This is a genomic window from Mucilaginibacter litoreus, from assembly GCF_042676805.1.
Lineage (GTDB): Bacteria > Bacteroidota > Bacteroidia > Sphingobacteriales > Sphingobacteriaceae > Mucilaginibacter > Mucilaginibacter litoreus.
Map to the genome: position 1 here is coordinate 1 of NZ_JBHTHZ010000011.1, position 57,114 is coordinate 57,114.

Annotated in this window: 57 protein-coding genes, 1 tRNA gene and 1 pseudogene (1 of these 59 only partly in view); 25 read left to right on the top strand and 34 right to left on the bottom strand. The window is 41.7% G+C overall.

The genetic code is table 11. The features are described from left to right. Positions 1 to 129: 129 nt before the first annotated feature. Positions 130 to 1,689 (bottom strand): L,D-transpeptidase family protein, encoded by a 1,560-nt coding sequence (locus ACFQZX_RS12115; RefSeq protein WP_377115605.1) that lies wholly within the window; start codon positions 1,687 to 1,689, stop codon positions 130 to 132. 109 nt (positions 1,690 to 1,798) lie between these two features. Between ACFQZX_RS12115 and ACFQZX_RS12120 the strand changes: the two genes are divergently transcribed. Further along, entirely contained in the window at positions 1,799 to 2,314 is a 516-nt protein-coding gene (locus tag ACFQZX_RS12120; protein ID WP_377115608.1) for a DinB family protein, read from the top strand. 9 nt (positions 2,315 to 2,323) lie between these two features. Here ACFQZX_RS12120 and ACFQZX_RS12125 read toward each other — a convergent pair whose 3' ends face one another. The 9 genes from ACFQZX_RS12125 to ACFQZX_RS12165 all read right to left on the bottom strand — a co-directional run bounded on the left by ACFQZX_RS12125 (position 2,324) and on the right by ACFQZX_RS12165 (position 11,633). Next, a complete protein-coding gene (locus ACFQZX_RS12125) occupies positions 2,324 to 2,944 on the bottom strand; it encodes an HAD family hydrolase (protein ID WP_377115610.1) in 621 nt (206 codons plus the stop codon). 18 nt (positions 2,945 to 2,962) lie between these two features. After that, positions 2,963 to 4,192, bottom strand: coding sequence for an MFS transporter (locus tag ACFQZX_RS12130; protein ID WP_377115613.1), 1,230 nt, complete (start codon positions 4,190 to 4,192; stop codon positions 2,963 to 2,965). A 155-nt stretch (positions 4,193 to 4,347) separates the two neighbouring features. Further along, complete coding sequence (aroC, locus tag ACFQZX_RS12135; protein ID WP_377115615.1) at positions 4,348 to 5,439, bottom strand: chorismate synthase; 1,092 nt, start codon at positions 5,437 to 5,439, stop codon at positions 4,348 to 4,350. A 153-nt stretch (positions 5,440 to 5,592) separates the two neighbouring features. Continuing rightward, positions 5,593 to 6,897 (bottom strand): 3-phosphoshikimate 1-carboxyvinyltransferase, encoded by a 1,305-nt coding sequence (aroA, locus tag ACFQZX_RS12140; protein WP_377115618.1) that lies wholly within the window; start codon positions 6,895 to 6,897, stop codon positions 5,593 to 5,595. A gap of 97 nt (positions 6,898 to 6,994) precedes the next feature. Beyond that, positions 6,995 to 8,122 carry a chorismate mutase gene (locus ACFQZX_RS12145; protein ID WP_377115620.1) on the bottom strand — a complete coding sequence of 376 codons (1,128 nt, stop codon included), beginning with the start codon at positions 8,120 to 8,122 and terminating at the stop codon, positions 6,995 to 6,997. 124 nt (positions 8,123 to 8,246) lie between these two features. Beyond that, entirely contained in the window at positions 8,247 to 9,152 is a 906-nt protein-coding gene (locus ACFQZX_RS12150; RefSeq protein ID WP_377115891.1) for a prephenate dehydratase, read from the bottom strand. Between the two features lie 322 nt (positions 9,153 to 9,474). Further along, positions 9,475 to 10,365, bottom strand: a complete 891-nt coding sequence (locus ACFQZX_RS12155) for a sterol desaturase family protein (RefSeq protein ID WP_377115622.1) — start codon at positions 10,363 to 10,365, stop codon at positions 9,475 to 9,477. A gap of 1 nt (position 10,366) precedes the next feature. Next, complete coding sequence (aroB, locus tag ACFQZX_RS12160; protein ID WP_377115625.1) at positions 10,367 to 11,425, bottom strand: 3-dehydroquinate synthase; 1,059 nt, start codon at positions 11,423 to 11,425, stop codon at positions 10,367 to 10,369. A 1-nt stretch (position 11,426) separates the two neighbouring features. Then, positions 11,427 to 11,633, bottom strand: coding sequence for an RNA-binding S4 domain-containing protein (locus tag ACFQZX_RS12165; RefSeq protein WP_377115893.1), 207 nt, complete (start codon positions 11,631 to 11,633; stop codon positions 11,427 to 11,429). A 139-nt stretch (positions 11,634 to 11,772) separates the two neighbouring features. Here ACFQZX_RS12165 and ACFQZX_RS12170 point away from each other — a divergent pair, with 139 nt between their 5' ends. After that, positions 11,773 to 12,951: a proline dehydrogenase family protein gene (locus ACFQZX_RS12170; protein ID WP_377115628.1), complete on the top strand. Its 1,179-nt coding sequence runs from the start codon at positions 11,773 to 11,775 to the stop codon at positions 12,949 to 12,951. Between the two features lie 3 nt (positions 12,952 to 12,954). On the opposite strand, the gene ACFQZX_RS12175 is transcribed toward ACFQZX_RS12170, so the two are convergent. Both ACFQZX_RS12175 and ACFQZX_RS12180 read right to left on the bottom strand, forming a co-directional pair. Then, positions 12,955 to 13,431 (bottom strand): DinB family protein, encoded by a 477-nt coding sequence (locus ACFQZX_RS12175; protein ID WP_377115630.1) that lies wholly within the window; start codon positions 13,429 to 13,431, stop codon positions 12,955 to 12,957. Between the two features lie 60 nt (positions 13,432 to 13,491). Further along, positions 13,492 to 14,124 carry an HAD family hydrolase gene (locus ACFQZX_RS12180; protein WP_377115633.1) on the bottom strand — a complete coding sequence of 211 codons (633 nt, stop codon included), beginning with the start codon at positions 14,122 to 14,124 and terminating at the stop codon, positions 13,492 to 13,494. Positions 14,125 to 14,331: 207 nt separating this feature from the next. On the opposite strand from ACFQZX_RS12180, the gene ACFQZX_RS12185 reads away from it, so the two are divergent. The 6 genes from ACFQZX_RS12185 to ACFQZX_RS12210 all read left to right on the top strand — a co-directional run bounded on the left by ACFQZX_RS12185 (position 14,332) and on the right by ACFQZX_RS12210 (position 20,784). Further along, positions 14,332 to 15,558, top strand: coding sequence for a BamA/TamA family outer membrane protein (locus ACFQZX_RS12185; protein WP_377115636.1), 1,227 nt, complete (start codon positions 14,332 to 14,334; stop codon positions 15,556 to 15,558). A gap of 166 nt (positions 15,559 to 15,724) precedes the next feature. Then, positions 15,725 to 15,798: transfer RNA gene (locus ACFQZX_RS12190), tRNA-Ile, on the top strand. A gap of 276 nt (positions 15,799 to 16,074) precedes the next feature. After that, positions 16,075 to 17,367 (top strand): hypothetical protein, encoded by a 1,293-nt coding sequence (locus tag ACFQZX_RS12195; protein WP_377115639.1) that lies wholly within the window; start codon positions 16,075 to 16,077, stop codon positions 17,365 to 17,367. Between the two features lie 185 nt (positions 17,368 to 17,552). Then, entirely contained in the window at positions 17,553 to 18,371 is an 819-nt protein-coding gene (locus ACFQZX_RS12200; protein ID WP_377115642.1) for an SDR family oxidoreductase, read from the top strand. An 88-nt stretch (positions 18,372 to 18,459) separates the two neighbouring features. Further along, positions 18,460 to 19,371: a helix-turn-helix domain-containing protein gene (locus tag ACFQZX_RS12205; protein WP_377115644.1), complete on the top strand. Its 912-nt coding sequence runs from the start codon at positions 18,460 to 18,462 to the stop codon at positions 19,369 to 19,371. 39 nt (positions 19,372 to 19,410) lie between these two features. Beyond that, entirely contained in the window at positions 19,411 to 20,784 is a 1,374-nt protein-coding gene (locus ACFQZX_RS12210) for a WD40 repeat domain-containing protein (RefSeq protein ID WP_377115647.1), read from the top strand. A gap of 279 nt (positions 20,785 to 21,063) precedes the next feature. On the opposite strand, the gene ACFQZX_RS12215 is transcribed toward ACFQZX_RS12210, so the two are convergent. Next, positions 21,064 to 22,062: a helix-turn-helix transcriptional regulator gene (locus tag ACFQZX_RS12215; protein WP_377115649.1), complete on the bottom strand. Its 999-nt coding sequence runs from the start codon at positions 22,060 to 22,062 to the stop codon at positions 21,064 to 21,066. A gap of 42 nt (positions 22,063 to 22,104) precedes the next feature. Between ACFQZX_RS12215 and ACFQZX_RS12220 the strand changes: the two genes are divergently transcribed. Beyond that, entirely contained in the window at positions 22,105 to 23,235 is a 1,131-nt protein-coding gene (locus ACFQZX_RS12220; protein WP_377115652.1) for an FAD-dependent oxidoreductase, read from the top strand. A 139-nt stretch (positions 23,236 to 23,374) separates the two neighbouring features. After that, a complete protein-coding gene (locus tag ACFQZX_RS12225; RefSeq protein ID WP_377115655.1) occupies positions 23,375 to 23,938 on the top strand; it encodes a DUF4256 domain-containing protein in 564 nt (187 codons plus the stop codon). Between the two features lie 59 nt (positions 23,939 to 23,997). Here ACFQZX_RS12225 and ACFQZX_RS12230 read toward each other — a convergent pair whose 3' ends face one another. Both ACFQZX_RS12230 and ACFQZX_RS12235 read right to left on the bottom strand, forming a co-directional pair. Further along, the gene (locus ACFQZX_RS12230) at positions 23,998 to 25,488 is read right to left on the bottom strand and encodes a RagB/SusD family nutrient uptake outer membrane protein (protein WP_377115657.1); all 1,491 of its coding nucleotides are present in this window, start codon (positions 25,486 to 25,488) and stop codon (positions 23,998 to 24,000) included. 11 nt (positions 25,489 to 25,499) lie between these two features. Then, entirely contained in the window at positions 25,500 to 28,631 is a 3,132-nt protein-coding gene (locus tag ACFQZX_RS12235) for a SusC/RagA family TonB-linked outer membrane protein (protein ID WP_377115659.1), read from the bottom strand. 333 nt (positions 28,632 to 28,964) lie between these two features. On the opposite strand from ACFQZX_RS12235, the gene ACFQZX_RS12240 reads away from it, so the two are divergent. From ACFQZX_RS12240 to prmA, 4 genes are all read left to right on the top strand, one after another. Then, positions 28,965 to 29,213 (top strand): type B 50S ribosomal protein L31, encoded by a 249-nt coding sequence (locus ACFQZX_RS12240; protein ID WP_095704483.1) that lies wholly within the window; start codon positions 28,965 to 28,967, stop codon positions 29,211 to 29,213. A 65-nt stretch (positions 29,214 to 29,278) separates the two neighbouring features. Then, the gene (locus ACFQZX_RS12245; RefSeq protein WP_377115661.1) at positions 29,279 to 30,472 is read left to right on the top strand and encodes a putative sugar nucleotidyl transferase; all 1,194 of its coding nucleotides are present in this window, start codon (positions 29,279 to 29,281) and stop codon (positions 30,470 to 30,472) included. A gap of 41 nt (positions 30,473 to 30,513) precedes the next feature. Beyond that, positions 30,514 to 31,278, top strand: coding sequence for a triose-phosphate isomerase (tpiA, locus tag ACFQZX_RS12250; RefSeq protein ID WP_377115664.1), 765 nt, complete (start codon positions 30,514 to 30,516; stop codon positions 31,276 to 31,278). A gap of 91 nt (positions 31,279 to 31,369) precedes the next feature. Next, a complete protein-coding gene (gene prmA / locus ACFQZX_RS12255; RefSeq protein ID WP_377115667.1) occupies positions 31,370 to 32,206 on the top strand; it encodes a 50S ribosomal protein L11 methyltransferase in 837 nt (278 codons plus the stop codon). Positions 32,207 to 32,301: 95 nt separating this feature from the next. Here prmA and ACFQZX_RS12260 read toward each other — a convergent pair whose 3' ends face one another. Then, positions 32,302 to 32,940, bottom strand: coding sequence for an NAD(P)-dependent oxidoreductase (locus ACFQZX_RS12260; protein WP_377115670.1), 639 nt, complete (start codon positions 32,938 to 32,940; stop codon positions 32,302 to 32,304). A 51-nt stretch (positions 32,941 to 32,991) separates the two neighbouring features. Then, positions 32,992 to 33,396 (bottom strand): Rrf2 family transcriptional regulator, encoded by a 405-nt coding sequence (locus ACFQZX_RS12265; protein WP_377115673.1) that lies wholly within the window; start codon positions 33,394 to 33,396, stop codon positions 32,992 to 32,994. Positions 33,397 to 33,573: 177 nt separating this feature from the next. Here ACFQZX_RS12265 and ACFQZX_RS12270 point away from each other — a divergent pair, with 177 nt between their 5' ends. The 3 genes from ACFQZX_RS12270 to ACFQZX_RS12280 all read left to right on the top strand — a co-directional run bounded on the left by ACFQZX_RS12270 (position 33,574) and on the right by ACFQZX_RS12280 (position 36,270). Next, positions 33,574 to 34,422, top strand: a complete 849-nt coding sequence (locus tag ACFQZX_RS12270) for a universal stress protein (RefSeq protein ID WP_377115676.1) — start codon at positions 33,574 to 33,576, stop codon at positions 34,420 to 34,422. A 69-nt stretch (positions 34,423 to 34,491) separates the two neighbouring features. Next, a complete protein-coding gene (locus ACFQZX_RS12275; RefSeq protein WP_377115679.1) occupies positions 34,492 to 35,847 on the top strand; it encodes a UDP-N-acetylmuramate--L-alanine ligase in 1,356 nt (451 codons plus the stop codon). An 81-nt stretch (positions 35,848 to 35,928) separates the two neighbouring features. Further along, a complete protein-coding gene (locus tag ACFQZX_RS12280) occupies positions 35,929 to 36,270 on the top strand; it encodes a helix-turn-helix domain-containing protein (RefSeq protein WP_377115681.1) in 342 nt (113 codons plus the stop codon). 80 nt (positions 36,271 to 36,350) lie between these two features. On the opposite strand, the gene ACFQZX_RS12285 is transcribed toward ACFQZX_RS12280, so the two are convergent. The 5 genes from ACFQZX_RS12285 to ACFQZX_RS12305 form a co-directional block, all read right to left on the bottom strand. Beyond that, a complete protein-coding gene (locus ACFQZX_RS12285) occupies positions 36,351 to 37,469 on the bottom strand; it encodes a GNAT family N-acetyltransferase (protein ID WP_377115684.1) in 1,119 nt (372 codons plus the stop codon). An 85-nt stretch (positions 37,470 to 37,554) separates the two neighbouring features. After that, positions 37,555 to 37,740 carry a hypothetical protein gene (locus ACFQZX_RS12290; protein WP_377115687.1) on the bottom strand — a complete coding sequence of 62 codons (186 nt, stop codon included), beginning with the start codon at positions 37,738 to 37,740 and terminating at the stop codon, positions 37,555 to 37,557. A 122-nt stretch (positions 37,741 to 37,862) separates the two neighbouring features. Continuing rightward, positions 37,863 to 38,423, bottom strand: coding sequence for an SMC-Scp complex subunit ScpB (scpB, locus tag ACFQZX_RS12295; RefSeq protein ID WP_377115690.1), 561 nt, complete (start codon positions 38,421 to 38,423; stop codon positions 37,863 to 37,865). A 142-nt stretch (positions 38,424 to 38,565) separates the two neighbouring features. After that, positions 38,566 to 39,690, bottom strand: a complete 1,125-nt coding sequence (gene mqnC, locus ACFQZX_RS12300; RefSeq protein WP_377115692.1) for a cyclic dehypoxanthinyl futalosine synthase — start codon at positions 39,688 to 39,690, stop codon at positions 38,566 to 38,568. 191 nt (positions 39,691 to 39,881) lie between these two features. Then, positions 39,882 to 41,396: an ATP-binding cassette domain-containing protein gene (locus tag ACFQZX_RS12305; RefSeq protein WP_377115695.1), complete on the bottom strand. Its 1,515-nt coding sequence runs from the start codon at positions 41,394 to 41,396 to the stop codon at positions 39,882 to 39,884. A gap of 153 nt (positions 41,397 to 41,549) precedes the next feature. Here ACFQZX_RS12305 and ACFQZX_RS12310 point away from each other — a divergent pair, with 153 nt between their 5' ends. Together ACFQZX_RS12310 and ACFQZX_RS12315 are read left to right on the top strand one after the other, a co-directional pair. After that, positions 41,550 to 41,717 carry a hypothetical protein gene (locus tag ACFQZX_RS12310; protein WP_377115698.1) on the top strand — a complete coding sequence of 56 codons (168 nt, stop codon included), beginning with the start codon at positions 41,550 to 41,552 and terminating at the stop codon, positions 41,715 to 41,717. Positions 41,718 to 41,743: 26 nt separating this feature from the next. Next, positions 41,744 to 42,196, top strand: coding sequence for a PA2169 family four-helix-bundle protein (locus tag ACFQZX_RS12315; protein WP_377115700.1), 453 nt, complete (start codon positions 41,744 to 41,746; stop codon positions 42,194 to 42,196). A gap of 72 nt (positions 42,197 to 42,268) precedes the next feature. Here ACFQZX_RS12315 and ACFQZX_RS12320 read toward each other — a convergent pair whose 3' ends face one another. The 3 genes from ACFQZX_RS12320 to ACFQZX_RS12330 form a co-directional block, all read right to left on the bottom strand. After that, on the bottom strand, positions 42,269 to 42,472 hold the full coding sequence (locus ACFQZX_RS12320) for a hypothetical protein (RefSeq protein WP_377115703.1): 204 nt from the start codon (positions 42,470 to 42,472) through the stop codon (positions 42,269 to 42,271). A 163-nt stretch (positions 42,473 to 42,635) separates the two neighbouring features. Beyond that, positions 42,636 to 42,842, bottom strand: a complete 207-nt coding sequence (locus ACFQZX_RS12325; protein WP_377115706.1) for a hypothetical protein — start codon at positions 42,840 to 42,842, stop codon at positions 42,636 to 42,638. 233 nt (positions 42,843 to 43,075) lie between these two features. Next, positions 43,076 to 43,309: a hypothetical protein gene (locus ACFQZX_RS12330; RefSeq protein ID WP_377115708.1), complete on the bottom strand. Its 234-nt coding sequence runs from the start codon at positions 43,307 to 43,309 to the stop codon at positions 43,076 to 43,078. Between the two features lie 147 nt (positions 43,310 to 43,456). On the opposite strand from ACFQZX_RS12330, the gene ACFQZX_RS12335 reads away from it, so the two are divergent. Further along, a complete protein-coding gene (locus ACFQZX_RS12335; RefSeq protein ID WP_377115711.1) occupies positions 43,457 to 44,023 on the top strand; it encodes an RNA polymerase sigma factor in 567 nt (188 codons plus the stop codon). Between the two features lie 13 nt (positions 44,024 to 44,036). Beyond that, positions 44,037 to 45,137: a S1C family serine protease gene (locus ACFQZX_RS12340; protein WP_377115714.1), complete on the top strand. Its 1,101-nt coding sequence runs from the start codon at positions 44,037 to 44,039 to the stop codon at positions 45,135 to 45,137. A gap of 362 nt (positions 45,138 to 45,499) precedes the next feature. Here ACFQZX_RS12340 and ACFQZX_RS12345 read toward each other — a convergent pair whose 3' ends face one another. The 3 genes and pseudogenes from ACFQZX_RS12345 to pdxH all read right to left on the bottom strand — a co-directional run bounded on the left by ACFQZX_RS12345 (position 45,500) and on the right by pdxH (position 47,892). Then, positions 45,500 to 46,627, bottom strand: a complete 1,128-nt coding sequence (locus tag ACFQZX_RS12345) for an NADH-quinone oxidoreductase subunit D (protein WP_377115895.1) — start codon at positions 46,625 to 46,627, stop codon at positions 45,500 to 45,502. A gap of 159 nt (positions 46,628 to 46,786) precedes the next feature. After that, a pseudogene (locus ACFQZX_RS12350) lies at positions 46,787 to 47,248 on the bottom strand (NADH-quinone oxidoreductase subunit C); the annotation flags it as partial. Beyond that, positions 47,245 to 47,892 (bottom strand): pyridoxamine 5'-phosphate oxidase, encoded by a 648-nt coding sequence (gene pdxH, locus ACFQZX_RS12355; RefSeq protein ID WP_377115717.1) that lies wholly within the window; start codon positions 47,890 to 47,892, stop codon positions 47,245 to 47,247. The gene pdxH and the pseudogene ACFQZX_RS12350, both read right to left, overlap by 4 nt. 162 nt (positions 47,893 to 48,054) lie before the next feature. On the opposite strand from pdxH, the gene ACFQZX_RS12360 reads away from it, so the two are divergent. Beyond that, entirely contained in the window at positions 48,055 to 48,564 is a 510-nt protein-coding gene (locus ACFQZX_RS12360) for a YqgE/AlgH family protein (RefSeq protein WP_377115720.1), read from the top strand. A 71-nt stretch (positions 48,565 to 48,635) separates the two neighbouring features. Here ACFQZX_RS12360 and ACFQZX_RS12365 read toward each other — a convergent pair whose 3' ends face one another. From ACFQZX_RS12365 to ACFQZX_RS12375, 3 genes are all read right to left on the bottom strand, one after another. Next, complete coding sequence (locus ACFQZX_RS12365; RefSeq protein WP_377115723.1) at positions 48,636 to 48,791, bottom strand: Sec-independent protein translocase subunit TatA/TatB; 156 nt, start codon at positions 48,789 to 48,791, stop codon at positions 48,636 to 48,638. Positions 48,792 to 48,924: 133 nt separating this feature from the next. After that, the gene (gene purE / locus ACFQZX_RS12370; RefSeq protein WP_377115726.1) at positions 48,925 to 49,419 is read right to left on the bottom strand and encodes a 5-(carboxyamino)imidazole ribonucleotide mutase; all 495 of its coding nucleotides are present in this window, start codon (positions 49,417 to 49,419) and stop codon (positions 48,925 to 48,927) included. Positions 49,420 to 49,526: 107 nt separating this feature from the next. Then, entirely contained in the window at positions 49,527 to 50,666 is a 1,140-nt protein-coding gene (locus tag ACFQZX_RS12375) for a 5-(carboxyamino)imidazole ribonucleotide synthase (RefSeq protein WP_377115728.1), read from the bottom strand. Positions 50,667 to 50,784: 118 nt separating this feature from the next. Here ACFQZX_RS12375 and ACFQZX_RS12380 point away from each other — a divergent pair, with 118 nt between their 5' ends. Further along, entirely contained in the window at positions 50,785 to 52,242 is a 1,458-nt protein-coding gene (locus tag ACFQZX_RS12380; RefSeq protein ID WP_377115730.1) for an NADP-dependent isocitrate dehydrogenase, read from the top strand. Between the two features lie 126 nt (positions 52,243 to 52,368). Here the strand turns inward: ACFQZX_RS12380 and ACFQZX_RS12385 are convergent, their stop codons facing one another. From ACFQZX_RS12385 to ACFQZX_RS12395, 3 genes are all read right to left on the bottom strand, one after another. After that, a complete protein-coding gene (locus ACFQZX_RS12385; protein ID WP_377115733.1) occupies positions 52,369 to 53,451 on the bottom strand; it encodes an AI-2E family transporter in 1,083 nt (360 codons plus the stop codon). Positions 53,452 to 53,526: 75 nt separating this feature from the next. Then, positions 53,527 to 54,189 (bottom strand): hypothetical protein, encoded by a 663-nt coding sequence (locus ACFQZX_RS12390; RefSeq protein WP_377115736.1) that lies wholly within the window; start codon positions 54,187 to 54,189, stop codon positions 53,527 to 53,529. Positions 54,190 to 54,223: 34 nt separating this feature from the next. Further along, a complete protein-coding gene (locus ACFQZX_RS12395) occupies positions 54,224 to 54,871 on the bottom strand; it encodes a hypothetical protein (protein WP_377115739.1) in 648 nt (215 codons plus the stop codon). A gap of 196 nt (positions 54,872 to 55,067) precedes the next feature. On the opposite strand from ACFQZX_RS12395, the gene ACFQZX_RS12400 reads away from it, so the two are divergent. Both ACFQZX_RS12400 and ACFQZX_RS12405 read left to right on the top strand, forming a co-directional pair. Beyond that, positions 55,068 to 56,084 (top strand): threonine aldolase family protein, encoded by a 1,017-nt coding sequence (locus tag ACFQZX_RS12400; protein ID WP_377115741.1) that lies wholly within the window; start codon positions 55,068 to 55,070, stop codon positions 56,082 to 56,084. Between the two features lie 108 nt (positions 56,085 to 56,192). After that, a protein-coding gene (locus ACFQZX_RS12405; RefSeq protein ID WP_377115744.1) for a DNA topoisomerase IB crosses the window boundary here: on the top strand, positions 56,193 to 57,114 show its 5' portion. The gene runs 164 nt beyond the window's last position; the window shows 922 of its 1,086 coding nt (coding positions 1-922); the start codon lies at positions 56,193 to 56,195; the stop codon falls past the right edge of the window.

Here is a 57,114-nt window from a genome sequence, read left to right on the forward strand (position 1 = left end):
AACTGGTCAGGATCATATTCCTTAAAGACTACCTTGCCTCCCATGCCTTTAAGTTGCAAAAAATACACCTGAAACTAAAAGAAGCTGCCCTTTTGAGACAGCTTCGTTTTTTTTATAATATGTTGTCTTTTAAAGAGCTGCTAACTGTGAGCTGTTTGGCAAGAACTTTTTAAGATGTCCGTATAATACCACATCTAAACCATACACGTCGGGGCGGTATTGTAGGGTGCCGTTTTCATCGGCCCAACAGGTAACGTAGGTAATATATACAGGTACTTTTTTGGGTAGGGATAGGGTAGTTGGCGATGGTTTTGGGTCAGCCATATTCTTTTCGATGGTTTGATAAGCATTGCTTTCGCCGAATAAACTATGCGCCAGTGCCAGCGGGTCGCCTACACGTACACAGCCATGACTAAGCGCACGCATATTTTGATTAAAGGCGTTTTTAGCTGGTGTATCATGCAGGTAAACGCTGCTGTTATTTTTAAATAAAAATTTAATATTACCTAATGAGTTATCCTCACTCGGGCGTTGTTTAAACTCGTATTCACCTTTTTGCGCCCCTGACCAGTCTATTGTTTCAGGGTCTTCTACCTTTTTACCGTTTTTGTATACGTCGATACCTTTGTTTGATAAATAATACGGGTCCTGCGCGGCTTCAACCATAATTTCTTTAGTAGCAATGCTTTGGGGAATATTCCATACAGGGTTTACCTGGGCTGCATAGATCATGCTGTTAAGCTGCGGTGTTTCGCGGCTGAAAGGACGGTCTATCTTATCACTTTCATCATATTCAACCAGTGATATCTGATTGTCAGTGTTTCTGCCTTCACCAACTATAACCTTCATATTCAGTGCGGATTTTCCGTTTTCCATCACATCCAGGCGATAATCAGGGATATTAACAATTACATATTTGTTTTCCTTTGGCTTGTTTTTCCAGCGTAAACGCTCCAGGTTCACTACAAGGTAACGCAGGGTTTCTTCCTTGGTCATGCCTTGTGCCGTACCGCCGGCTATTAAAGCCTTCTGCAACATTTTATATTGTGGATCTTTAGGTTGTATACTATCTAAAAAAGATTTAAGGTTAGTTGCCCTTAAAGCGTTTAACATAGCAATGCTATCAGGCCTTATGGTTTGTGTAAAGTAACGGGCATAAATCTTTCTGGGGCTGATCATGCCGTACTGTAACGCATTTGAGTAATTGATAAGCGAGTTAGCGGTAAGCAGTTCCAGCTTAGCAATATCATGGTATGCTTCATCTAAGCTTTTTATTGCTTTTTTGTCTTTAAACTTAGCAACAAGTTGTTTTATTTCACCGGCCTTGAACATGCTTGGGTCTAAACCATGTTCGCTTGCCTTTGCAAAATAGTTGGCCGTCAGGTCGACATCGCCGTTAAACGTATGATCGGCCACGAAAACGGGGTCGTAACCGTTTTGCTCATAGAATGAAGCAATAGTTTTTGGATTAGTTAAATTGCCTTTCTCCTCTGCCAGTACCTGTTTAAAAACTTCGGCGAGGCCTTCAGGGGTGGCATCCTTGAAAATTTTATTACCTGTTTTTTTATAAAGCTCGGCCCCAAGGTCAGAGCGGCTTTTTTTACAGCTTTGTGTTACCAGCGCAACTATGGTAAGTACGCTTGCGAATAAAATAAATGCAGATCTTCGGAATGTATGTGGTTGTATCATAATTTTTATAGTAGATGTGAACCCTTATACAATAGCTGTACCACAACTATGATTTGCTTTAATTACAAAGGTATTACAGCCTGTAAGGAGGCAGCGTTTATATTTGAGGATGGGAAACATTAATCAGCCCGAGGTTTGGCTAAGAGGGCCTTTAATCAACATGCCGCCGCTGTTGCAGCCAGTAGCACATGCCTTACTGCAAGCGCGTGAAGAGCTTAACGCGCTGATGGAAAGCTTTGATGAAGGATATTTATGGCAGCCCGTGGCTGGTATGGCGTCTGCGGGTTTTCACTTACAGCATTTAACAGGTGTGCTTAACCGCTTATTTACTTATGCGCGTAACGAAGGTTTAACTGAAGAACAGCTCGATTATCTTAAAGAGGAAGGAAAACCGACTACTAAAGTGTACACATCTGCACAATTAGTTAAAAATTTTAATCAAGAGGTTGAGGCTGCTTTAAGGCAGCTAAGCCAGGAAGTTGAAGATCGGTTGACTGATTTCAGGGGGGTGGGGAGGCAACAATTGCCATCAACGCTGATAGGGCTTTACACGCATGCTGCTGAACATACCATGCGCCATTTAGGGCAGCTGATTGTGACAGTGAATGTATTGAAACATTCGTAATCAGTTATATTAATTCACAATTCCGGCTACATCCCGATAGTCGGCAGCGCGGTAAGTTACATCAGCGCCGGAATGTTTGTTAGCCGGATCGAACAAAAAAGTGTCGATACCTAATTCGTTGGCAAATTTTATTTCAGATTGCGGGTCATCACCTATCACTAATAAATCTTCTACAATATAACCATTATCAATCATGATCTGCTGGAATACGTCGCCTTTGTTCTTTGATGAAAGTTCGGGATCTACCACGTAGATGTTCTTGAAATCATCGGCAATACCCAGCATCTTAACCTTACTATATTGCAATTTGGTGAAGCCTGTGGTTACAAGATATTTATCGGCCTTTACTTTACGCAATACATTATATTCTTTAAAGGGTTGCATTGGCTCATTAAAGGTCAGATTTTTCAATAATTCAATTCCTTTGCCTCTTAAATCGTCACTAAAACCATACTCATCGGCCACATGCTGGTATGGTCGCCTGGTGAGTTCATGTTTAGCCTTAGCTGCTGCCTGTTTATCGGCCAGTTTTTCGTCTATCAGCTCAAATAATTCAAGAAACAGTTTATCAGCGATTGAGCTTACAGGATAAATCGTATTATCCAGATCAAGTATAAGAGCACGTTTCATAAGCGTAATATTACGTGTTTATATATTTATAAGCTTGGTTTTTTGTGATTTATTATGGTAATTGAATTTATACACTAACCAAAGGCTTAAAGCTACAGCAAGGCAGATAACTCCTAATAGATACCAAAGTACAGTAAAACCGCCCAATACAATAACCTGACCGCCAAGTGCAGGGGCGATAACCTGCGCTCCCGACCATGACATGGTGTATAAAGCCGCGTACTGCCCGCGGTTACGTTCGCCCGAGCGTGATATCCAGAACGAGTTCATGAACGGCATGCTCATCATTTCGCCCAGTGTTACAATGAGTACTATTATAATACCCGATATTGGATGTGGTGCCAATACATTTAGCAGCACAAATGCTGTCCCGGTAATTAATATGCCATATATAATGTATACGAGCGCATGCCTGCGCCCCTCAAGCATGTTTACCATCACTAATTCTACCAACGCGATAATAATACCGTTTAAAGCCAATAAAACACCTATGAGCCTTACGCCAAAATGCCAGTGCAGTTTAAAATATACCGGCTCCATCACAAAAAACTGAAAGAAACATACATTGAAGAATGTTACCAGTATAATAAAAGTAAGGTAAATTTTATCCTTATAAGCAGATTTTGGCTTTTCTTCATGCGGATGTGGTTTTTCGGGCCTCGTGTAACCGGACCGTGGCATCAGTTTCATAAGCACTAACGCCGCCACTATATTAGTACACCCATCTACCCAGAATAAAAGCTTAAAATTTATTGAAGCCAGTAAACCACCCAGCGCAGCGCCTACAGCCCAGCCCAGGTTGGTTGCCAAACGATGCAGCGAGTAAGACCGTGTTTTATTTTCCGGTTTGCTGTAGTAAGCTATAGCCATTGAATTGGCCGGCCGGAATGCTTCGTTACATAAGCTCAGGATAAAGGTACCTATACCAAGTGTTATGAAAGTGTGCTGATATGCCAGTGAAATAAATAACAGGCCGCCGCTTAGCAGCGCGCCTAATTGTATATCGTAAAAGCCAATACGATCGCTCAGCCATCCGCCCAGGTAGGCGCCTATGATGGAACCTGCACCAAATAATGCCATTATATAACCCGCCTGCGCAACCGAAAAGTGAAGCTGGTTAATGCAGTAAATAGTCATGAAAGGTACAACCATAGTGCCTGCACGATTTACGAGCATCACTATGCTCAAATACCAGTTATTACGTGCAAGGCCGCTGTAAGCGTTTTTGTATAATTGAAACAGTGACATTGGTTAGATGTGCAGATTTTAAATGTGCAAATTTCAGTTATGCAGATTTTAAATATGTAAGTTAATTAAAACATCTTTTTTTGAAGGTGAGTTGTCACATCTGCACATCTGCACATCTGCACATCTGCACATCTGCACATCTGCACATCTGTACATTAAAGCTTAGCGTTTTTATTGCGCAGCCAGTGGTCGGCTATAACAAGGGAGGCCATGGCTTCAACAATGGGTACGGCGCGTGGAACTACACATGGGTCATGACGGCCTTTGCCAGATATCTCTGCCGCGTTTCCTTCACCATCTATTGTTTGCTGGTTATGCATAATAGTAGCTACGGGTTTAAAAGCTACTTTAAACTCTATAGGCATACCATTACTTATACCGCCCTGTATACCGCCAGAAAAGTTGGTACGCGTACCAATATTTCCTGATGCATCTTTAATAAAAATATCGTTATGTTCAGATCCGCGCATTTCACTGCCGCTGAAACCCGAGCCAAATTCAAAACCATGTACGGCATTGATGCTGAGCATCGCCTTGCCTAAATCTGCATGTAGTTTATCAAACACAGGTTCGCCCAAGCCAACCGGACAATTCTTGATGTAACAGCTTACCTTTCCGCCGACGGTGTCGCCATCTTTACGCACACTATCAATAAAGGCTATCATTTCTTCGGCGGTGGCAGGGTCGGCACAGCGCACAATATTTTGCTCGCGCTGAGCGATAAATTCATCCGCATCTTCAATAAAAACATTGGGGGCATCAATCCTGCCAACGCTGCTTACATGGGCTACAACATCTATCCCTTGGGTTTTTAAAAGCAGTTTGGCCAAAGCGCCTGCCGCTACACGGGCAGCGGTTTCGCGGGCGGACGAGCGGCCACCGCCACGATGGTCGCGAATGCCGTATTTGGTAGCGTAAGTGTAATCAGCATGAGAGGGGCGAAATACATCTACATTATGGCTGTAATCTTTAGACCGCTGATCTTCATTCGGAATAAGCATAGCGATGGGCGTACCCGTAGTTTTACCTTCAAAAGTGCCTGAAAGGATCTTAACGGTATCGCTTTCCTTACGCTGAGTAGTTATCTTGGACTGACCAGGCTTGCGCTTATCCAGCTCGGCCTGAATATAATTTAAATCCACTGTTAAACCTGCGGGGCAGCCATCGATAATTACGCCGATCGCTTCGCCGTGTGATTCGCCAAATGTTGTAATTCTTAATAATTGCCCAAATGAGTTGCCTGCCATCGGATTTTAGATTTGTGAATTTAGATTTTGGATTTTTTTTTCCACGTCATTGCGAGGTACGAAGCAATCTCCAGATAGGACAATCTGCTCTGTATAGTTCGAAGATTGCTTCGTGCCTTGCAATGACGCGATATTTTAATTTGCTTTATACTTTTAGCTTTCAGCTTTTTCCTGTACCGTAAACCCCACTTTTTGCAAATCAGTCCAGAATGCCGGGTAGGATTTTTCAACTACATCGGCGTCTTCTATTTCCAGCCCGGGAATCACTATGGCCAGTGGTGCAAATGCCATCGCCATACGGTGATCATCATAAGTGCTTACAAACATACGCTGCGGAATTTGCTTTTCGCTGCAATCGAGCTTATAAACCTGGCCTTTCTCTATCAGCTTAACGCCGATCTTTGCCAATTCGGTCTGCAAAGCCAGCACACGGTCGGTTTCTTTTATTTTTAAAGTTTCCAATCCGGTAAAAGTAGCGTTATGGCCTAACGCCGCGCAAACAACAATTACGGTTTGCGCCAGGTCCGGGCATTCCTTCATATCAAAGATCTTGCGTGCTAAAGGCTTGGGTTCTTTAGTAAGATAAACACCGCCATCTTTAAAAACAGAAGTGATGCCAAAATTGGCCATAATCTCGGTGATCACACTATCACCCTGCAAACTATAGGAAGTGAGGCCGGGCAAAAACAATTCGGCTTCGTCGCTTAAAGCTGCAATGGCGTACCAGTATGATGCCGCGCTCCAGTCAGGTTCAACGTGTAAAGACGTTTCTGCAAAATTTTGATGCTCAATAGAAATAACGTTCTCCGTCCATGTATGGCCTATACCCGCCTGGTTAAGCATAGCCAGGGTCATCTCCACATAAGGGCGGGACGTAAGCTCGCCTTCGATATGCAGCTCTAAGCCTAAGGGTAGTTTCGCAGCTATAAGTAATAAAGCGGTAATGTACTGGCTGCTGATATTACCCTTGATAGTAATATTACGGGTTTGTTGCTGGAAATTACCTTTAAGTATGATAGGAGGGTATCCTTCATTTTCCTCATATTCTATAAAGGCACCTAAACTGCGCAGCGCATCAACCAATACACCTATTGGCCTTTGCTTCATCCTTTCGCTGCCTGTTAATACAACTTCCTCGTTGCCGATGGCGTAATATGCCGTTAAAAAGCGCATGGCAGTACCTGCAGGGCCAATGTTGATCAGGTGCGGGGTGCGGGTGTCGCGTTGCGTGTTTTGGAACTCGCCAATCACGCTCTCCGCTCCAATTTCTTCGTTTCCTCTTAAAATTCCAGCTAACGTTACAGTGTCTGCTGCGTCAGATATATTTTCAACTTTAACCTTACCAGTACTAAGCGCCTCGATAACAAGGGCGCGGTTACACTCACTTTTTGAACCAGTAAGTTGTATGGTGCCCCTGGCCGATTGGCCTTGTTTGGTAAGTATTATGTTATGTTTCATAATTTGATGTTTAGCCTCTCCTGAATCCTCTCAAAGGAGAGGACTTTATATCATTTATAATACCCTTCTCCTTTTGGAGAAGGGCTGGGATGAGGCCTTAAGCGTGTGTAAGTTTCTCGGTAACCTGGCCGGCTTCAACGTTCATGATCTCGGTTTGTTTACGTATTGACTCGTTATGCATCAGCTCTAAAAACTTCTCGGTGAATTCGCCGCTTAACTTTAATGCTTTAGCGTAACCTATGCGTTTTTGCAATATCTCGTCCCAACGGTTAACCTGAAGGATGGTGATGTTGTTGTCTTTTTTGTAGTTGCCGATCTTCTCAACAATCTGCATGCGCTCGGCCAGTTTCTGGATCAACAGGTCGTCAATTTTGTCTATCTGGTTACGCAATTCGGTTAGTTTATCGTTAACCTCGGTGTTGCGTGTTTCAGGCTTACGCAATGCCAGATGATCAATAATTTCTGACAATGCAGCCGGAGTAACCTGTTGTTTGGCATCTGTCCAGGCTACGGTAGGGTCGATGTGTGATTCGATCATTAATCCCTGCATATCCAGGTCAAGCGCTTTCTGAGAGATGTAACCAATCAAGTCACGGTTGCCGGTAATGTGGCTTGGATCGTTAATTATAGGCAACTCAGGCGCTAAAGTTTTAAGGCTGATGGCAACATCCCACATCGGCTCGTTACGGAATGCTGATTTTTCGTAAGATGAGAAACCACGGTGTATAGCAGCCAGCTTGGTTATACCGGCGTTATTGATACGCTCTAATGCGCCCACCCATAAAGAAAGGTCCGGGTTAACGGGGTTTTTTACCATTACCGGCACATCAACGCCTTTAAGCGCGTCAGCAATTTCTTGTACGGTAAAAGGGTTTGCGGTTGAACGTGCTCCAACCCACAGGATATCTACACCCGCAGCCAAAGCCTCTTCAACGTGTTTTGCAGTAGCAACCTCAACAGCGGTTGGCAGGCCGGTTTCTTCTTTGGCGCGTTTTAGCCACTCCAGGCCAATGCTGCCAATGCCTTCAAACTCGCCGGGGCGTGTACGTGGTTTCCAGATACCTGCACGCAACGCGGTTACTTTTCCTGTTTTTGCTAATAAGTGTGCGGTTGCCACCAACTGGTCTTCAGTTTCGGCGCTGCATGGGCCGGCTATCAAAAGAGGTTCTTTACCTGCTTTATTTATCCAGGTATTTAAAGGCTGTATGTTTAAGTTAAGTTTCATATCTTTTTGTTTTAAGCCCGGAAGACGGAAAGACCGCGAGTCCGGAAGATGGTTAATTGTTCTTTTGTTAGTGATACGTTTTGTTTTCTTTCGGACTTTCCCGACTTCGGACTTCCGACTAATTTTATTCTATTCTTTTTACTGTTATATATCGTTTCTTACTTTCAGGGTTCTCCTTCACTTTCGGCGTAGAATCTTCTTCATACTTCTGATATTCTCCCAAAATGTTAAAGTTGTGTGTGTATTTTAATATCTGGCGGATAGCGTTATCATACTGTTTGGCTTCTTCCCACTCAATATCTACGTAAAAATTATACTCATTGCGCCTGCCCAATACCGGCATGCTTTGTATTTTGCTCATGTTAACATTTTCATGCGCAAAAATATTAAGCACCTTTGCCAACGCGCCTACTTCATTATTCACCTGAAAGCACAGGGACGCTTTGTTGGCCGGGCCTTTACGTCGAGCATTTTCATGTGTGGTGAGTATCAGGAAACGGGTGAAATTAAGCTTGTTCGACTCGATGCGCCGCTCCAAAACATCCAGGCCATATAACTGCGCTGCGAGTGTATTGGCAATGGCAACAGTATCAGTAAGCTGCTCATCGCGAATACGTTTGGCACAGGCGGCGGTATCATTACTTTCAACAATTTTGAGATGTGGATATTCATCAAAGAAATCGATGCACTGGCGTATGGCTATGGGATGAGAGGTTACATACTTTACATCATCAAACCTAACACCAGGCAATGCCATCAAATGAAGCTGAATAGGTACGTATACCTCGCCAACCACCGGGTAGCTATAACCCATCATGAGCGAATAGTTAGGCAGTATACTACCAGCAATACTATTTTCGATCGCCATCACTATGTAATCCGCTTCTTTATTTTTAAGCGCCTCAAACGTCTGCTTGAAAGAGTTACACTCAATGGTTTCAATGCTTTCACCAAAGTATCTGAAGGCGGCCTCTTCATGGAACGAAGCGCGTATCCCCTGTATGGCAACTCTCGGTCTGTCAGTTTTCATCATCTGTATAAAGCAAAAAGTCCCGGCTTTTGGGCCGGGACTTTTCAGTTTCTTATTATGTGTGTTTAGTACATATTAGTCCCGGCTCTTACTGCTAAAGTAAAAGTAGAAACCCCAGAAATATGCACGTTGTGTATTCATTGCTTTGTTATGGCGTAAATGTACAAGTAAAAATTGTTTTGTCAATAGATAATTTTATTTTTTCATAAAATTTTAAGTTGAACCAAATAATGTTTGGTAAAGTGGCTTAACTGTGGATACTTAAACTGCTTTATGTTCAAGTGTGGACACTTGAATGTTTAACAAATGTAAGCGTCCACGCTTACAAAAGCTTTTTATATTCTTTTTGCAATACTCTTGCAGTTTGCGTGCTGCCATCGTGGCTCCAGCCGGGTGGGTTAAAAAGATATTTAAGCTTATTGCCTAAACCGGGTGCTTTTTTTACATCGGCTATCAAAGATTTCCACTCGTGAAAGATAACATTTAAAGGGCCCATGTTTTCGGGTTGGTGGGTAAGCCCGTATTTTACAGGTTCATCGGCATGCTCATCATGAAAGGTGCCGAAGATCCGGTCCCAGATGATAAGTACCATGCCCATATTTTTATCAAGGTAAGGTATGTTTGATGCATGGTGTACCCGGTGATGCGCTGGTGTTACAAATATCCAGCCGTACCATTTTGGCAACGGTATTTTATATTGTGTATGTACCATGTTGCCATATAGCTGAGTGATCAGGTAAGCATATAAAATATCTACGGCATTAAAACCCATCAGCGCCAATGGTAAATAAAAAAAGGTACGGTATAATGGTTCAAATACGGTGGACCGGAAACCCGTGGTGAAATTAAAATGCTCTGACGAATGATGAGTAACATGCATGGCCCAAAACAGGCGGCAGTAATGCCCTGTATAATGCAGCACCCAGTATAAAAAATCCTGAGCTACAACCAATACTAACCAATAAAAAAAGGTATTGTGTATTTGAAAAAGCCGGTATTGCCAAACAAAATGCAGCATAAAAAAAGTACTGCTGTTTACTGTAAGGTTTAAAAAAAATGCAAGAGTGGTAAGATAGATATTGGTAAGCGTATCGCGTTTCTCGTAATACCGGCGGTTCTCGCGGTAGCTTAGCCACATTTCAACAAGCGTAAGCAATACCAGTAAACTTACCAGTACAATAACGGCTTCGCTTCGGGTATCAATAGCGGGCATTCTATAGTGCGGCGTAATATCTTAAGCTGTCGCAAAGTTCGTCGGCAAAGCAAATATTGTCAATACTGTATTGTCCAATGTTTGTCAATAAAGTGCAATTGATGTTACCGTTCAGATTCTTTTTGTCCTTTTGCATGTGCTCCAGCAAGGTAGGGAGGCTTTCTTCTGTTATTTGGTAATGAGGGTAAAGGCCACCTAATACTTCAATTATTTCAATAAGTTCGTTATCCGGCAAATCGGTTTTTTGGTTGGATAGCCATGCTTCGCAGATCATGCCAATGGCAATGGCCTCGCCATGTGTCAAAGGATCTTTGTCGTTAAGTAACGACCATGTTTCAACGGCATGACCAATAGTGTGGCCAAAATTCAGCGCTTTACGAATACTTTTTTCGTGCGGATCCTGTAGTACTATCTCATTTTTTATCTCTACCGAACGATGTATCAGCTCTGTGGATGGCAAGCTCAGGTCGCTTGTTTTTAAGGTGTCCCAATATTGCCTGTCTACAATCAAGCCATGTTTAAGCATTTCTGCCAGCCCGGAAAGTATCTGGCGCGGTGGCAGGGTATGCAAAAACTCATCTGCCATGAAAACCGCCCTGGGCTGTGTAAATGTGCCGATGATGTTTTTTATCCCATCAACATCTACACCTGTTTTGCCGCCTACGGATGCATCAACCTGCGATAATAGGGTAGTGGGTACCTGCACAAAGTCGATGCCCCGTTTATAGGTAGAGGCAACAAAACCTCCCATATCGGTAATAACACCACCACCAAGGTTAATCATTAGCGCTTTGCGGTCGGCGCCAAAGTCAATCAGCATTTTCCAAACACCCACGCAAAAATCAATGTTCTTGTTCTCTTCACCGGCATTAACTTCAATAATGTCGAAGTTATCCAGATGGGCCAGTGCTGTCTGCACTATGGGTAAGCAATGCTCACCGGTGTTTTCGTCGGTTAAAATAAAAAAGCGTGAGTAGTTACCTTGCTCAACAAATTTTACAAGTTCCGGAATGCTGTTTTCAAAAATTACCGGATAGCCTTCGCTTTGTATGCTTTGCATCTTAAATTACCTTTATCTGCTGCCCCCGGTATTCAACCACGTCGCCGGGTTTAACCTTAAGGCGCTTACGATAGTCAACCTGGCCATTATACTTTACTTCGCCTTCTTCAACAACTACCTGTGCCTCGCCACCTGTTTGCACCAGGTTAACGGCCTTGAGCAGTTGAATCATGGGTATAAAATCGCCGGTTATCTTAAACTCTGTCATGAGCGGCAAAATTACACTATTCATGTAATAATGAGCTATGATTTTATAATTTTGCATCCGGTTTGGAGTTAATAGATTCAATGGTTCACGGTTGTGTGCTCATAATCTTGCCGGCGATGAACCATGAATATACTGACGCATGAGTTTAAACGACAAATTATCTTTCGAAAACACCGAAATCGCTTTCCGCCATTCTTCTAACGCCGACCTTAACCGCGCTTACTGGCTGTTTAAAGTTATCAATGTAAATTTCCTGGTTAAAATTGGGCCACCGGTTACCAATTTTGCTATGAAAATAGGCTTGCCCATAAAAGGGTTGATCAAAGCCACCATATTTAAACACTTTTGCGGTGGCGAAACTATTGAAGAATGTACTAAAACCACCCAGAACCTGGCACAAGGTGGAGTAGGCACTATATTGGATTACTCTGTTGAAGGTGAGGATGACGAAAAAGTATTTGATAATACACGAGATGAAATTATCCGTACTATTATCACTGCATCAAAAAGCAAAAGCATACCGCTAACGGTATTTAAAGTTACCGGCGTTGCACGTTTTGGTTTACTGGAAAAGCTTGATGAAGGACTCAAATTAAGTGTTGATGAGCAGATTGAATGGCAAACCGCACAAGACAGGGTGTTAGCTATATGCGAAATGGCACATAGCCTTGGTGTACCGGTGATGATAGATGCCGAGGAAAGCTGGATACAAAAAACCATTGACAACCTGGCCATCAATATGATGCGATTTTTTAATAAGGAAAAAGGCATTGTTTATAACACTTACCAGTTGTACCGCCATGATAAGCTGGCATCATTAATAGCAGACCACTCCATTGCTGAAGAAGAAGGGTTTATTTTAGGAGCCAAAATAGTGCGCGGCGCTTATATGGAAAAAGAGCGTAAACGTGCAGAAGAGAAAGGCTATCCATCGCCCATACAGCCAGATAAAGCCGCTACCGACCGAGATTATAACGACGCAGTTATTTATTGTGCCGATAATGTTGACAACATAGCCTTTGTTGCCGGCACCCATAACGAAGATAGCTGCCGCCTGCTGGCCGATTTGCTGAACGAAAAGAAAATCGACCACAAGAATCCGCATGTATACTTTTCACAGCTTTTAGGCATGAGCGATAATTTGAGCTTTAACCTGGCTAATGCTGATTATAACGTTGCTAAGTATGTTCCTTACGGGCCGGTTAAAGCGGTATTACCCTACTTATTCAGAAGGGCGCAGGAGAATACGGCGATAGCAGGCCAGATGAGCCGCGAGTTGGGTTTGATCACTAAAGAGAAAAAACGCCGGGCTTTATAATCATCAGGTACGGATAACATCTGTATCTACAGGAATATAACCAAGTTGCCTGCTCATATTAGCCAGTTGGCCTTTATGGTGAAACTCATGCGTGGTTACATGCGTAAATAGTTGCAATGGTGTTAGTGTAAGCTCGATGCCCTGCCTTTTTGGTAGTGTAAGCGGGATATCAAGCTCGTCTTTGAAATGCTGAAGAAAATCGTTTACAATTAAGTTTACCTGATCAAATACCATGCGGATTGCCTGCATGTTATTATAAGTATTAAGCTCAAATAAAGGGAGTTGTTGCTGCCGGGCAAAATTTACCAGCCAGCTTAAGTAGGTATCTGCAACATGGATCATCAAACCACCCATATTTTTGTTATCGTATAAAGCAAGTGGCTGCATTAAATGTGCCTCACTTATAGTTTCGCAATAATCAAACATAGCGCCCCTCGACGATAAAACCAGTTGGTATTGATGTAGCAGTGTAGTATACATAATGGAAAAGCAAGTCTAAAAATTGTTACAAATAGCCTTTGCCAATTGTTTTGGCTTTTGCTAAACCAGCTGTTCCCTTTCTGCGAATTTTGCCAGTGTATCCGGCGCCGTCATTAAAAATGTATTTATGCCTAATGTTTTTGCAGCTTCCAGGTGTTGTGGACTATCATCAATAAACAGCGTTTCTTCTGGCCGTAAATTATTTTCTGAAAGTACCTGTTCAAATATATCTGTCTGGGGTTTGCGCTTACCTATCAGATGAGAGTAGTAAGTTTTCTCGAACAAATGCTCATTATCATTAAAGCCAAAATCACTTTTTAGGTAATTCATGATGTAGGTGTAATGGATGGCGTTGATGTTGCTTAGCAAAAACGTACGATATTTTTCTTTGAATTTTAGCAGCAACTCATGATTTCCAGGCGCTATGCCTATTAACAGGCTGTTCCAGGCATCATCTATCTGCTGGTTTGTTATTGCAGGGTTGCCGGTTTTTTCCCTAACATACTCCCGGAATTCATCAGCGGTAACCTCGCCACGGTCAAACCTGTCAAATATCTGGTCTTGCTGACGATGCCCGAAAAAGTCATCGGGATCGTTAATGCCTAATTCTTTAAAAGCCAGTTGAGCTTTTTTAAAATCGATAGTAAATATTACGTTTCCGTAGTCGAAAATAATATTTTTTATATTTTGCATGCAGCTAAAACATTAGTTATAACATAGTGCAACAATAATAACAGTTTAAGGTTATATAAATGACAAAGTTCAGTTACGCTATTACAATTTAAAGTTGATAAATTGATGTAACAAGTTCTGTTGTTTTACACTGTTGCGCAGGTTTAAATGTAGCTTTCTGACAATGGCTGCGTGTTTAAGCATAAAATCGTGGTAGTTTCGCCAAATATGTATAAGAAGTTCATTGCGGTATTTTTTTGTTTCGCTTATTTTAATCTTTCCGCCCAAAACGTAGCAACCGTTGTCCCCGCAAGTGATACAACACTTAAAGATACATCCCGGCAAACCGATCTGATCGATATTGTGCATGATATATTTCCACATAAATCTCAAAAGAAAAGATTCACCGGAGATAAAACTGTTTACTTCTCTGTGTTACCATTTAGCGCATCGGTACCTGGTGGGGTTGGCCGTGCGCTTATTACCAGTACAACAGCAGGTGTGTATTTAGGGCCAAGGCAAACCACTAATATATCCAGCGCTACTTTTGCACCATATTTTAATTTCAAAGGCAGGTTTGGACTGCCATTGCGAACCAGTATCTGGCTGCCCGATAACGAGTGGACCATACAGGGCGATACCCGTTTCCTGGTTTATCCGCAGTACACCTGGGGGTTGGGCAGCGCTAACAGCTATGCCGAGCGTACAATGGTTGATTATAAATATATTCGCTTTTATCAGGCAGTGCTTAAACGTATAAAACCTTACCTGTTTGCTGGGTTTGGTTATAATTTAGATTACCGCATAAATGTACGCAGCGAAGAAGCCAATGTAGACCTAAGGGATTTTACAGGTTACCAGTATGGTGTAAACGGTAATTCGTTCTCATCGGGCATTAGTTTAAATTTGTTATACGATACCCGCAACAATTCTATTAATCCATTGCCAGGTTCATATATCAATGTGATTTATCGTAACAACCCCAAGTTTTTAGGAAGCCAGGAAAGCTGGCGGTCAATTTATATTGATGTACGTAAATATATATCACTTAATCCGGCCAACCCGAACCAACAAAACACACTGGCATTTTGGTCGTACCTATGGAAATCGCTGTCAGAAAAAACCCCTTATCTTGATTTGCCAAGTACCGGATGGGACCCTGGCAACCGATCTGCCCGTGGGATAGATCAAAACCGTTATCGCGGGCGGACGCTCTTGTATTTTGAGGCTGAGTACCGCCGTGATATTACCAACAATGGTTTGCTGGGCTTCGTGCTTTTTAGCAACGTGAATACTTTGAGCGGATCAGGCACCATATTCCGGTCGTGGCATCCCGCGGCAGGTACAGGTTTGCGAATTAAATTCAACAAGGGTTCCAACACAAACATTGGTGTTGATTATGGCTTTAGCCAGGGTTACAGAGCAATAATGGTGAATTTAGGTGAAGCCTTTTAAAAAAAAATCCGGGTGCTTTAAAATGCAAATTGATAATCAGAGCATTAAACAAAGCAACAACAGCATATAAATCCCGTTAAATAATTTTAATATTTTTTTTGATTTTGGTTTTTGTAATTGCGTGCAATTGCGTAATATTGCACCTCGAAAAACGACAAATTTTTCAGCACCTATAGCTCAGTCGGTTAGAGTAGAAGACTCATAATCTTTTGGTCCCTGGTTCGAGCCCAGGTGGGTGCACGGAAAAACAGCGAAAACGGCCTACTGATATCAGGAAGGCCGTTTTTTTGTTCGCAAAATCTTGTATTCCCCAAAAATGCGTCGCAAAAGGGCATTTTTACCGATAATGGTCGCTAAGTCTTGTATACATTTTAACACTGGTTGCAAAAATGAGCAAGTAATTCCTGGCGGTTCGTGTATTGTAGCAATGATATGCTCAAAGTCAAGATTGTAGGCTTTATCTCTCGTAAAGATAGTTGTAACCTTTATCTTGAAGTATGCGTCTCATCCCGAAATATGAAACGTTTATACATTTTAGCATTTGCCATAGTCTTCCCGTTATTAGTGAAAGGTCAATATCAAAAAAGCACAATTGTATATACTTCTGATATAGATAGGTTTTGGACGGCTTTCGACAGTGTGCGCTCTACAAATGATACAGCGAAGCAAGTGCAGTTTATTCAGAAGCTCTACGTGGATAAAGGTACCGAAGGCCTAAAAGCGTTTATGCAAGCACGGGACTATGATGCGAGGTTATGGTGCGAACTGATTAATAAATATCCTAAATTTTGGCTAAGTATTAAAGCCAACACTTTATCGGTAAAAGATCAGGTAGGTTCGATCACTACCGGCGTTCAAACATTAAAAAAATTATATCCTGAAATGCGAGCGGCTAAAATGTACTTCACAATTGGTGGATTGCGTTCGGGCGGTACTACTACAAAAGATATGGTTTTAGTTGGCGCGGAAATAGCGACAGCTGATAACAACACCGATGCTTCGGAACTTGGTGATTGGTTGAAAACGGTTTTTAAAAACCAGCAAAGCTCGAACCTTATCAGCCTTAATATTCATGAATACGTACATACCCAGCAAAAGCCGGGAGGGAATACCGTACTCACACAATGTATAACTGAGGGTGCCGCGGACTTTATTGCAGAACTGGTAACAAAAAAGCCAAATAACAATGCTTATGCAATCTATGGCAGGGAACATGAAAATGAATTGAAACTAAAGTTCAGCGTGGATATGTTTAGTACAGCTACAGGGCTTTGGTTATACAATGGATCTGATAATCCTCATGCCGATTTAGGCTACTATATGGGTTATGCCATTTGCAGAGCCTATTATCAACAGGAATCAAATAAAAAACAAGCTATCAGGAATATAATAGAATTGGACCCTAACAATGAGCAACAAGTGATAGATTTCCTTAATAAGTCAGGATATTTCAACAAACCAGTGGACAAGCAGCAATCGTTAAGTCAGTTTGAGAAATTAAAACCTTTTATAGTAAGTATATATCCGGCAATCAATTCACAACAAAACGTGCCTGCAACCCTAAGTGAGCTTACATTTAACTTTTCTGAACCAATGGGTAAAGGTGTTTCTATCTCTTTCGGAGAAGGCGGTAAAGAACATTTTCCTTTAACAGGCATAATAGGTTTTTCAGATGATAGAAAATCATTTAAGGCGAAGCTTTTATTACAGTCAGGAAATAGCTATGATTTCATAGTTACCGGTAACGGCTTCAAATCTCAAAACGGCTATCCACTGAAAGAATATAAGGTCCGGTTCAATGTGAAATAATATACCTTATATAAACGTCTACCGTGGTCGCAGTGCCTTGGGCACACTGCCTACTATATTGTATTACAAAAAAAGTATTACTTCATCACCCAATCCGCAAAAAGTATACAACTATCCCCAATTTGTATTACCTGCAGCTATGCTTTTAAGGTGACCTTTACATCATCATTTAAAACATAGAAAACATGAACAACACAATTTTAATTACCGGTGCAAGCAGCGGTATTGGTAAAGCAACCGCTAAGTTTTTCCAGCAAAAAGGATGGAACGTAATTGCTACCATGCGAAACCCCGAGGGAGAAACTGAACTTAATAATCTCAATAATTTTTTACTAACTAAACTTGACGTTCTTGATCCCGATTCCATTGAAAAAGCAATCGCTGCGGGTATTGAAAAGTTTGGTCAGATAGATGTGGTGGTTAACAACGCAGGCTATGGCGCCTTTGGGCCATTGGAAGCTTTTTCAAGAGATAATATCGTTCGCCAGTTTGATACTAACGTTATAGGCTTGCTTGATGTTACACGCGCCATACTGCCACATTTCCGGAGCAACAAAAGCGGGGTGATCGTTAACATATCTTCTATCGGCGGCAAAATGGCTTTCCCTCTGGGTGCGCTTTATCACGGGACCAAGTTTGCGGTAGAAGGTATATCTGAAGCTTTAAGTTATGAGCTTGAGCAGTTTGGCGCAAAAATGAAAATTGTAGAGCCTGGAGCCATTGCCACAGATTTTGCCGGCCGTTCGCTCGATTTTAGTAACGACGAAGCCTTGACAGAATACCAATGGCTGGTTGGAAAAATAGACGAAGGTATGCCAGCCTTTTTTGAAAATGCCTCACCGGCCAGTTTAGTAGCCGAAGTAATTTATCAGGCAGCAACAGACGGAACCAACAAATTGCGCTACACCGCAGGCGAAGATGCAAAAGCCATTATAGCGCAACGCCAGCAAACAGACGATGAAACTTTTTTTAATGGTGTAAAAGCCATGTTCAAGTTAAACTGAAACGGATAGCTCAGGGCCGTTGGCATTACAGATGGCCCTGAATTTACTTTAAACCATGTAACTTAGTAGTATCCATTAAAAATATATCATGAGTATATTTCTTAAAATGCCTGCCATTGCAGACCTGTTTAAATTTTTCAGGCTGAATAAACCATTGAACCACCCACTGGTTGCGGTGATTGATTTTAGCCAGGTTGATGATCAGTTGGACGACGACACCAAAATATCAGCCGACTTTTACTGCCTGCTGTTTAAAAATTATAACCGCAATAATGTAAGGTATGGGAGAAAAGTGGTGGATTTTAATGATGGCAGCCTTATCTGTATGGCGCCTAACCAGGTGATCGAAATGGAAAACGATAATACCCAGACCATAGTAATGGAGGGCTGGGGATTGTTTTTCCATCCTGACCTGATCAGGGGGACATCACTAAACGACAAAATGAAGGACTATTCTTTTTTCTCGTATGAAATATCCGAGGCCCTGCACATGTCTGAGAAGGAAAAACAGATCTATAAAGAATGTATACAAAAAATTGAAACCGAGTTACAGGAAAATATCGATGTGCATAGCCAGGCCATCATTATATCTAATATCGAATTGCTGCTGAACTACTGCCAGCGTTTTTACGGACGGCAATTCATCACCCGGAAAAGCGCTAACAGTTCTGTAGTTATGCAGGTAGAAAAGATATTAAAAGAATACTTTAAAAATGGAAAGATTGATGAACAGGGTTTGCCTACTGTGAAAAGCGTGGCCGAAAAAGTTAATTTATCCCCCGGCTATCTAAGCGACCTGCTTAAAAGGGAAACTGGTAAAAATACGCAGGACCATATTCACTTTTACCTGATAGAGGAGGCCAAAAATATGCTGATAGATTCTGAAAGATCTGTTAGCGAGATAGCTTACCTGCTGGGCTTTGAATATCCTCAGTATTTTAATAAACTATTCAAGCAAAAAACCGGTAAAACTCCTTTGTCTTTCAGAAGCATGAATTGAAAGTAATGTATCTTTAAAGCCAGGCCTTTTTGCCGCCATATGAAAACTTACATAGACAGACTATCCCTTATTTCCATTACTCTTGTTTTTTTAATTATTGGTTATATGTTTTACGCATTCGTAACCGGCAGTTTTGAACGGCACAAGTCATGGGTTTATTCTGTTGATTACATATCCCCGGGCACAATTATAAGTGCCAGCGAAAATGAGCTTTTACTTTGGGATAAGAGGCAATGCACAAACAGGTTGACTGGCCATACGGATGCAATAAAATCAGTAGCGATTTCACCCAATAAAGAGCTTTTTGTAAGCGGAAGCGTTGATAAGGCCATTAAGGTATGGTCAATAGATAAAAAATGTGTTTTAAAAACACTGCATGGGCATAGTGAAGGAGTAAATAAGGTAGCGTTTGATGGTTCTAATAAATACGTTATTAGTGCCGGTTATGATAATAAGCTTATTGTTTGGGATTGGAGAACAGGAGATGCATTAAAAAAGTTCGACATTAAGCATACTTATTTTTCAATAAATGAGCACAATATATTGGCTTATGTTGATAGTACATGTGATCTTAAGCTGTTTGATCTTAATTCTCAACTTTCAATTTCCACTCTCGGAAGTTATTGTGGGGCACCTGTTTTTAATCCCCGTGGAAATGTTCTCGCTATCTATAATTTGGATAAACACCTTTTTACTTTTATTGATATTACTAAAAATAAAGTATTATCTGTATTGAACATAAAAAAGTATAACGATAAAAGAGAAGTAAGCGTTTTTAAATTTACGCCAGATGGTCAATGTCTTGTAGCAGGTATCTGGGGCGGGGATATCGAAATTTGGGACTGGCAGCGTAAAAGGTTAGTTAAATCAATAGAAAACAGTATAGTGAGTTCTGTTGAAGATTTGGTAATTGATAATGACCAAGTAGTAAGCGCATCTGGTGACAGATCAGTAAAAGTATGGAACTGGAAAAATGGCAATCTGCAAATGGTGTTAGGCAACGGGCAATATCAGGCTAAGTTAAATAGTATATTAGCAGTTGCAGTGTTAGTGTCACTTTTAATAAGCTTTTGGGGAATAAGCTGGGACGCTAACTTGAAGTTTTCTAACCGTGCAATTATGCTGGTACTTTCAGGTTGGACTTTTGGCTTGTTTTTAATTGTTTATTTCCTCAGATCATATCTTGAAAGATTTTCCATATTCCTGATATGGACAATTACAGGTGTATCGGGTTTGTTTTTTTATACGGTTTTTGCCAGTTGGCTGACGATATATACCATACCCGTCGCACTTTCATTAATATACATTCAATTGATCACGAACAAAAGGAATTATAATGTTTATATACCCCTAGTAATTAATCTGATGTTTTGCGTCACCCTATGTTGGATGTTTAAAGAAATGATACGGTGATTAGTTTGTCTCCCTAAAAATATAACTCATTCCTCATATAAGCCCAATAAAGCAGGCCACCCCCTATAAGAAGCATTACTACCCATAGTAGTATCTCAACATACAACAACTCCCTGTTTTTAAATGCGGCGATAAGGCCTTTGACCCTTACATATAAAATAGGAGCGAAAAGAGGTAGATAAATAGGTAACATACCGGCTGATAATTTTATCTGTATTAAAGTGGATGAAGTTAACTAAAACGCAACAAGAAAGCAATGGGTGCTGTAGTTGTTCAAGATTACATTAACGAATATTTTTTAGGCTTGATACCGATATGGTGCTCAAATACCCTTGAAAAGTGACTAAGGTTGGTAAAGCCCATTTTATAGCCCGTTTCTGATACTGATAATTTGCCCTCTTTCAATAAAAGGGCGGCTTCCTTCATCCTTAACTCCTGGTAGTAGTTGAAAATGCTGTTACCAAATATTTGCCTGAACAGGCGTTTTAGTTTGGTAGGGCTCATCCCTGCAAATATCGTTAGTTCTTTAATGTTAGGTGGGGTGTAAATATTCTTTATTAGTTGCTCCTTTACTTTATAGATAGCTTGTATGTCGCGGCTGTTTAAGGGGTACAGGCTTTTCTCTTCGCGCTTTTCCAGTTCCATCAATAGTCTGCAGATCAGTTCTTCGGCTTTTATCCTCAGAAAAAACAGTTTAAAAGCTTCGCCAGCCGGCTCAGTCATTATCTCATCCACTGTGTTTTGTAATGAAGGGTAGATGACCTGTTCAAACAATAAAGGCTGTGTGTTTTGTAAAAGGCTTTCTAAAACCGGTGACTTTGAGGTGTTGTCAAACAACTTGTTGAGGTAACCGGCATCTACTTCAATATTAATGGTTGCGGCATTGGTGTGGATAGCAATAATCTCGTCGGTATTGATACGGCTTGTAGCAATTAAAACTGAAGGGTTTTGATCCAACGCCTGTTCTGCTGTCGGGAAAATATTTTGAAACTTGAAGAATATCGTTTTCCTTGCAACATCTACATCCGGGTTCACGACGATTACGTCTGCATTCAACTCATAATCGCTGATGATCATCCGGATATGTTCATTAAAAACATATCCCGCACAATACCCTTTACCAAACTTTTCCGGAATCTCTAACCTTTGATTGTTTACTTCAGTGCCTAATAACTCAGCAAGGTTGAATAATATGTTAGGTACGGAATATAAATTGTCATTAGCCATAATGTCCTTTACGACTATTATTGAGTCAAATGTAACTATTTTATTCCTCATTTAACCAGCAGTTTTGTATCGCAATAAAAACTACACAGACGCATGTTACTAAAAAATAAAAAAGTAGCAATTATTGGTGCAGGGCTGGTAGGCTTAACCATGGCCAGGCTGTTACAGCAAAAAGGGGTGGAAGCAGCCGTATATGAAAGAGATAAAAACCCTGATGCCAGGATATGGGGCGGTACGCTTGATCTTCATAAAGAATCGGGCCAACAAGCCCTGGAAAAAGCCGGCTTATTGGAAAGTTATTATTCAATAGCCATACCCATGGGGATAATAGTGGCCGATGAACAAGGCAAGGTGCTGTTCACTAAAAATGTAACCCCCGAAAACCGCTATGATAACCCTGAGATTAACAGAAGCCACCTAAGGAAGATACTGCTTGATAGTCTAACAAACGGCACAGTAGCATGGGATAGTAAGTGTAGAGGGATTGAGCCACGGGACGGAAAATGGCTGCTGCAAATTGAAAACCAGCCTGATGCAATTGCCGATATGGTTATCGGTGCCAACGGCGGGATGTCTAAATTGAGAAGCTATGTAACCGAAACATATATTGAAGAAACCGGAACTTTTATAGTACAGGGAGATGTGCCCCAACCAGAGATCAATTGCCCGGAGTTTTACCGCTTGTGCAATGGAAAAAGGCTAATGGCCGCTTATGAGGGTAATTTACTGGTGGCCAACCCTTACAACAACGGTATGTTAACTTATGGGGTTATTTTTAAAAAGCCGGAAAATTGGGGTAACAATATTGAGCCGGACTTTAAAGATAATAACAGTGTTATAACTTTTCTATCAGATAGGTTTTCTGGCTGGGATGAGCGGTATAGGCAGTTGTTTCAGGCAACCTCGTTATTTGTAGGCTTGCCAACAAGGAAACTGCCATTAACTAAGCCCTGGAAAGCTAACCGGCCCTTGCCTGTAACGCTTATTGGAGATGCCGCGCATTTAATGCCACCATTTGCCGGCCAGGGTGTAAATACAGGCCTGTTGGATGCACTGATATTATCCGCTAACCTGACCGAAGATAATTTTGATACCCTTGATGCAGCTATCAAAGATTATGAACAGCAAATGTTTGTGTATGCAGCAGAAGCGCAACGGGCTTCAAGCACCAACGAAATACAGATGCGCGCTCCTGATTTTTCATTTCGCGAGTTTATTGGTTAATGATTTGAAAATGGTACTGATAATAAACGCAACTTTGCTAACCAGCAAAAGAAACTTTTTAGTGAACCGGTAAAATCATTAGGATGTAAGTAACCTTACTATAAAAGATTTATTAAGTTAGCTTAGCAATTAATAAGCAATGAATAACAATAAAACCTTACAGCCGGTGCAAACAGAAGAATTACTCGGGATATTACAATCCCGCTTTGAAAAAAACCTAAAGCGTCATGAAAATATTGAATGGGCTGCTGTGAAAGAAAAGCTTATGGCAAATCCGGTAAAGCTATGGTCATTGAACGAAATGGAAATGACCGGCGGAGAACCAGACGTTGTAGCGTATGACAATGCTACCGGCGAATACATTTTTTATGATTGCTCTGCAGAGAGCCCCAAAGGCCGCAGAAGCCTTTGCTATGACCGCGCAGCGCTTGATGCGCGAAAAGAAAATAAACCGGCCGGCAGCGCACTTGACATGGCTGCAGAAATTGGGATTGAGCTTTTGGCGGAAGATGAATACCGTGCTTTGCAAAAGCTTGGAAACTTTGATCTGAAAACATCAAGCTGGATAAAAACTCCTGCCGATATCAGGAAACTTGGCGGCGCCATTTTTGCCGACAGGCGATATAACACCGTCTTTGTATATCATAACGGGGCCGAGTCTTACTATGCTGCAAGGGGCTTCCGTGGCTTGCTAAGGGTATAAAACTTAAGAAAGTTACCAAGAAAAAGAGGCCGTCTTTTACAGAGCGGCCTCTTTTTAATTTACTTGCCCAGGTTAGGGTCTTTTTGTACCTCGGTCAATGGTATTGGCCATAGTAAATCCTGTTCACGAAAGGCGCGGGTATGAAGCGGGGCTTTATACCCAATTAAATCAACAATTTTATTGTTGGCAACATCAAAAGCTTTACGTGTACGCTGCATATCGTACCAGGTTTGAAACTCGTAAGCCAATTCCCAGTAACGCTCTTTTAAAACCTCATTAAGCGCTACCGATGCGACAGCAGGAGCACCCGGAAACGCGCGCCGGTAAACCTGGTTATAAGCATTTAGTGCTGTGGCATCACTGGTTGTTCCGCCATCAATATTAGCCCTGGCTTCCGCACACAATAAAAGTATATCTGCATATCTTATAAGCGGAAAGTTTGATCCGTCGCGGCCGCTTATCTCTGCCTGGTCATTCCAGTATTTGTAAATGTATGGCATTGGTAGTTTAATAATGTTTGACGCATTGCCATACTGCTCATGTTCGGTATAGTAAAAGTTTTTTTCTTTCACACGCTGGTCGCCGGCCTGGTAGGAGTCGTAAAACTCTTTGGCAGGTGCCATCGCCCCGCTGTATGAGGGCTGTATACTGATAGGTTGCTCAGGGTAAGGCATCAAGGAGAAGTGCATGATGTTAGGGATTGTATTCTCATCATGCTGGATCATGAAGATATGTTCACCGCTGTTGTAATTTGACGGATTGCGCAAGTCGCTGTAATTACTGAACAAGCTGAACTGGTTGCTTTCTATTACCTCCTTTGCTTTATCATAAGCTTTTTGATAGTACTCGGTGCCTTTGTTAAGCGGGTAGCCGGCCATGGTGATATAAACTTTTGCCAGTAACGATTTAATGGCCCCTTTAGATACATGTCCTGTTTTATCAGTCCACGGTAAGCCTGCCTGTTCTGCAGTAGTAAGGTCGCTTACAATCTGGTTGTAAATATCAGCTACGGGTGCTTTTTCCAATTGTGTATTTTCAAGATCGGTAGTTGGTGTGATCTTAAGGGGAACACTTCCATACAATCTTACCAATTGAAAGTAATAGTAAGCCCTCAAAAAATACGCTTCGGCTAAAAAGTTATCTCTCACAGTTTCGTTTACAACGTTGGTTTTAGATACGTTGGCAATTATGCTGTTGCAGTTTTCGATAGGGTAGTAAGAGGAGGTCCACCAGGTTTGCAATGTGCCGTTAGCTTGGTCGATACCTGTCAGTTGAATAAACTGGTTATCTTCATACCCGCTGGGCCGTGGGCGCTGTGTATAGCCCGTAATATATTCCAGGCTGAAAACCGAGCTTACAGCAACACCTATACCTGTAGCAAAAGGTGAATTGAGCCCCAGGTAGGCGCCGTTAACCGCCGCGCGGATCTGGTCCTGGCTGTTATAATAATTATCGGGTGTTAAAAGCCCGTTAGGCTTTTCTTCCAGGAATTTTTTACACGAAGTAAAGGTTAGCAATAGCAGCATAACCGGTAAATATATTTTTTTCATTTGCAGATGTATTAAAAGTTTGCATTGAGGTTGATAGATATAGTGCGTGGTTTTGGATATTGATAAACATCCACGCCCTGGTTAAGGGAGGCATCAAAAGAGGTAACCTCAGGGTCGTACCCTTTATACTTGGTGAATAAAAACGCGTTCTCAACATTTACACCTACCGAAAGATTGGTCAGCTTTATCTTTTGTAGCAGGTTCTTTTTAAACCTGTAGGTTAAAGCGATATTGCGGACACGCAGGAATGAGCCATCCTCTATATAATGGCTGTCGGCCACTTCGTTATCAGAGAACGAATCGTTTGGCAGGCGTACCTGTGCATTGGTAGAGTTTTGGTTGGTTGGCGTATAAGCGTTCAGTACTTCGCGGTAGCTGTTTACGTTAATGGTTGGCCCCGTCATGATAAAGCGTGTAAGGTTAAGCACTTTGCTGCCATACATGCCCTGCAGGTCCAGGTAAAGCGACAGGTTTTTGTAACTGATGGTGTTGGTTAAGTTGGCTTCCCACTTAGGCATTGCGTTGCCAAGGTCGGTACGGTCGCCGGCATCTTTAACGCCATTATTGTTCAAGTCGGCATAACGAATGTCTCCGGGTTTTCTGTCGAATTTCGCGGCTTCGGCAGCTTGTGCTTCTGTCCAAACGCCTTGCCGAATGTAACCGTAAAACTCGTTTAACGGCTCGCCTTCCATTATGCGGCCGCCCCAGGTGTAAATAATGTCGTTGTTAATATCCAATACCTTAGAACGGTTGAGCGAGAAATTAAAGCCCGAGCTCCATCTGAAATCATTCCCAATAATATTTTGCGTATTGATAGATAATTCAAAACCACGGTTGCGTATAGACCCTAAGTTTTTATAAGCACCACCATAACCAGTTGTAGCAGGTTGTTGTACAAAGTAGATCAGGTCTTTGGTTATTTTGTTATAATAATCGGCGCTTAGGTCAATGCGGCCATTTAAAAAGCTCATATCAAAACCAAGGTCAAGCTGTTGGGCTTTTTCCCATTTCAAATCAGGGTTGCCAAAGGTTGAAAGGGTAACGGCTGATGTTTTCTGCTGATTGAAGATTGATTGTGTACTGTTATACAATGATATGGTTGGATAGTTACCAATTTCCTGGTTACCTACCAAACCAAAGCTGCCACGAAGTTTAAATTCGCTTATAACAGGTAACAGGTGCTCAAAAAACTTCTCTTTTGATACACGCCAGCCCAGGTTAACGGCAGGAAAGTAACCATATAAATTATCCCCGCGGAATTTTGAGCTGCCATCTGCCCTGAAAGACGCCCCTGCTAAATACTTACCATCGTAATCATAGTTAACACGGGTATAAAAAGAGTTCAGCTGGTTCTCTATTTGCGAAGATGCGGGCGTTTGAATAACACTACCGGCACCAAGGTTATAATAACCAAACGTGTTGTCAAAAAAGTTTTCAGAACCGGCCCTGGTCATGGTAGTGATATAATCATACCAGCTTGCTCCCAATACCGCGTTGATGTGGTGTTTGTTAAAGGTATTATCGTAAGAAAAATAATCCTCATTGCTCCAAACGGAGTTAAGAATGTTAGTACGCTGCGCTACACCTCCCTGCTGCTGCGATACACCAAACACATCATTGCCTGAAAAATAATTCTCGTAGTTGCTTCCTACCTGTCCGCTGAAAGAGGTAACAAAGTTCAGCTTTGGTGTAAGGTGGAAGGTGCCCACAAAGTTGCCCAGGGTTGATATCCTGCCGGTTACATCCTTAATGTTGGTGAGTAATTTTACCGGGTTTTCTGAGTCCTCTTCGCCAGGGTAATCGCCTTTGCGCGAGTAAGTGCCATCGGCGTATCTTACCGGCATAAATGGCAGAAACTCATACATCTCCCTTACAGCATTCAGGCCAAGCGTATTGATGTCAACGTTGTTTGACTGGTAACCGCCGGCATTTAAACTTGCTTTGATATCTAACCATGGCTTTACATCCCAGGCGATATTGATGTATCCGTTAAGCTGCTTGGCATAACTGTTAAGCATTATACCCTGGTTGTTTTTGTAGGATATATTGGCCAGCACGCTAAAGTTGTCTTTACCGCCCGAAAACGTAAGCGAGTGCTGATGTGATACAGCTAACTGTGTGGCCTCATCCTGCCAGTCGGTATGATACTTAGGTGTTCCATCAGCGTTGAAAAGGTCCTGCTTACGGGTGAAGTTATTTGCCGGATCAAGGTGGGGGGCAAGTCGGCCGGGTACGTATTCATATTCCCTTTTCAGCAGTTCCAGGGCGCCATCAGCATCCAATAAGCCTATCTTGCGTTGTAAAGAGCCAAAGCTAACCGTGTTGTTGAATGCAATATCTGATGTGTTTTTCTTACCCGTTTTTGTGGTGATCACAATAACACCATTTGCACCCCTGGATCCATAAATAGCTGTTGAACCGGCATCTTTATAAATATCTACAGTGGCTACTATATTCGGATCAATAGAGTTGGGATCGGCACCAACAACACCATCAATTACATAAAGCGGTGTGTTGGATGAATTGATAGAACCCGTACCCCTTATTTTTATGGCCGGATTACCGCCTGGCTTACCAGAGTTTGTCATCACGTTTACCCCGGCCGCTTTACCTGCCAAACCCTGGGTAATGTTAAGGGTGGTAGGGCGCTCCGCAATGGCATCACCCTTTACCGAACTGATGGAAGTGATCAGGTTAGCCTTTTTTGATGTACCGTATCCAACAACAACCACTTCGTTAAGCGCCTTGCTTGAAGGCGTAAGCTGAATTTTTAGCGGCGCGGCCGATACAGGCACCTCCTTGCTGTCAAACCCGGTAAAGCTTATTACCAATACCGAATTCTGATCGGGCGCATTTAATGAGAAATTACCGTTAACATCTGTAACGGTTGCTGTTTGCAGGCCTTTTACGGTGACAGTTGCCCCGGGCAATGGCAGTCCCTTTTCATCTACTACCGTGCCTTTTACCGGTATACCGGCTTGAAAGCTGTTTGTGACAAGCCCCGCTATGCCAGGTGTATTTGAGGCGGCTGCAAAAACCTGGTTAGAGGCCGATGACGCAAGGCACAATACCAATAAATGGCTGCACCAACGTTTGCCCTGCCCATGCAGGGCATTGGCATTAAAGTAATTTTTTAAATCCATAGAGGTAAATTGGTTTATTAAATCGATTTAGCAGATGGTGCTTATGTAATTGATTTTTAAAAAGTAAAGCAAACCTTAAGTAAATCGATTTAGCAAATATATATAATTTAATATTATAATTACAAGCTTAATATTTAGGTAAGTTGATTGTATTGATTGATAGCTGAAAGGGCATACTCTGATAAATAAATAATATTGGAGGCTGGTTGCAGCATATCAGTTTTATCTCTACAGGACCGTTTAAAGTAATAGTTTGAAATTTTTGCTTTTTGACTTTTCACTTTTAATATTTATTACCTATATTTGCACCTCTTTTATAAGAAGTATACGATAATGAAAAAAGACCTGCATCCATCAAACTATAGATTAGTTGTATTTAAAGATATGTCTAACGACTATTCTTTCATCACTAAATCATGCATCGATACCCGTGAAACAACTACATGGGAAGATGGTAACGAATATCCATTGGTTAAATTAGAGATTTCGCACACTTCACACCCGTTTTATACTGGTAAGATGAAGCTTGTTGACACTGCCGGACGTATCGATAAATTCCGTAGCCGTTACAACAAGAAATAAGTGTTATTTCAACAAAATATTTACAGGTCCCCCGCAAAACGGGGGACTTTTTTTATTTTTGGCCCATGGCGATCATTCTTTTCGACGATAATAGCCGGCATACGCTACTGCCTTTAACTTTTACCCGCCCGGTTGCCGACCTCAGAATAGGTATTTTAACTATTGCCGAAAAATGGAGCAAACACCTCAATAGTGGCTTCTCATTTTTTACAGAATCCTATTTGCAGGCAAAATTTCCGATGCTTATAAATGATGAAAATCTGTTTATAAATGGTTCTTATTGCCCTGATGAAGCTTTGTTAGAAGCTATTGACAAGTTGCCTGCAGGTACGCCCCTTAAATATCGCGGGCAATTGGTTGCTGTTAAGTTAAGTGCTGCCGACGCTAAAGAATTTAATACACAAACAGATTATGGCGCGGGCGTAAACCACGAACGTATACCCGTTAGCATCCGCTATCCGGAAGATATATTTAAAAAGAATGATATTGAGCTTCGCAAGGATTTTACCTTGTTAACCAAAGGCCGTACCAGTGCGGCCATCAGCAATACCAATAGCATTATTGGAGCCGATTTTTTTGCCGAGGAAGGCGCACAGGCTGAGTGCTGTACTTTTAGCAGCGTTAATGGCCCTGTATATCTATCTGCAGATACCGAAATATGGGAGGGAGCACACATCCGTGGCGCATTTGCTATATTACCTCATTCGCAGTTGAAAATGGGTACCAAGGTGTATGGGGCTACAACAGTTGGCCCGTATTGCCGTATAGGAGGCGAAGTAAATAATGCTGTGATATGGGGATATTCTAACAAAGGTCACGAAGGTTACCTGGGCAATGCTGTAATAGGGGAGTGGTGCAACTTAGGCGCCGATACCAATAACTCAAACCTTAAAAATAACTATACCGAGGTAAAGCTATGGGATTATGCATCGCAAAGCATGCGTAAAACCGGGCTTCAGTTTTGCGGCCTTATAATGGCGGATCACGCAAAATCAGGCATTAACACCATGTTCAATACCGGTACGGTAGTAGGTGTCAGCGCTAATGTTTTTGGTAGCGGGTATCCGCCAAATTTCATCCCCGATTTTTCGTGGGGAGGTGCTGATGGCTTTGAGGAGTATGCATTTAACAAAATGATGGAAACCACAGCGCGTGTTTTTTCCCGCAGGGCGCACCGCGAATTTAACGATGCCGAAAAGCAGATTCTGGAATATACCTTTGAACAAACTAAAGAATTAAGAAAGTTGAATGGGTGCTGACATGCCCCATTTTGTTACATCAATAAATTAATGCTAATAACATGAGAAAAAAAATTGTAGCCGGAAACTGGAAAATGAACCTTGATTATAACGAAGGCCTTTCACTGTTTTCTGAAGTGGTAAACATGGTTAATGACGAGGCAACCGGCACACAGGAAGTGGTGGTTTGCAGCCCGTTTATTCATTTGCACAGCCTTGTACAGTTGGCAAAGGGTAACAGCAGGGTTTCTATCGGCGCGCAAAACGCTCACCAGGCAGAAAGCGGTGCTTATACCGGCGAGGTATCAGCAAAGCAAATCAAATCTGTAGGTGCAGCTTATGTAATTCTGGGCCATTCGGAACGTCGCCAGTATTTCGGCGAAACCAATGAGTTACTGGCTAAAAAAACCGATACTGCCTTGGCTAATGGTTTAAAACCGATTTTTTGCATAGGTGAAACCCTGCAGCAACGCGAAGCTAATGAACACTTTGGTATTATCAAATCGCAACTGGAAGAAGGAATATTCCATTTAGATGCTGATAAATTCGGCCAGATAGTAATTGCTTACGAACCTGTTTGGGCCATTGGTACAGGCGTTACCGCTACTTCTGAGCAAGCGCAGAAGATACATGCCTTTATCCGCCAGGAAATTGCCGCCAAATACGGCCAGCAGGTAGCCGATGATACTACAATTTTATACGGCGGTAGCTGCAACGCTAAAAACGCTGCCGAGCTTTTCGCCCGCGAAGATATCGACGGCGGTTTAATAGGGGGGGCATCACTAAAATCACGCGACTTTACAGATATCGTTAAGGCGTTTAATTAATTTAGATTTGAGATGATAGATATGAGATTTGAGACAAGTTGCCAAAATCTTATGTCTCATATCTCACATCTCAATACTCACATCTCATAACATGAATTACTACGAACTCCTCTTTACAACCATCACTACCGAAGACTATCAGCAGGATTTGCTGATAGCCGCTTTGGGCGAGATTGGTTTTGATACTTTTGAAGAGGTTGAATTAGGTTTTAAGGCTTATATACCAGTTGATAATTTTGATGAGCAAGCTTTGAACGATGCTTTAGAACCTTACCGCGAAATGTTTACATTCAGCTATGATGTAACACTTATACCGCAAAAAAACTGGAACGAGGTATGGGAAAGTAATTTTGAGCCTATACAGATTGGCAATAAGGTTTATGTGCGTGCTACCTTTCATCAACCACAGCCGCAATTTCCTTACGAGATCGTGATCGATCCTAAGATGGCGTTCGGTACAGGCCATCATCAAACCACTGCCATGATGATGCAGTTGATGCTGGAGAATGATTTTGTAGGAAAGAAAGTGCTGGATATGGGTTGTGGTACAGGTATATTGGCCATCCTGGCGGCAAAGCTGGGCGCTGCAAATATTACTGCTATAGATTATGACCCGGTTTGTTATGAAAGCACTATAGAAAATGCCGATTTAAATAGCACTAAGGATATAAAAGCGCTTTGCGGCTCTAAAGAGGTAATCCCTGATGAGCAGTTTGACATCATCCTGGCCAATATTAACCGTAATATTTTGCTCGACCAGATGGATGCTTATGCCCGTGTTCTGAAACCGGGCGGCGAGATCTACTTCAGCGGATTTTATGAAACACCCGATCTTGACATTATTACTGAGGAAGCCCGTAAATACAATCTTAAATACATCACCCACAAAAAAGATAAGGAGTGGGTTGCCGCAAAGTTTGTATTGTAAATGGATGATTACACTGAATTAAAAGATTACACTGTCCTTAATATAGCGAATATTTAGCGGCGTAATCATTATTAATTCAGTGTAGTCACTTATAATCAATAGCCTAATGTAAAGCGCTGTTTGATGAATTGATTATTTTCCAGCTCATCAAATATGGCTACGGCCAGATCTTCAACAGAAATATCGCTTTTACCTTCCTGGTTAAATACCGGGCTTTCTGTACCCAGGCGGAATTTGCCGGTGCGCTCGCCGGGATGTAAGTTGATGGCAGGGCTTAAAAACGTCCAGTCGAGCTCAATTTCCTGTTTCAATATATTCAGATAATCGCGGGCTGCAGATGCTCCCGGATAATATTCTTTCGGGAACTGTGGCGAATCAACCAGTTGTTTGCCATCGATAAACAAGCTGCCTGCGCCGCCTATGGTGATAAAGCGTTTAACACCGGCTTTTTTTACAGCTTCCTGGATGTTTTTAGAGCCGTTCAAAAAATCCTCATACAAATTAGGGTTGGTCCAGCCGGCGTTAAAGGAGTTGATCACCGCATCCTGGCCGGATAAGGCTGCCGCAAGGGCATCAACATTATTTACATCTGCAGATACAGGTGTAACACCAGCTTGTGTTATAACTTTTTCGGTATTACGCGCAATGGCCGTAATTTCATATCCGCGGCTTATGCCTTCTTTTACTAATGCAGGGCCAACAAAACCTGTGGCGCCAATAATTGCTACTTTCATGTTTATGATATTAATTGTAATTAAATTTGTTACATTTTTGTTTAAAAAAAATCAGGCGAATTTTTTACAAAAAGACGCCAGATCAGTATCGCCAAGTTTTGCAATCATCGCTTTTTCTATCTCTTCATCCAGATCTTTTAAATGCCGGTTGATCTGCTTGCCGATAGGGCAGGCCGGGTTAGGCTTATTTTTGGCTTGCCCCAAAATAGTACCGGGTTTTACAGTGGCGTATATGCTGGCCAGTGTAATGTCTTTTGCCGGTTTTGCCAAAGTGTAACCGCCGTTTTTCCCTAAACGGCTGGTAATCAAATTATGCTTTATCAGGTTGCTTAATTCTTTACGTACCAATACAGGGTTAACATTAATGCTGCCTGCCATGTAGTCAGACGATAGAAGTTTATCATCCGCACAAAGCAGTGTCATGATATGCATTGCAATAGAAAATCGTCCGTTCATAAATGTAATATTTATTATTACAGTTCAAATGTAACAGTTGTTTACTAAATATCAATACCTTAATTCTGAGCGTTATAATTATGAAACCGTTTTGACAAACCAGCTTAAGTAAATGCCTAAGTTTGACACATACTAACCTTTTCCGGGCCTTAATAGGCACTTTAAATGTCCATTGATATGAAAACTTACCTTGTACCTGTTGATTTTTCTGAAGCTGCCTTCAACGCAGCTGATTTCGCCGCCAGGCTGAGCCATCAAACCAACGTAGAACGCATCATATTGCTTAACGCTTATTACATATCGCCGTACGAAGAGTTATTGCCTAACCCGGATATGTTTATGCTGCGTGAACAGGAAGTACAGGAAAGCGTAAATGAACGTACAGCAGGTTTGGAACAACTTAAAAATAAACTGGCTGAAATTGTAAGGCCAGGCGTTAAGATAGATACCTGGCTTAACCGGTCGCACCTGGTGCGCGCAATTGTAGACCGGGTGGGGGCTGAAGATGCCGACCTGGTGATATTAGGTAGTATTGGTAACAGCAGCAACCAGGGCGAGGGCCTGGGCAGCCATGTTATTGCTATATCAAAAGCCAGCCCGGTGCCGGTTATTGTTGTACCACCCGCGTTTAAATATTCTGCAGTGGAGCGGGCCGTAATAGCCTGTGATTTTAAAAATGTTAAAGAAAGTATTCCTGTGGAGGTATTACATAAACTTTTAGGTAGCCAAAATCTAAAACTTTTGATAGTGAATGTAGATCTGGAACATAAATATATACAGCAAAACGCCGAATTACTTGCCGAGGAAACTGTATTGAAAGATATGCTTGGCGTGTACAATCCCACTTATCATTATGTAAATAACGACAACATTTTAACAGGTATACTTGAGTTTGCCAGGGAAAACAGGGCGGAAATGGTAATTGCCTTACCGCATAAATATAGCTTCTTTAAATCGCTTATTCACAGTAGTATATCCCGTCAGTTAGCATCAAGTTCTCCGGTACCGGTACTGTTGTTGAAATAAGAGGCATCAGTTAATAAATTTAATTGGTGTGATAACACATTTTGTGTTTATTTGCACAACTTTATCTACATGAAAGTACATTTTATTGCGATTGGCGGAAGTGCCATGCATAACCTTGCGATTGCTTTACATAAAAAAGGTTTTGAAGTAACCGGCTCTGACGATGTGCTGTTTGAACCATCAGCCTCCAGATTAAAGAAATATGGTATACTGCCCGATAAAGAGGGCTGGGACCCGGGGAAGATCACTTCCGATCTGGATGCCGTGATACTGGGTATGCATGCCAGGGAAGATAACCCCGAGTTGCTTAAAGCGCAGGAGCTTGGGCTTAAAATTTATTCTTACCCGGATTATATTTACGAACAGTCTAAAGATAAGCTGCGTGTTGTAATTGGTGGCAGCCATGGCAAAACTACCATAACCAGCATGATACTGCATGTTCTGCAGCAGGCTGGTAAAAAGTTTGATTACCTTGTGGGCGCGCAGCTCGAAGGATTTGAAACCATGGTAGGGCTTAGCCATGATGCGCCGGTAATAATCATAGAGGGTGATGAATACCTGGCCTCGCCGATAGACAGGCGGCCTAAATTTCATATCTACAAAGCGCACATTGGGGTTATCAGCGGTATTGCATGGGATCATATCAACGTTTTCCCGACGTTTGATAACTACATAGATCAATTCAGGATTTTTGCCAGTACCATAGAACCAAACGGTAAACTTATTTATAGTGAAACCGATGAGGTATTGGATAATATGGTAAAAGGTTTAATCGTTGATGTTGAAAAACTGCCTTACAAATTGCCGGAGTATATTATTGATAACGGTGTAACTACTATCCGGGCCAATGAAAAAAGTTATCCTTTGCAGGTATTTGGCCAGCATAATTTATTGAATATGCAGGCTGCCCGACTGGTTTGTGAACAATTAGGCATCAACAGCGATAACTTTTATACTTATATAACAACATTTAACGGCGCAGCGCGCAGATTGGAGTTAGTGGGCAAAACCGATAGCTCCGCCATATTTAAGGATTTCGCGCATTCGCCTTCTAAGTTAACGGCTACTATCAATGCGGTTAAAGCCCAGTTTCCGGATAGGAAACTTATTGCATGCATAGAGCTGCATACTTTCAGCAGTCTTAATAAAGAATTTTTGAAAGAGTATGCAGGCAGCATGGATAAAGCGGATACGGCAATTGTTTTTATTGATAAAAAGACTTTCGCGCAAAAAAAAATGGAGCCATACTCTGCGGATGCAGTAAAGCAGGCCTTCGCAAATGGTAATTTATTGTTTTTTGATGATCCAGCTGCATTATTAACGCAACTACAAGGTTTACACATGGCCGACAGTAATCTGCTGATGATGAGCTCGGGCAATTTTGGCGGTATAGATCTGATAGCGTTAAAAAATAATTTATTATAAATTTATTGATTATTAGTTTGTTGTTAAGAAAAGTTGTAACTTTATTAACTATTGAGAAACCTTACCTAATTAAGATCATATATGAAAACACTCGGAAAAAAGATACGTTTATTGCGCCATCAAAAAGGCTGGAGCCAGGAAGAAGTAGCTAAACGTTTAGATATTTCTATACCTGCGTTCTCTAAAATTGAAACCGGTATTACAGACATTAACCTATCCCGGTTAGAGCAGATCGCTGTTTTGTTTGAAATGTCTGTAGTTCAATTGCTAACTTATAACGAAGTTGAGCAAGACCAGAAAATGGCCAGCGAGCTTGAAAGCATTAACAAAAAGCTGATGGACCGCGAAACAGAAGTAATTGATCTTCAGAAAAAGGTGATTGAATTATTTGAAGAGCTTCGCCATAAAAAGGTAACCGCTTAAGTTCATATAATAATGATATTGTAGCTTTTTTGTACGGGCAGCTTTGTCCGCACAAAAAAGCTATACGCTATAAATCCGGCTCAAAACTTATAGCGCATGGTAAGGTGCTTTTTTCCAAAGGTTGCGCCTACTGCTTCATGTATAGCCAGCATTTGTTTATTGAAATCGCCTACCCAGGATAGCTCTAATTCATCATATTGTTTTAAGGGCAAAACATATTCTTTCAGTTTAATAAACAGGCATGATTCCAGCCCGTGCTTTTGAAACTTTTGTTTGGTACCCATAACAATAGCCCGCATCCGCGAAACGCCTTTCCAGCGGCGATACACAAATAACAGTTGCCCCCACAAATCAAGTTTGCCGTTAAGCGGCTTTATCAGCTGATTGGCGTCGGGCAGTATCACTACAAAAGATGCAGGTTCGTTGTTTACGTATGCAAACCAAATCAGCTTTTCATCCATAATAGCCTTCATTTTTTGGAAACTCTCAAAAACGGTAGCATGGTTTATAGGCACAAAGTTTTCGAAATCCTGCCAGCCATCGTTGTAAACCTCAATAAAATCTGCGGCAAACTTTTCTATTTGTGATGGCTTGAAGTGCTCAAACGTATATCCCGGCTTATTCATTACCCAGTTGGCTATTTTAGTGAACCTTTCAGAAAACGGTTTGTGTACATCCATATGGTTGGTGATTTGTTCATACTGCGTTTCAAAACCATAATCTTCAAAAAAAGCTTTGTAGTAAGGAGGGTTGTAGTTCATGCCGTAGGAGGGGGGAGTAAAACCTTCTACCAGCAGGCCCCAAAAGCTATCGTTTTCGCCAAAGTTAATAGGACCATCCATGGCCTGCATACCTTGTTGCTGTAACCATATTTTAGCGGTATCAAACAAAAGGAAAGCAGCGGTTTTATCATTTATACATTCAAAGAAGCCGCATCCGCCGGTAGGTTGCCCGTAGCTGTAAGCCTTTTTATCGTTCACAAAGGCAGCTATCCGCCCGATGAGGTGGCCGTTACTGTCCTTTAAAATCCACCTTGTTATCCTGCCGTGCTGATGAAAGTTATTTTTTAAAGGATCGAATACCGCTTCTATATCATTGTCGAGCGGGCAAACCCAGTTGGGATCATCTTTATAGATTATCCTTGCAACATCTAAAAAGTTATTTTTATCAGCTTTTGATTTAACTTCGGTTATATACATCAGGTAGATGGAATTTATTTAACAAAAAAAGCATTCAGCGCTTACTGAATGCTTTGCAAGTTATCATTGATGACAACAGTAATAATTAATCGTCGTCCTCGTCGTCGTACGGGTCATAAGAGTCAAAACCACCCAGATCATCATCTAATGGCGTATCCTCATCGTAATCGTCATCTTCGTCAACAACTTTTTTACCAGGTGTTGGTTCATCAAAGTCGTCATCTTCTTCTTCGCTTATTTTTTTTGTAGAAGGTTTTTTTGGAGTTGCCATCTTAAAAGGTTTTACGTTTTAAAACTTTTATGTTGTTGTTTGCTGTTTGTAATAGCCAAAAAGGCGCTTTATTTATTGGTAAAAATAATTAAAAACCAATTTAATTAAAATCATTTTTAAATTTATTCTGCCTGCTCGCCAATTGACGATCCGCCATCCGTAACTTCCTTTAGCTGAGGTAATTCCTTAATATCGTTAATGCCAAAGTAGTCCATAAAAAGATTGCTTGTACCATATAAAATAGGTTTACCAATAGCATCAGATTTACCTGTAATGACAATTAACTCCTTTTCCAATAGTTTTTGTATAGAATAATCGCAGTTAACTCCGCGTATTTGCTCAATATCTGTTTTGGTGACGGGTTGTTTATAAGCGATGATGGCCAGTGTTTCTAAAGCGGCCTGGCTTAATTTCTTTTTTGACCGCTGTATCTGCAGCAGGCTTATGGCTGCATGATATTGCTTTTTAGTAAGAAACTGGTAACCGTTGTTGATCTTTACTACTTCAATGGCAAAAGCATCGTTATTGTACTTTTCACTTATCTTCCTTATATAATTACTGATATCTTCTGTAGTGAAATCCTGTTCAAAGGACGCCTGCAGGCAATAGATAATTTCCTCGGTACGTATGCCCTGTTCCGATGCGAATATCAGCGCTTCTATGTATTGTTCAATGTTGTCCATTTAGTAGGGAGGTCGGTAGTCAGTCCGTTTAGACGGAAAGTCGGCAGTCAGTTAAGTCCTAAAGTAACAAAAAATTGAAAGATTCCCTTTGCTTTAGGCACAGACATCCGGACTTTAGACTTCAGACTAACAACTTTAAAACTTAATAATCAATCACCTGTTCTTCAATCTCTGCCGGCATCTCCCGCCATTCGTACTTTTGGGTACGCAGTTGGGGTTCAAACCCTGCCTCGCGGATAGAATCCTGTATGCCTTTTGCTGTAAAGCGGTGTGGTGCGCCGGCTGCAGAAACTACATTCTCCTCTATCATTATCGAGCCAAAATCATTGGCGCCTGCATGCAGGCAAAGCTGCGCAACCTGTTTACCAACCGTAAGCCACGATGCCTGTATGTTTTTAATATTAGGCAGCATAATGCGGCTAAGGGCTATCATGCGGATGTATTCATCACCGGTCACGTTATTGGTTATGCCGCGTACTTTTCGCAGCAAGGTGCCATCGTCCTGGAAAGGCCATGGGATGAAGGCTATAAAACCATGATGCCCTTCTGGTTTTTCAGATTGCACCTGCCTTATCCAAACCAGGTGCTCAAAGCGTTCTTCAATGGTTTCTATATGGCCGAACATCATGGTTGCAGACGTAGGCAGATTGATTTGATGCGCTGCACGCATTACATCCAGCCACTCTTTACCGCCGCACTTGCCTTTTGATATCAGCCTGCGTACACGGTCGTTTAATATTTCCGCGCCGGCACCAGGTAACGAGTCTAATCCAGCTTCTTTCATGGCACGCAGCACATCAATATGGCTCATGCTTTCCAGTTTGGCAACGTGCGCTATCTCCGGCGGACCTAAAGAGTGCAGTTTTAATTTTGGATAAAGCTGTTTCAGTTCACGAAAAAGGTTGGTATAAAATTCCAGTCCCAGGTCAGGGTGGTGCCCGCCTTGTAATAAAAGCTGGTCGCCGCCATATTTAAAAGTTTCCTCTATTTTACGCTTATAAGTTTCAATATCGGTAATGTAACTTTCCTCGTGACCCGGGCGGCGGAAAAAGTTGCAAAATTTACAGTTGGCAATACAAACGTTTGTGGTATTTACGTTACGGTCTATCTGCCAGGTAACTTTGCCGTGCGGTACCTGAATTTTGCGCAGTTCATTAGCCACGTACATCAGGTCGGCAGTTGGGGCATTATGATAAAGGTATACGCCTTCATCAATACTCAAAAAATCAAATGCCAATGCACGCTGTAACAGATCCGCTGTATTCATACAACAAATATACGTGGTGTAAGGTTAAAGGCGAAAGGTTAAAGGTAAAAGGTGGTGATAGGCTGACAATGTATGAATCAGAATTTGCAGAATTAACTAATTTACAGAATGAGAAGAATTTTCACTTATCCATAAAAAGGATGACTGGTACTTAATTATTCTGTTAATTCTCTCATTCTGCAAATTCTGATTCAGACCACCTCACCTTTTTCCAGCTTTAAAACTTTAGTCACGCTATCCGGTATTTCGTGCTGGTAATGGGTAACATATATCAGCGTTACGTTGCTGATGCTGCAAATGGTATCAACAACGCTTTTAAAATGTTGCTGCTGATGATCGTCCAGCCCCTGGCAGGGTTCATCAAAAATCAATAATGCCGGGTTTTTAATCAAAGCCCTGGCCAGTAAGCACAAACGCTGTGCGCTGGCAGGTATATTCTTTAAAAGCTGGCGCGCGTATTTTTCAATTTCCAAAGCCTTCATCCATTCAAGCGCCAGCTCGGCCCTGGCTTTGCTGCTTGGCCTGAAGAGGCCCAGCGTATCGTAAAAACCACTTTCAATAACCTGCAGGCAGGAGTTATCTGTAGGGAAGTACTGGTACAACTCTGGTGATACAAAGCCAATTTTGCTTTTAATATCCCAGATGCTTTCTCCGCTGCCACGTTTTTTATCAAACAACACAATGTTATTGGCATAAGCCTGCGGGTTGTCGCCATTTATCAAACTTAACAAGGTTGATTTACCTGCGCCATTATGTCCCAACAATGCCCATCTTTCGCCCTGTTTAATGTTCCAGTTGATATTATTGAGCACCAGTTTATCGCCATACCTGATATGTACATTAGCCATGCTAACAATATCGTTGTATACATTATTTGCGTCTGATGCTGTAAATAATGCCTTCAGCCCCTCGGCGTTGATAACCGGTTTTGCTTCAAGCACGTGTTTACCGGCCTTAAATTCTGTAGCAGTAAAGGTTTGCAGTTCACCCTCCTCTAAAACGGCTACATTGGTAATAGTATCCGGTATTTCCAATGCCGATGTTGCCATAATGATCTGGATACCCGAGGATGCGATCTGAGAAAGCAGGTTGTTAAAATAAGCCCTCATTTGTACATCGAGGCCGGTAAGCGGGTTATCAAGCAATAAAACCACCGGATTTTTGATGAGCGCTGCCGCGATCATCAGTCGTTTGGTTTCGCCGTTTGATAGTTTGATGATCTGTTTATCGGCCAGATCATTTAGCTTAAGTGCCGGCAAAATTTTTTCAATCGTCCAGTAAGGCTCAATATGAGTATTAACTTTTACCGCCTGTAAATATTCAAGTACGGTAAGCGCGTCTTCAGAGTCGGAAGAATTAAAGCGTTGCTGATAATAGAGGTCGGAGGTATTGGATAGTGTCTTAAAGTGATGTTTTGCTCCCGCGAATGCTATAAAACGGTGAAATGTGGTAAGGTTTGTAATCTGTTGCTGATTAATATCACTGATAAAATGATAGTCAATGCTACCTCCGTTAACAGCAGTATTACCAGCTATTACCTGCAATAAAACGCTTTTACCTGAACCACTTTTACCGGTAATGGCCCAGTTTTGCCCTTTACCAATAATTAGGCTAAGGTTTTCAAATAAGTTATTATTCAGCAACCTTACGTTTATATCGTTTAGTGTGATCAAGGGCGTATTCATGGCGGTGAATATACGTATCATCTACTTAAATGATTTTTTTAATGTATGCATTGCAATACAATTTTTAAATGCAAAGCTTAAATACATGTGATTACACAGGCTTTATGTGTAAATTTTAAAATAGGTCTGATTATTGTACAACTTAATAATCATAAATCTTACAAAAAATCTACCATGAAAAAAATCAACATTTTATTATTGGCATTAACCGTATTTGCATTTAGCGGATGCGAAGTTGTAGGCGGAATTTTCAAAGCCGGCGCTGCTGTAGGCATTATATCTGTAGTTGTAGTTATACTTTTGATATGGTGGCTCATCTCATCATTCAGAGGCAGGTCTTAATTGTTTTATAATCATTTTAAAATATCATGGAAAACACAACCGCAGCACTTGAAACCTTGAATGATCTGGTATTATTACATAACGATCGTATTGAAGGGTATGAACGCGCCATGAGTGATCTGAAGCCAGAAGAAACTGAGCTAAGATATCTGTTTACCAATTTAATTGGAGAGAGCCATCAGTTTAAACTTGAAATTGCGACTGAAGTGGCGGTATTAGGCAAAGATATAGATACAGGTACCACAACCAGTGGCAAACTGCACCGTACCTGGATAGATTTGAAAACAGCTTTTACAGGGCATAGTAAAAAAAGTGTTCTGGAAGAATGTGAGTTTGGGGAGGATGCTATATTGAAGGCTTATGAAACAGCTATAGCCGAAGAGACTACACCTGCTTATATAAAGGAAATTTTAAGGAGTCACCAACCGGTACTTAAGGCCGCGCACGATAAAATAAAAGCGCTTCGGGACAGTGCCTGATGATATATAAAACCTCTTTAAAAAAGAAAGCTCCGATAATTTCGGAGCTTTCTTTTTTTTATTAAAATGTTATTACATTTTTTTTGCAGTATCAGCAGCAGCGGTATCAGTAGCTGTTGAATCCATTTTCATAGTGGTATCCATTTTTGCAGCGGTATCCATGGTTGTAGTATCAGCAGCAGAATCAGCTGAAGATGATGAACCAGAACCTTTACAAGCAGCAGCTGAAACAGCGATAGCTAAGGCTAAAAAGCCAACTTTGAATGCGTTTTTCATTGTTTGTTTTTTTAAGTGATTTAATAGTTTTTCATCTGTTAATACCTGTAACTAAAAAAGGTAACCCACTTTTTTAAAAAAAATGCAGATTACCTTTTAAAAAATTAAAAAACTTAAAAAAATAACAATGTATTATTTTAAGGTTCAGCGCTTTTAGCTAAACTTATTTTTTTACAGTGTCAGCTTTAGCAGCAGTATCAACAGTAGTAGAATCAACTTTTACAGTTGAGTCAACTTTAACGGTTGAATCAACAACAGTAGTATCGTTTTTAGAAGTATCACCTGCAGATGAAGAACCTGAACCACCGCAAGCTGAAGCTGAAACTGCGATAACTAATGCTAAAAAGCCAAATTTGAATGAATTTTTCATGTGTTTTGTTTAATTAATTTGTGAGTATCTTATTCTAATTTGGAGTTTAATACCACTTTTGCAAAAAGGTAACCCGGTAAAAAAATATTTTTATTAAGCTTTTTTCAATGCATCGTTTTTGTGATGCCGATAGCGACTGGATTGGTTTTAGCGCTGAACGTAACTGTTAAAGACCCGGCAGGTGTTTCATAAATTACTTAACAAAAAATCCCGCCGTAATGGCGGGATAAATTTTACTGGTCTTTTTTGCTTGGCGGAGCAACGGTATCCGTACCGCCAGAGCCTGAATTATCGTAGCCGCTGTCAATTCCGGCGGCCGATCCATTTTTGCCTATCGTGCTGTCAACGTTAGTTGTATCATCAGCGCGGGTACTATCCGGCACATGAGTTGAATTGTTACCTTTGCAGGCGGCAACTGAAATGGCTATTGTTAATGCTAAAATGCCTGTCTTAAATGCGTTTTTCATGTTGTGTAGTTTTAGTTTAAATTAAGCCGTTCAAAATTGATGCCGTAACATTAAACGCATTAATTTGTGCCTTAATAGTTTTAAACTTATAAAGACAAATATTTTTGATTTTATTGGGTTACAATTGGATATAATAAGTATTAAGTAGTGAATAATCAGTTAAATGTGCAGATACCATCGGATAGTGAAGTAATTATTGGCATACTTAACAACTCCGATAGTGTTTTAAAAAAATTATACCTGGCCTATTTTCCAATGGTTTTACAGCTTATCATTAACAACAATGGTGATGAGGATGAGGCTAAGGATATTTACCAGGAAGCTATAATAGTTCTTTACAATAAAATAAAGCGGGGCGACTTTGAACTGAGCAGTAAGCTTAAAACCTATATCTACTCGGTATGCAGGCGTTTATGGCTTAAACGGCTTAAACAGCTTAACCGATATGGTGGAGATATCAAGGATTTTCAGGAATATCTGCCAGTTGAGGAAGAATTGGAAAAGCACGAGGAACGCGACTTGCAGATCAGCAAAATGGGAGAAGCCCTTAAATTACTTGGCGAACCTTGTAAAACTATTATGGAAGACTTTTACATGCACAGCCGCAGTATGCAGGAGATTTGTGAACGGTTTGGGTACACCAATGCGGATAACGCGAAAACGCAGAAGTATAAGTGTCTGCAAAGGCTGAAGAAATTGTTTTTTCAGCAGTAAAAAGTGGAATGGTATGAAGAATAATGAACTTTTGGAAATGATTGAGCGCTACCTGGCCGGTGAAATGACCGTACAGGAACGTGCTAAATTTGATGCGCTGCGCAAAGCAGACCCGTATATAAGCGAAAAGATGACCGAGCATAAAGATTTTACGGGCCTGATGAAGCAGTATAAAGAGCGCAGCAGGCTGGAGCAACGCTTAAATGAGATTCACCAGGAAATTGATGTGCATACACTTAAGGAAGATTTGATGGCTCATCCGTCATGGATAGTACAGATGTGGCGCAATCATCATTCAAAAATATCTGTTGCCGCTTCTGTAGCCATTTTAGCTATTCTGCTTACCTTGTTTTTTACCGGTGATCTTAGCAATAAGGACCCACGTTTCCAGCAATTAAAGGCGGATGTTGAGCGTGTAAAAAATCAGCAGGTACGCTTAGGTAAACAGCAGGCCAATATCATCCAAAATGTTAAAACAGGCCCTGTTATTAACGCTAAATTTAGGGGTACAGGTTTTGCTTTGACCGGCAATGGGTACATAGTTACCAATTTTCACGTAGTAACCGGCGGCGATAGTGTTTATGTGCAAAATGATGCCGGCGAATCATTCCATACCAAAGTTATTTATACCGATCCGCAGTCTGATATTGCCGTTTTGCAGGTAACCGATTCAACCTTTAAAAACCTGGGGCCGGTACCTTATGCTTTCAAAAAAACAAAAAGCGATCTGGGCGAGGAGGTTTATACTTTAGGTTACCCGGGTAGCGATATCAAAGTAGGGCCGGGTGCCTTAACCGGCGCTACAGGCTTTAAAGGCGATAGCACCGAGTATGAACTGTATATTCCTATCAATCCAGGTAATAGCGGCGGGCCGTTACTGGATAATAAAGGTAATATTATTGGTATCATCAACGGTAAACAAACAGAAACTACCGGCGTTGGCTTTGCAGTGAAATCCAATTACCTGTTAAAAGCTATTCAAAACATTCCTGCCGATTCTTTATCTAAATCACTTAACCTGAACACCAAAAATACAATGGCTAATTTGAGCCGCCCGCAGCAGATCAAAAAACTGCGCAATTATGTGTTTATGGTGAAGGTATACAACCAGTAAAAAATCAACAATTAATACAACTAAGGGGTGATACGTTTTTGTATCGCCCTTTTTTGTTTTACCAGGATCGGTCTGAAGCTTAAGTACTTTGGCGAGCTTATACACATATAAAAGCCCGTCATTTCGAACGATAGTGAGAAATCTTGTTCAGAAAAGCAGTTAGCAGACTTTGCAGATCGAACAAGATTCCTCCTCGTACCTCGTTCGGAATGACAGGGCAGTGGTTTGTTAGTGACATTCCTTTGCCACCTTTATTGTCATGTATCTGATTATTATTCATTTATGAGTGTTCACGGTGTTCACCTGTGTGTTCGTGAACACTTAATAAACTTATCGACTATGAAAGCGACTTATGATGCTTACTATCTGTCCAGTTCGCCTAAAACAAAGTCAATGGAGCCGATAATGGCAATCAGGTCGGCTATCATAACGCCTTTAGCTATCTCGGGCACTACAGACAGGTTGTTAAAGCTTGGCCCGCGGGCCTTGGCACGCAAAGGAATCTCGGACCGCTCATTGTTATGTATAAAATAAAAACCAAGCTCGCCCTTTGAGCCTTCGGCACGCATGTAATAATCCTGAACTTTAGGGGTAAGCTTTCTGGGTAGTTTAGCCCGCGGATCAAAGTCGGGTGTGCGTTTAAGATCTGTTTGCAACCTGTCCAGGCATTGCTCAATAATACGTAAGCATTGTTCAATCTCATCAACCCGTACCTTGTAACGGTCCCAGCAGTCGCCTGTTGTGCCTACTTCTCCTTTACCTATCGGGATGTCAAAATCAATCTCCGGGTATACGGAGTAACCATCAATGCGGCGCAGATCATACCGCAAGCCGGATGCTCTCAAAACTGGCCCGCTGCAACCATAATTGATGGCTACATCAAGCGGTAATACACCTACATTAGCAGTACGGTTAATAAATATCTGGTTGTCTGTAAGCAGGTTGTTCAGCTCAACCATTTTGGGTTTAAAATAGTTGATGAACTCACGGCAGCGTTCCTCAAATCCTACTGGCAGGTCATAAAATAAACCACCCACCCAAATGTAGTTATATAACATGCGCGAGCCTGATGCCCACTCCAGCATGCCCATTATATGTTCCCGGTCGCGAAAGCACCAAAGGAAGGGCGTAAAAGCGCCTATGTCGATACCGTAAGTGCCAATGGCAATAAGGTGCGACCCAATACGGTTAAGCTCGCTAACCAGTACACGGATATACTCTATGCGTTTGGGGATATCCTTATCTATACCAAGCATACGCTCAACGCCCATTACCCAGGCATGGGCGTTTGTCATTGACGACAAGTAGTCCATCCGGTCGGTAAAAGGGATGGTTTGCTGGTAGGTCAGGTTTTCGGCATGTTTTTCAAAGCAGCGATGCAAGTATCCCATGTGCGGGATAACTTCTTTTACAATCTCGCCATCAGTTATCAACTCAAGGCGCAAAACCCCATGTGTAGATGGGTGCTGTGGCCCCATGTTGAGTATCATATCTTCAACAGAGGCATCGGCTATTTTTTTTTCGTAGCGTTTAAGCGCTTCTGTATACTTTGGGTTCTGCTCAACAGGTATTTTGTAATTGATCTTTTCTATTACATTATCAGGCTGTACCGGATAATCTATTTTGATGCCCTTATAATACTCTGTGGCTATGTAATCTTTGCGTAAAGGATAGCCTGCCCAGTCATCGGGCAATAATATCCTTCTTAAGTCAGGATGATTTTCGAAAAATATGCCAATCAGGTCAAATGCTTCGCGTTCGTGCCATTCGGCGGTACGGTAAACTGCAGATACACTCGGAAAGGAGGGAAGGTTATTTTCATCGCGATCATTAAACGCGCTGATCTTTAAGTTAAGCTTTAAATTATAGGGGATGGATGCCAGGTTATAAACAACTCCAAAACGACCGTCTGCCGGCCCGTAATCGACACCAGAGAGGCACGATAAAAAGTCGAAATAAGTTTTAGGGTTATCACGTAATTCGCGGCAAACATCAGCAATACGTTCGGGTTGTATAAGCAGTGCGGGTTGTAAACTTGTACGCTCTTCGCCAACAACAACCTCTTCGCCAAACTTATCGGTCAGTAGTTGTTTAATATCGTCGAAACTCATGGCGCAAGGCGTACAATTTTCCAGTTTTTGTTATCGATTTTTTTGTAAACTATCCTGTCGTGCAGGCGGCTGCGGCGGCCTTGCCAAAACTCTATTAAACGGGGCCTCAGGATATATCCACCCCAATGCGATGGTTTTGGCACCTCCTTGTCGGCATAGTTTTTTTCTAACTCTGCCATTTTGATTTCTAATATCTCACGGCTGTCAATCTCCTGGCTCTGCGGCGATGCAACGGCACCTATCTGGCTTAATTTAGGCCTCGAGTGAAAATATTTTTCCGAGTATGCCTTATCAAGCTTTTCTGTAACGCCTTCTATACGTATCTGGCGCTCCATATCGCCCCAAAAGAAAACAATTGCAGCGTTGGGGTTTTTTGCAAGCTCTTTTCCTTTGCGGCTAAGGTAATTTGTATAAAATTTAAAGCCATCATCACTAAAGCCCTTTAAAAGTACAATACGTGCCGATGGGCGTCCATCGGGGGTAGCTGTGGCCAGTGTCATGGCATTGGGTTCGTGCACTTTACTGTTAATGGCTTCATTGAACCATTTGTCAAACTGTTTTATAGGGTTGCTGTCTACATCATTCTCAATAAGCGAGGCTGATGCATAATCCTGCCTTAAATTTTCTATATCTTTCTGATCCATCAGCGCAAACTTACAAATTAATTAAACCGTAAATATGTCGACAGTCAGATTTTAGTTGTACATGAACATATTTTTACATTTAACGTTATATTATTAAATTATGAACTTATGCTAAGTCTTATCGCTCCGGCGGCAGGCCGATTATTAATTTCCGAGCCGTTTATGGCTGATCCGACTTTTAAAAGATCGGTTATTTTGCTTACCGAATACTCTGAGGCAGGGGCAATGGGTTTTGTGCTCAATCATCAAACAGAATATTTGCTCGGAGATATTTTGCCGGATGTATCTTATTCAGAAATTCCGGTTTATCAGGGTGGCCCGGTGGCTGCCAATACGCTGCATTATATTCATCGCAGCCCGGAAAAGATAAGTGATGGTATTGAAATTTGGGATGGAATTTATTGGGGAGGTGATTTTGAGCAGATAAAAGAGCTCATCACTAATTACCAGATTAATGAAAGCGAAATAAAATTTTTTATGGGATATTCCGGATGGACACCAAACCAGCTTGATGAGGAATTAAGGGAGGACTCATGGATAGTGGCTAACAAATTTGAACCGGATACCGTTTTCAGTAACAATGAACAAAATTTATGGAAAGAGGTAGTGATAAGCCTTGGCCAGCGTTATGCTCATATTGCCAACTTTCCAGAAAACCCTATGCTTAACTGATTGGGTTAGGACTTAGAAGATATTTTGTGTCAATATAAAAAAGAAGGCCCCGGATTAAGGAGCCTCTTCTTTTATTCTTTTACTGCAGTATCTGCATCGCCTTTAGCTTCTTTGAAGGATTTTACGCCTTCGCCAAGTCCGCGCATTAACTGAGGTATTTTTTTACCGCCAAATAATAGCAATATCGCTATAATGATGAGAATGATCTCTGGTGCACCTAAACCCATAACAATTTATTTTAATGATTAATTATACAAATGTAGTTATATCAATTGATGTTTTACAAGTATAGGTAAAATACAATTATCTATTGATAAACGATATTTTCATTTACGTATTATAAGGTGGTTTGGTTTCGGGTTAATTATTTTCCATCTCTTTTGCCGATTCCTCTACTTTTCTTTTCAGCTCCTCTTTAAAAGCGATAAGGTTTTGAGCCAGATATTCATCGGCAGTTGACAGTATCTGGGCTGCCAATATGCCAGCATTTTTAGCAGCATTTAAAGCTACTGTAGCTACCGGGATACCATTCGGCATCTGTAGTATGCTCAGGATAGAATCCCAGCCATCAATAGAGTTGCTTGATTTTACAGGCACACCAATCACGGGCAAATGGGTTAATGACGCTACCATGCCCGGCAAATGCGCTGCACCACCGGCGCCGGCAATAATTACTTTAATCCCCCTGTCGGCTGCGGCGCGGGCGTAACTGAACATCCTGTCGGGAGTGCGGTGTGCCGAAACAACAGTTATCTCATAATCTACACCAAGTTCTTTTAAAACATCGGCAGCATCCTGCATCACATTCAGGTCGGACTTGCTGCCCATTATGATAGCTATTTTTGGTTGGTTCATAGTGTTTCTGTCATATGTGTCATTGCAATGAGTTACGACGAAGCAATTTCATAGTACAACCTTGATATGCTGAGATTGCTTCGTTCCTCGCAATGACAGATTATTAGTTAACTTATCACTTTCAGCGTTTGCTGTACAAATCTTGCTTTTTCTATTGCTTTTTCGCGGTCGTTGTCTACAATGGTAACATGTCCCATTTTTCGGAAAGGTTTGGTTAAGGCCTTACCATAAAGATGAACGTATACACCTGCGCATTTCAGTATTTTCTCAATGCCCTGGTACACCGCCGGGCCCTCGTAACCAGCTTCGCCTAATACGTTCACCATTATGGCATTGCTAAGGCAGGTGGTATCACCAAGTGGTTGATTAAAAATGGCCCTTAAGTGCTGCTCAAATTGCGAAACCACATTGCCTTCTATGCTCTGGTGGCCGCTGTTATGCGGGCGCGGGGCGAGTTCATTTACCAATACCTTGCCATCTTTTGTCAGAAACATTTCTACTGCCAGTATACCTACTATGTTCAGCGTTTCGGCAATTCTTTTGGCAATGCCTTCAGCTTCCTGGTTTACTTCAAAAGGAAGGGTAGAGGGTTGTATTAAAAACTCAACCAGGTTGGCTTCGGGGTTAAATTCCATCTCAACCATCGGGAAGGTTTTTACTTCACCATTCTCGTTTCGCGCTACTATAACGGCTATTTCCTTTTCAAAATCAATCCATCGTTCAATAAGGCTTGGCTCGGTAAACGCATTATCCAGGTAGCTTTCATCTATGACCTTATAAACGCCTTTTCCATCATAACCATCGCGGCGCAGCTTTTGTATGTAAGGAAAAGGGATCTGGCTTGTACTTAACTGTTCTGCCGATGATATGATCTGAAACTCGGCGGTTGGGATATCATTTTCTTTAAAAAACTGCTTCTGCAAGCCCTTGTCCTGAATGAGCCGTATTATGCGCGATTGCGGGTAAACCTGTACGCCCTCGCGCTCTAACTGTTCCAGGGCATCAACATTAACCTTTTCTATCTCAATGGTAAGCAGGTCAACCTTTTTACCAAAATTATAAACAGTTTCATAATCACTCAATGATCCAACTACAAACTCATTGCAAAGCCGTCTGCAGGGGGCTTCGCGGTCCGGGTCAAGTACCTTAATAGTAACATTATAATTTATTGCCTGCTGTATCAGCATACGGCCCAATTGGCCGCCGCCTAAAATTCCTAATCGTAAGTCGCCGTAAAATGCTTTCATATATAGTGTTGCAAATTTAGCTAATTCTTTTAAATGCAGGCATCAAAACAGTTTACGGCTTCAAAATTGCTTGTTAACCTGTATATTCGCAGCGTTTTTACTACACATTAGAACTATCATGAATACAAAGATTGCAGTAGCTAAAGGAGATGGTATAGGCCCGGAAATTATGGCCGCCGTCCTCAGAATATTTGATGCCGCCAGCGTACCCCTTGAGTACGAATACGTAGAAATGGGAAAATCATACTTTGATGCAGGCCATTCAACCGGTATGACTGCCGCAGCCAAAGAAACCATTGAGCGTTTAGGCTTACTTTTTAAAGGCCCTATGGAAACCCCAAAGGGTAAAGGGGTTAAAAGCATCAACGTTACCGCACGTAAAGTATGGAATACTTATGCCAATCAGCGCGATTTTCGGACGTTAAACGGTGTAGATACTGTGTTTTCCAAAGCAGGGATCCCTATCAACCTTACTATCGTTCGCGAAAACATTGAAGATACTTACGGCGGAATAGAGCACTTGCTTACCAATGATGTTGCCGTTGGCCGTCGTATCATTACCCGCCCGGGTTCTGCACAGGTTATACGTTATGCATTTGAAATGGCACGCCGTAAAGGTTATACTAAACTGGCTTGTGGCCATAAAGCTAATATCATGAAACTTACCGACGGGTTGTTCCTGGAGACATTTTATGAGATAGCTAAAGAGTATCCGGATATCGAATCGTCTGACATCATTGTTGACGACCTTTGCATGAAACTGGTATCACGCCCTGAAATGTTTCAGGCTATAGTGCTGACCAATCTGCAGGGCGATATTGTATCTGACCTTTGTGCCGGTTTAGTTGGCGGACTTGGTTTTGCGCCATCTGCCAATATAGGCGACAACATATCTATTTTTGAGGCCGTACACGGTACCGCTCCGGATATTGCAGGCAGAGGTATTGCTAACCCTACTGCTTTATTGCTTTCGGGCATTTTAATGCTGCGCTACTTAGGTTTTACTACTGCGGCAGCTAATATTGAAAACGCTTTATTATTTACGCTTGAACAGGGTGTGCATACCGGTGATTTTGGTGATAAGTCTGTTGCGTCGGTTAACACAGATGCTTTTGCCGATGCCATAATAAGCAATATGGGTAAAGTGCCTGCAAAAGGCGAGGTTGTAGCACAGCCGGACATTCCGCATAAAGCCAACCAGGATCATCCTACAAAAAATAAATTAACTGTTGTTAAAGCCGATACCAAGGAAGAAATTGTTGGTGTGGACGTGTTTGTAGAATCCAACAAACAACCCGGTGAACTGGCGGAGATTGCTCAGCGAAAACTTACTGAGAATACACAATTGGTAATGATATCTAACCGGGGTACACAGGTGTGGCCAACAGGATCAGTATTTACCGAATTGGTTAATGAGTACCGTATACGTTTTGAGAAGAAAGATGGTAAGGAAATAACCCAAAAGGAAATCCTGCACATAGCCGGAGAGCTTTCTGATGATTTTAAAGTTTGCTCTGTTGAGTTCCTGATGAAATTTGATGGTAAAATAGGCTACACACTGGCGCAGGGACAGTAATAAGCTGTAATTCGGAAAGTCCGAAGTCCGGAGTAGGAAAGACCGAATGTAAAGTTGGAAGTCACCAAGGCCGAAGATTTAATTTCCTAAAAAAGCTCGCTAATTATGCGGGCTTTTTTGTTGATATTAGTCGCTATCTACTGTTGGTTGGCCCACTTTGTTATCATTCGCTTCTTCGGGATTAATTTTTTTGATATATATCTCATCAATTAAAATAATACCTATTGATAGTAGCGGTACCGCCAGTATAATCCCCAATACACCCGATAATACGCCCATTATAACCTGGCTGATTATAGTCAAGGCCGGGGGGATATTGATCATCTTTTTCTGGATAAGCGGAGTTACGATGTTACTTACTATGGTTTGCGATACCATGTAAAGTAAAGCGGTGATGATGGCTGTGTTAAGATCTTTTGTGAGCGCCAGTAATACGCCGGGTATCATGGCTGCCAAAGAACCGAAGTTAGGTATCAGCTTTAATAAACCCGTAAGTAATGCCAGCACCAGCGCAACAGGTATACCAATTATATATAAACCAATGCTGATCATTATGAAAATCAATACCATGGAAAGCATTGTACTTTTTAACCATCCTTTTAAAGCCTGGCTGGTACGATCGATGATCTGTTTAGCCAAAGGTTTGTTTCGTGGTGGAAACAGTTTGATTATGCCATCTTTGTAAAGGGAGGGATGGGTAGTAAAAAAAATGCCAAGAAACAACATGATATAGATATTTCCCAGCACACCAAAGCTGGTACCTAAAAAGCTGCGTGCGGTAGAAAATAATTTATCAGTATTATCATCGCCGTTGTTAAAATATTCTAATACTTTGGCACCCAAAGGGCTTGTGCCTAATTTAGCTTTAAAATTATTAATCGTTTCAGGGAGGCTTTCGCTTAAAATAGCAATTTGCCCCTGTATGGTGGTGCCCATAAACCACAGCAGTGTACCCAAGATCAAAAAAGAGCCTAAAACAGATATGGTCATGCATACCTTGCGGCTCCACTTTGTACGGCGTTGTATGATATCAGCAAGCCCATGAAAGTATACAGCAATCAGTGAGCCTGCAAGTATCATCAGTAACACATTGAAGGCTACACGCGCTATAAGTATAGTTACAACAAGCAGCGCAACTATGGCAACAGTATGCCATACCTTTTCTATATAGGTTAGCTCCTTTTTTGGGCGTATATCATTTTGAGGCATTATGTATTATTTATGCACATAATGACACACAATATTCATAAAAGTTTTAAAATAAGTTATACACCGCTGTGTTTATTATTGATGGGTAGCTTTTACTTTATTAAAGTAAGCAATAAGCTTTTCGATATTGCGAAGGTTGAAACGGTTAGCCTGAATTTGCTCAACAACTTCCGGCTCGTCTGCCATGGCCTCGCTCATGATGTCCTTAAAGTTTTCATCAGTCAGGTGTTTCATATTTGCAGTGTTAGGGCCGTAGTAATAACTCAACTTATTGCTGCCACCGCCACCACCGCCGTTACCGAGAGAAATACCCAGACCACCCCCGTACGACGCGCCATAGCTGCCGGCGCCGACACCCATAACCGGCGATACATGTACTTTTTTACCACCACCACCTCCGCTGCCGGCACCACGCGTAGCATATATCTTTATTTCTTCGTTAAGTGCAACACGTACAAAATCAAACTCTTTTTTTGCCCAGGTTTCATTGCCGGGGGCATGCGCAACAACAAAGCTGTCTTTACCTGCAACAAACGATTGCAGATCGCTGGTGCTTAGATAATAGGGTTCAGCTTTTTCGTCATCTTTAAAGCTTACAAATCCTTCATCTTTAATTGGCCCTTTGCCTCCTGGGTTTGGGTAAATAAGCCCTTGCGTTTTCACTCCTTTAATGTCGGTAAAATAACCTGGCTGCCATTTTTGTGCCTGGGATATCTGCACAATTAACACCAGGGTCAAAACAAATGTTATTCTACTAATAAAGGCCAAAATTCTATTCATTGGTATTTATTGGCAATTTGCCGGTATAGTAATAATCTAATAAAGCTTTCATGTCACCGTAACGGAAGGTTCTATCTTTTATTTTGGTAACAACTTCGGGTTTACCTGCTAATATACTGCTCATTGTTGCAGCAAAGTTTTTTTTGTCAATTTTAGTTACATTATTTGGATCTTTACCAAAATAATAGGTTGTTTTTACACCCCGGCCTATGTGTGTGCCAACTTCCATACCCACGCCAAAGTTGCCGCCCCCGCCGCCACTGCCAATAAGTAATGGAAATCCCTGTTTAAAAATGCTGGCCGCGTATAAGTTGAAGGGACCATCTACTTCTACCAAGAGTATCGGACTATTTTTAAGGATTACGTTAGTTGAAACCACAAAGCTATCTGCTGCCATGGTAAAAGCCCTTAGTTTGTAATAAGGTATCGGAAAAACATTTGAATTGGCATCGGCGCGGTAAAATATCTGATCGCCATCCGGGTATTCGCCTTTCATAGGTGGTGTCCAGGACACCAGTCCGTGGAATACTTCGCCACTAGTATGGTAAACAGTCCCTTCGTCCCATTGCATGTTAGGGGTTTGTGCCCGGGCGATTGATACGGTTAGCAGAAATAGAAAAAACAAAAATAATTTTCTCATAGTAGGTATGGTCAATCAACCATGTCACTATAACGCGGTTTTATGGCTTTTATTCTGATAAAAAACTTTAGTTTCAGAGCGGTGATTCAGCTCGATACCTTGTCCCTGCGTTTATTAATTGTAATACTTATGATACAAAATAGCAATGAAAATTGCCGGGTAATCATTTAGATTTGAAGTCAAATATAACAATTACATGATGACAGTTGATCTGCGCAGCGATACCGTAACCAAACCTACACCCGGTATGCTCGAGGCAATGTGGAGCGCGAAGGTAGGTGATGCCGTTTTTGGTGAAGATGAAACCGTAAATGCACTTGAAAACAAGGCAGCAGAAATGTTTGGTATGGAGGCAGCTATTTACTGCCCATCAGGCACCATGACCAACCAGATAGCCATCAAATGTTTCACCCAACCGCTTGATGAACTAATTGCCGACCAGACCGCGCATGTTTACCGTTACGAAGGTGGAGGCATAGCCTTTAATTCGGCTGTTTCCACACGTTTATTAAATGGCTACCGGGGCATACTTACTGCCGAAATGATTGAACCCGAGATCAACGAAGAGAATATTCACTATCCGCATACCAGCCTGGTTGTGCTTGAGAATACCGTTAACAAAGGCGGGGGAAGTTGTTATACTTTAAACCAGATAGCCCCCATTGCCGAGTTATGCAAAAAACATAGTCTTAAACTACACCTGGATGGCGCGCGTGTATTTAACGCCCTTGCACATACCGGCGATAAAGCAATAAACTATGGCAAATATTTTAATGGTATTTCGGTTTGCCTGTCTAAAGGGTTGGGTGCGCCTGTAGGCTCAGTGTTACTTGCCGATAAGGAGACCATTAAATATGCCCGAAGGATACGTAAAGTATTGGGCGGTGGAATGAGGCAGGCAGGCTTTTTAGCCGCAGCCGGCATTTACGCCCTTGACCATCATGTTGAGCGCTTAAAGATAGATCATGCACATGCCCGTATCTTAGGCGACGAACTGGCCAACTGCCAGTGGGTAAGTAATATTGTTCCGGTTGAGACAAATATCGTTCTGTTTGATACCATAGAGCCGGCAGAGAAGGTACTTGCCCAACTGGCTGAAAAAGGCATCAAAGCCGGAAGCACCGATACGCACCGCATACGTTTTGTAACACATCTGGATGTACATGCCGAGCAGGTGGAGTATGTGGTTGATGTGCTGAAAAACAAAGGATAAAGGACAAAAGAAAGAAGAATACATCCATTTGAAATCCTTTATCTTTGTCTTTGATCTTTTCTTCTGCACCCTAAAACCTATCTATCGGTTGCATGTTGTATCCTTCAAATGAACCGCCTGATAAAGAAACTGGAAAAAATAGGACGCGACCCTAAGATAACTGCTAAGGCCGTGGGTTTGCGCTACGTGTCTGATACATCACCGGGTTATACCCGTAAAAAGTCGGGCAAGGGGTGGAGCTACTATGGTGCGGATGGCAGTTTGGTAACGGACAAGGAACTTATTCATAGATTTAACAGCCTTGTTATACCACCTGCCTATACAAATGTATGGATATCACCCTACGACAACAGCCACCTGCAATTTACCGGTACAGATGCGGCCGGGCGCAAGCAATACCGCTATCATCCCTACTGGAATAAAATACGTAATCAATCCAAATATCATCGTTTACAAACGTTTGCGGCGCATTTGCCGGCCATCAGGCAGCAGGTAGACCAGGACCTTGCACGCCGCAACCTCGATCATGAAAAGGTAGTAGCGCTTGTTGTGCGGTTAATGGAGTTAACCAGCATCCGCGTGGGCAACGAATCGTACAAAAAGCTTTACGGCTCATTTGGCTTAACCACTTTAATGGATAAGCATGTTAAGATCGAAGGATCAAAAATGAAATTTGAATTCAAGGGAAAGAAGGGCGTGATGCACAAGATATCGTTGCAAAGTAAAAGGCTGGCCAGGCTGGTAAAGCAATGCCGCGATATCCCCGGAAAAGAGCTTTTTCAATTTTATAATGACAGTGGCGAACGTTGTACCATAGGCTCAGGAGATATTAATACTTATCTAAAAAATATAACCGGCGAGGATTTTACCGCCAAGGATTTCCGTACCTGGGCAGGCAGCGTAAGCGCTTTGTATGCATTTAAAGAGGCCGGCGAGTTTGAAACCTTATCTGAGTGCAAAAAGAAGATCGTAAGTGTTTTAGATGAGGTAGCTATAAACCTGGGCAATACGCGTACCGTATGCAAAAAAT

Coding starts and splice junctions, on each gene's coding strand:
- ACFQZX_RS12115 (WP_377115605.1), bottom strand. CDS start 1,689: ATGATACAACCACATACATTCCGAAGATCTGCATTTATTTTATTCGCA.
- ACFQZX_RS12120 (WP_377115608.1), top strand. CDS start 1,799: ATGGGAAACATTAATCAGCCCGAGGTTTGGCTAAGAGGGCCTTTAATC.
- ACFQZX_RS12125 (WP_377115610.1), bottom strand. CDS start 2,944: ATGAAACGTGCTCTTATACTTGATCTGGATAATACGATTTATCCTGTA.
- ACFQZX_RS12130 (WP_377115613.1), bottom strand. CDS start 4,192: ATGTCACTGTTTCAATTATACAAAAACGCTTACAGCGGCCTTGCACGT.
- aroC (WP_377115615.1), bottom strand. CDS start 5,439: ATGGCAGGCAACTCATTTGGGCAATTATTAAGAATTACAACATTTGGC.
- aroA (WP_377115618.1), bottom strand. CDS start 6,897: ATGAAACATAACATAATACTTACCAAACAAGGCCAATCGGCCAGGGGC.
- ACFQZX_RS12145 (WP_377115620.1), bottom strand. CDS start 8,122: ATGAAACTTAACTTAAACATACAGCCTTTAAATACCTGGATAAATAAA.
- ACFQZX_RS12150 (WP_377115891.1), bottom strand. CDS start 9,152: ATGAAAACTGACAGACCGAGAGTTGCCATACAGGGGATACGCGCTTCG.
- ACFQZX_RS12155 (WP_377115622.1), bottom strand. CDS start 10,365: ATGCCCGCTATTGATACCCGAAGCGAAGCCGTTATTGTACTGGTAAGT.
- aroB (WP_377115625.1), bottom strand. CDS start 11,425: ATGCAAAGCATACAAAGCGAAGGCTATCCGGTAATTTTTGAAAACAGC.
- ACFQZX_RS12165 (WP_377115893.1), bottom strand. CDS start 11,633: ATGACAGAGTTTAAGATAACCGGCGATTTTATACCCATGATTCAACTG.
- ACFQZX_RS12170 (WP_377115628.1), top strand. CDS start 11,773: ATGAGTTTAAACGACAAATTATCTTTCGAAAACACCGAAATCGCTTTC.
- ACFQZX_RS12175 (WP_377115630.1), bottom strand. CDS start 13,431: ATGTATACTACACTGCTACATCAATACCAACTGGTTTTATCGTCGAGG.
- ACFQZX_RS12180 (WP_377115633.1), bottom strand. CDS start 14,124: ATGCAAAATATAAAAAATATTATTTTCGACTACGGAAACGTAATATTT.
- ACFQZX_RS12185 (WP_377115636.1), top strand. CDS start 14,332: ATGTATAAGAAGTTCATTGCGGTATTTTTTTGTTTCGCTTATTTTAAT.
- ACFQZX_RS12195 (WP_377115639.1), top strand. CDS start 16,075: ATGAAACGTTTATACATTTTAGCATTTGCCATAGTCTTCCCGTTATTA.
- ACFQZX_RS12200 (WP_377115642.1), top strand. CDS start 17,553: ATGAACAACACAATTTTAATTACCGGTGCAAGCAGCGGTATTGGTAAA.
- ACFQZX_RS12205 (WP_377115644.1), top strand. CDS start 18,460: ATGAGTATATTTCTTAAAATGCCTGCCATTGCAGACCTGTTTAAATTT.
- ACFQZX_RS12210 (WP_377115647.1), top strand. CDS start 19,411: ATGAAAACTTACATAGACAGACTATCCCTTATTTCCATTACTCTTGTT.
- ACFQZX_RS12215 (WP_377115649.1), bottom strand. CDS start 22,062: ATGAGGAATAAAATAGTTACATTTGACTCAATAATAGTCGTAAAGGAC.
- ACFQZX_RS12220 (WP_377115652.1), top strand. CDS start 22,105: ATGTTACTAAAAAATAAAAAAGTAGCAATTATTGGTGCAGGGCTGGTA.
- ACFQZX_RS12225 (WP_377115655.1), top strand. CDS start 23,375: ATGAATAACAATAAAACCTTACAGCCGGTGCAAACAGAAGAATTACTC.
- ACFQZX_RS12230 (WP_377115657.1), bottom strand. CDS start 25,488: ATGAAAAAAATATATTTACCGGTTATGCTGCTATTGCTAACCTTTACT.
- ACFQZX_RS12235 (WP_377115659.1), bottom strand. CDS start 28,631: ATGGATTTAAAAAATTACTTTAATGCCAATGCCCTGCATGGGCAGGGC.
- ACFQZX_RS12240 (WP_095704483.1), top strand. CDS start 28,965: ATGAAAAAAGACCTGCATCCATCAAACTATAGATTAGTTGTATTTAAA.
- ACFQZX_RS12245 (WP_377115661.1), top strand. CDS start 29,279: ATGGCGATCATTCTTTTCGACGATAATAGCCGGCATACGCTACTGCCT.
- tpiA (WP_377115664.1), top strand. CDS start 30,514: ATGAGAAAAAAAATTGTAGCCGGAAACTGGAAAATGAACCTTGATTAT.
- prmA (WP_377115667.1), top strand. CDS start 31,370: ATGAATTACTACGAACTCCTCTTTACAACCATCACTACCGAAGACTAT.
- ACFQZX_RS12260 (WP_377115670.1), bottom strand. CDS start 32,940: ATGAAAGTAGCAATTATTGGCGCCACAGGTTTTGTTGGCCCTGCATTA.
- ACFQZX_RS12265 (WP_377115673.1), bottom strand. CDS start 33,396: ATGAACGGACGATTTTCTATTGCAATGCATATCATGACACTGCTTTGT.
- ACFQZX_RS12270 (WP_377115676.1), top strand. CDS start 33,574: ATGAAAACTTACCTTGTACCTGTTGATTTTTCTGAAGCTGCCTTCAAC.
- ACFQZX_RS12275 (WP_377115679.1), top strand. CDS start 34,492: ATGAAAGTACATTTTATTGCGATTGGCGGAAGTGCCATGCATAACCTT.
- ACFQZX_RS12280 (WP_377115681.1), top strand. CDS start 35,929: ATGAAAACACTCGGAAAAAAGATACGTTTATTGCGCCATCAAAAAGGC.
- ACFQZX_RS12285 (WP_377115684.1), bottom strand. CDS start 37,469: ATGTATATAACCGAAGTTAAATCAAAAGCTGATAAAAATAACTTTTTA.
- ACFQZX_RS12290 (WP_377115687.1), bottom strand. CDS start 37,740: ATGGCAACTCCAAAAAAACCTTCTACAAAAAAAATAAGCGAAGAAGAA.
- scpB (WP_377115690.1), bottom strand. CDS start 38,423: ATGGACAACATTGAACAATACATAGAAGCGCTGATATTCGCATCGGAA.
- mqnC (WP_377115692.1), bottom strand. CDS start 39,690: ATGAATACAGCGGATCTGTTACAGCGTGCATTGGCATTTGATTTTTTG.
- ACFQZX_RS12305 (WP_377115695.1), bottom strand. CDS start 41,396: ATGATACGTATATTCACCGCCATGAATACGCCCTTGATCACACTAAAC.
- ACFQZX_RS12310 (WP_377115698.1), top strand. CDS start 41,550: ATGAAAAAAATCAACATTTTATTATTGGCATTAACCGTATTTGCATTT.
- ACFQZX_RS12315 (WP_377115700.1), top strand. CDS start 41,744: ATGGAAAACACAACCGCAGCACTTGAAACCTTGAATGATCTGGTATTA.
- ACFQZX_RS12320 (WP_377115703.1), bottom strand. CDS start 42,472: ATGAAAAACGCATTCAAAGTTGGCTTTTTAGCCTTAGCTATCGCTGTT.
- ACFQZX_RS12325 (WP_377115706.1), bottom strand. CDS start 42,842: ATGAAAAATTCATTCAAATTTGGCTTTTTAGCATTAGTTATCGCAGTT.
- ACFQZX_RS12330 (WP_377115708.1), bottom strand. CDS start 43,309: ATGAAAAACGCATTTAAGACAGGCATTTTAGCATTAACAATAGCCATT.
- ACFQZX_RS12340 (WP_377115714.1), top strand. CDS start 44,037: ATGAAGAATAATGAACTTTTGGAAATGATTGAGCGCTACCTGGCCGGT.
- ACFQZX_RS12345 (WP_377115895.1), bottom strand. CDS start 46,627: ATGATACTCAACATGGGGCCACAGCACCCATCTACACATGGGGTTTTG.
- pdxH (WP_377115717.1), bottom strand. CDS start 47,892: ATGGATCAGAAAGATATAGAAAATTTAAGGCAGGATTATGCATCAGCC.
- ACFQZX_RS12360 (WP_377115720.1), top strand. CDS start 48,055: ATGGCTGATCCGACTTTTAAAAGATCGGTTATTTTGCTTACCGAATAC.
- ACFQZX_RS12365 (WP_377115723.1), bottom strand. CDS start 48,791: ATGGGTTTAGGTGCACCAGAGATCATTCTCATCATTATAGCGATATTG.
- purE (WP_377115726.1), bottom strand. CDS start 49,419: ATGAACCAACCAAAAATAGCTATCATAATGGGCAGCAAGTCCGACCTG.
- ACFQZX_RS12375 (WP_377115728.1), bottom strand. CDS start 50,666: ATGAAAGCATTTTACGGCGACTTACGATTAGGAATTTTAGGCGGCGGC.
- ACFQZX_RS12380 (WP_377115730.1), top strand. CDS start 50,785: ATGAATACAAAGATTGCAGTAGCTAAAGGAGATGGTATAGGCCCGGAA.
- ACFQZX_RS12385 (WP_377115733.1), bottom strand. CDS start 53,451: ATGCCTCAAAATGATATACGCCCAAAAAAGGAGCTAACCTATATAGAA.
- ACFQZX_RS12395 (WP_377115739.1), bottom strand. CDS start 54,871: ATGAGAAAATTATTTTTGTTTTTTCTATTTCTGCTAACCGTATCAATC.
- ACFQZX_RS12400 (WP_377115741.1), top strand. CDS start 55,068: ATGATGACAGTTGATCTGCGCAGCGATACCGTAACCAAACCTACACCC.